This is a genomic window from Micromonospora sp. WMMA1976, assembly GCF_027497335.1.
Classification (GTDB): domain Bacteria; phylum Actinomycetota; class Actinomycetes; order Mycobacteriales; family Micromonosporaceae; genus Micromonospora; species Micromonospora aurantiaca.
The window spans coordinates 2,559,572-2,617,242 of sequence record NZ_CP114912.1; the positions used below are offsets into that span (position 1 = coordinate 2,559,572).

The window sequence follows — 57,671 nt, forward strand, 5'->3', positions numbered from 1 at the left end:
CTGCGTCGTCGGGCGGGACATGGTGCTGGTCGGCCGCCCACTGGGGGAAATGGCCACCGAGTGGCCGGGCCTGCTGGCGGTGAACTTCCCGCTCGTGGCCGCGTACGTGGGCATCGCCGAGCGGGCGATGAGCCACGTGACGGAGCTGGCCGTGACGCGCCGCCAGCAGCCCTCCGGCCAGTTGCTCGCGCACCGCGCGCCGGTGCGGTCGCAGGTGGCGGAGATGGCGGTGGAGCTGGCCGTCGCGCGGGCCACGCTGGGCCGGGCCGCGGAGGCGATCGACGCGTTCCTGGCCCGCCCCGACGCCGAGGTGGAGCCGGCCGACGCGTACCGCGCCATCGAGGACTTCCAGGTCGCGAAGCTGGTCGTGAACCGGTCCGCCGCCGCGGTGGTCGACCGGGCGATGGCGGTGACCGGCGGCCAGTCGTACCGGACCGGGCACCTGCTCAACCGCCTCTACCGGGACGTGCGCGCGGGCGGGTTCATGCAGCCGTACTCGCCGCCGGAGGCGCTGGAGTTCGTCGGGCGTACCGCGCTGGGCCTGGACCCGTTCGAGGAACTGCGGGACAGCCTGGCGTCGGCCCGCGCGGCGGCGGCCGCCGGCTGACGGGAAAGGGCCCTCAGCCCGTGCGGTCGGCCGGTCGGCCGTCGCGGCGCAGGTACCACAGCGGGATGCCGACGACCTCGACGGTCTTGGTCAGCTCCCAGCCGAGCGCGGTGTAGAAGCGCACGTTCGCCTCGGTGTCGGTCTCGCCCCAGGTGGGTCGCGGGTCGCCGGCCATCACGTCGAGCAGCGCCTGCATGAGCGCCTCGCCGATGCCGCGGCCCTGGAAGCGCGGCTCGACGCCGACCGGACCGACGTGCCAGTGTGGCTCGGCCAGGTCGTGGATCGCGTAGTGCGCCCGGACGTACTCGGCTCGCGCCGGGTCGCCCACCGGCGGTGCCGCGCCGAGCGCTATCCGGCGGGCGTCGCTGTCGAGTGCGGCGCCGATGCAGCCGCCGGGCGGGACCGCCGCGGCGGCCCCCACCAGGCAGCCCTTGTAGAACGCGCCGATCTGCGGCGGCGCGGGACGGTGGAAGAACGCCGTCCAGATGGGCATCAGCCCGGCCAGCCGGTCCAGCGGCTCGTCGCCGAACATCGCGTACGTGGTGGGGTTGTCCCGCATCGCGCGGGCGACCAGTCCGGCGGCCGGCCGGCGGTCGTCCTTGCGCAGCTCTCGTATCTGGAGTGTGGGCAGGGTCCGGGGTACGGCTCTGGTGTCGGTCACGGGCGCACGCTAACAGCGGCGCGACGGCCCGGGCAGGGGCGTGACGGCGGCGTCCGTGATCCTTGTGGCGGCGGCGATCCGGCACCTATGTTGCCTCGGAGTTCTCGGTTCTGTCGCACCGACCGGAGTGGGGAAGACGAGATGGCTTTGGACCAGGCGAGCGGCCAGGAAACGAACAGGGCGGATCCCGCCACCGTCGTGCACGGCATCGTCGAGGAGGTCGCGGGCGTCGACGTACGGCCCGACGAGAGCTTCTTCGACCTCGGCCTCGACTCCATCCAGCTGATGCAGGTGTGCAACCGCATCAACGAGGAGTTCGGCGAGGTCATCGATCTGTTCCTGCTGTTCGAGAATCCCACTGTCAACGAGTGCGTGTCGGTCATCAGCGCGCAGCGGTCGGGCTGAGCATGCCGACGCCCGAGGTGTGGTGCGGCCTGAAACTCACGCACGACGGCGGCGTCGCCGCCATCGAGGGGAACCGCCTGCTGTTCTCGATCGAGGCGGAGAAGCTGGAGAACCGGCCCCGGCACGCCACCATGCACGAGGCGGCCGACATCGTCGCCCAGCTCGCCGCCAACGGGCTGGCCCCGGGTGACCTCGCCGGCGTCGCGGTGGACGGCTGGGCGCGCGGCGCGCAGGGCGAGACCTGGGTCGAGGTCGCCGACGCCGCCGGCACGCTGCACCCGGTCGAGGTGGCCGGCTACCACGACGAGCCGGGCGCCGGCCGGTTGCTGACCGGGGTGACCGGCAGCGCGCCGCTGCTCGGGGTGCCGACGCCGTTCCGCAGCTTCAGCCACGCCACCGACCACGCGCTGTCCAGCTACTGCACCAGCCCGTTCGCCGCCCGGCGGCAGCGCGCGCTGATCACCGTCTGGGACGGCGGCATGGTGCCGTGCCTGTACGTGTTCGACCCGGAACGGGTGAGCCTGGAGTGCCTGGGGCCGGTGGGCTCGATCTCCGGCGCGCTGTTCCCGATCTTCTGCTCGCACTTCGCGCCGTTCAAGATCGACCACGGCACCCGGCGCGCGAACGATCCCGGCCCCGGCCTGGAGGCGCTGCTGCCGATCGCGGGCAAGGCGATGGCGTACGCGGCGCTGGACACGGTCAGCGAGGAGGCGGTGGCCGTGATGGCCGCCGTGACCGAGGAGATCGGCCTGGTCGACGCGGCGATCCCGGCGTACCTGTGGAGCCGCCGCGTGCTCACCCGCACCGCGCCGCTCGGCCTGTCCGACGCGGCGCTCGTCGGCTCGATCCAGGAGTTCCTGTTCCGGGTCTTCGCGGCCGGGCTCGACGGCCTGCTGTCCCGGCGGCCGGACCTGGACGGCCTGCCGATCTGCCTGTCCGGCGGCTGCGCGCTCAACATCAAGTGGAACGCCGGGCTGCGGGCGAGCGGCCGGTTCGCCGGCGTCTGGGTGCCGCCGTTCCCCAACGACAGTGGTTCGGCGATCGGCGCGGCCTGCACCGAGATGGTGCGCCGCACCGGCCGGGCCGACCTGGAGTGGTCGGTGTTCGCCGGGCCCGGCGTGCGCGACGTCGGCCAGCCGCCGCCCGGGTGGTCGGCGCAGCCCTGCGAGATCGAGGAGCTGGCCAAGATCCTGGAGGTGCACGGCGAACCGGTAGTGGTCGTCAGCGGCCGGGCCGAGCTGGGCCCGCGCGCGCTGGGCCACCGCAGCATCATCGCGCCGCCCAGCTCGGCGGCGATGAAGGACCGGCTCAACGCCGTGAAGGGCCGGGAGCCCTACCGTCCGGTCGCGCCGATCTGCCTGGAGCACCGGGCGCCGGAGGTCTTCGACCCGGGCACACCCGACCCGTACATGCTGTTCGACCACCAGATCCGGCCGCAGTGGCGTTCCCGCATCCCGGCGGTCGCGCACGTCGACAACAGCGCCCGGCTGGAGACCGTCGGACCGGACAACGAGCTGATGTGGCGGCTGCTGACCGCGTACGAGCGCAGCACCGGCGTGCCGGTGCTCTGCAACACCAGCGCCAACTTCCGCGGCAGCGGGTTCTTCCCCGACGCCGAGTCGGTGATGCGCTGGGGTCAGGTCCGGTACGTCTGGTCGAACGGGACGCTGTTCACCTCCGACGCCGACCCGGGAGCCGGCGCCGCCGGATGACTCACCGCTGCGGCACCCCGGTGGCCCGGGCGACCGGGAAGAACCGGTGGTGCCGCGCACCGGTGATCTCGTAGATGGCCGTGCCGGTCCGGCCGTCGTCGGTGCGTACCGCCATCAGCTGCTGGCCGCCGCCGAGCCGGCCGTACCGTGCCGACCAGGCGCCGGCGCCGGTCAGCCGGATCGTGGTGCCGTCGGCGAAGGCCGTGGTGACGGTGCCGGCCAGCCCGGTCACCGCCTCGCCGTCGCGGCCGTAGCCGACCGGGACGCCGTCCGCGCCGGTCCAGTCCAGCTCGTGCGTGAACGAGGTGAGCGGCACCGGCGGCGCGGCACCGGCCGGCGCCCAGCAGCCCTCGGTGAACACCCGCGAGCCGTCCGGGTACTCCCAGCACCACAGGCCCAGCATGCCGTCGGGCAGCTGCACCGCGAACCACATCCAGGCCGGCACGTTGCGGTGGTCGCGTACGCCCCACGAGTGGTCCCGCTGGCCCCACCACCGCCGCACCGGCCGGCGTTCCCCGTCGACCCAGTAGGCGCCGTCGAACCAGCCGGACTGGAACATGTGCCGCTGGTCCCACACCGGGCCGCGGGGGCCGTCCAGTACGCCCCGGGGCAGCGCGTGCGGCGCGGTACGCGCGGTGAACGTCAGCTCCAGCGGCACCGGCACGCCGGGACCGGACGCGCGGACGCCGACCCGGCGGTACGGCTCCTCGACGGTCACCGCGACCGGCCCGGCCACCGGGTCCGGCCGGTCACCACCGGCCGGGCGGGAGAACCTGTCGAAGCGGAGCCGCCCGTCCACGCGCACCATCACGTACGCGTCCACCACACCCCGGTACGGGTGGTGGCCGAGCGTCACCAGCAGCACGTCGCCGTCGGCCCGGTCCGGGTGGGCCACGAAGAAGTAGCTCTCCCGCCAGTGCCGGTACGCCCGGGGCAGGCGCGGGCCGGGCGGGCGGGTGAAGTGGACGAAGTCCTCGTCCGCGGCGGTGAGGATGTCCATCGCGCTCCGATCTCAGCTCAGCAGGGTCAGCGCGTCGAGGTCGGTGACGTGCGCGGCGTGCCGTTCGGCCATCGCCACGAACATCGCGTCGCCGCGCCCGTCGCGGGCGACGAGCATCGCCCCGACGACGGTCATGTGCAGGCCGGCGACGGTGTTCACCCGGTACGAGCGCCAGCACTCGTCGCGGCTCCACCGCACCCCGGCGGCGCGCAGGGCGTCGTGGTACGACGCGAACAGCTCCGCCTCCCGCGCCCGGCGCACGTCGGTGGGCAGGCTGCCGCCCACCAGGTACGCGGCGTCGCTGGGCCCCGGTCCGAGCTGGACGGTCTGCCAGTCCACCACCGTCACCGCCGGTTCCGGGCCGTCGGTGAACAGCAGGTTGTCCACCCGGAGGTCGCCGTGCAGCAGCGTCAGCGGCGGCCGGTCCGCCCGCACCCAGCCCCGGATCCGGGTGCGCAGCGCCTCCACGACGCCGAGCGCGGCGGGGGAGAGCAGGTCGCCGAAGCGTTCCGTGAAGGCTCCGGCGGTGAGCCGGTACGCCGCGCCCAACCGCCGTCCGCCGTCCGCGCCGCGCACCGGCAGCCAGCCGGGCGCCGGGCGGTCCCAGTGTTCGGCCTGCGCCGCGGCGAGCCCGGTCAGCACGGTCGCCACCTCGTCCACGGTGCAGCCGGTGAGCTGGTCGCCGGGGCGGGCCGGCGCGGCGTCACCGAGCAACAGCACGAAGTCGCCGGAGGACTCGTCGTACCCGGCCGCGTAGCAGCGCGGCACCGGCAGCGGCAGAGCGCCGGCCAGCTCCCGGTAGAACGCCACCTCCCGGCGGTACGCGTCGCTGCCCTGCCCGGTGTGGCGGCTGCGCTCGTCCAGCGCCGGGAACTTGCCGACGACGCTGGCCGGTCCGCTCCCGCCGGCCCAGGCCAGCTCGTACCGGACGTTGTGCCCGAGCTTGCCCAGCCCGAGCGGGGTGGCGGTGACCGCGTCGACCCGGTCACCGGGGGCGGCGGCGCCGGCGGCGACCAGTACCTCGGTGAGCCGGTCGGGGGTGACCAGGCCGGGCTCCCGGAACGGACGCACCGGCACGGTCACCGGAGCGGGGGCGCTCATCGGGGCCCGGCCGGTGACGCGGCGCGGGGACTGACGACGGCCTGGAGGATGCGCGCGATCGGCACTCGCACTCCGTATCTCGTATCGACACTGATGCGTCATCGGCGAGGATAGCGACGTGAACCCGCCGGGTGCACCGGCGCGGAGGACCGCCGTCGCCCCGTCCGGGCCGGTGGCGCGAGGGGAGCCGTGTGGTGATCGAGTCGAACGGGCCGCACCCGGTGACGGTCCTGCTGGGCAACCCGCGTGCCGGGTCGCGCACCGCGAACGTGGCGCGCCGGGCGGCGGACACGCTGGTGGAGTGCCTGGCCGCGCGCGGCGTACACCTGGCCGAGCCGTCCGTGGTGGACCTGTCGGGACTGACCCCGCTGCTTTCCACCGCCGACTGGGCGCAGCCGCCGGCGGCGCTGGCCGAGGCGTACCGGCAGGTGACGTCGGCCCGGCTGCTGCTGGTGGCCACGCCCACGTTCAAGGGCTCCTACACCGGGCTGCTCAAACTGTTCGTGGACCCGCTTCCCCGGCGGGCGCTGGCCGCGACGGTGGCGATACCGGTGATGACCGCGGCGCGCGCGGCCGACCAGCACGCCGTCGACAGCCACCTGCGGCCGCTGCTGCTGGCGCTGGACGCCAGCGTGCCGGTGCCCGGACTGTCCGTGCTGGAGTCGCAGTTCGACCGGCTCGACGACGTGGTGGGGCGGTGGTGCTCGGCGGCCGCGCCGGTCCTGGCCGGGGTGCTGCCCGCGGTCGCGGATCCGATCCTGCCGATGCTGCCCGATCCGTCCCTGCTCACGTTCGTGTAGGGCGGTCCGGAGCCGGCCCGGCCCGGCTCCGGACCGGTCAGGCGGCCATGCCCTGTGCGATCCAGTTGCGGAACAGCTCGACCTTCTCCGCCTCCCACGGCGCGTCGCAGGGCATGGAGCCGTCCGCGACCCGCTCCAGGATGGACTCGGCGTAGTCCCGGACGTCGTCCAGGCTGGTCAGGTCCAGCAGGAACGTCATCTCGGCCACGTCCATCTCGCGGAACAGCGGCCGGATGTCGCGGGCGAAGCTCAGCGTTCCGGCGCCGGGGCGCTGGCCGGCGGTCTCGGTGTCGGTCACCCGATGCTCCTCTCGACCGGGGCGTTCGGCGGCCCGGATCCGCCAGTGATCCTAGGAGAGCCGGTGTCGCCTGTCATACCTTGTCGCTTCGTGTATCTCGCCTTTGCCGGGTGGGTCGGCTAGCGTCCGGTCATGGACCTGCGTGACTCGCCCGACGAGGCCGCTTTCCGGGCCCGGGCACGTGCCTGGCTCGCGGAGGCGGTCCCGGCCGTGGACGACCCGGCCGCCGCCCGGGCCCGCTGGTTCGACAGGGACTTCCTGACCACGTACGCGCGCCGCCTGCACGCCGCCGGTTACGCCGGACTGGGCTGGCCGGTCGAGTACGGCGGCCGGGGGCTGCCGCTCGGGCACCAGGCGATCTTCCTGGAGGAGTCGGCCCGCCGGGGCGCCACCGAACAGGCCGGCGTGATCGGGCTGGGCATGGTCGGCCCGACGGTCGTCGCCTGGGGCACGCCCGCGCAACGGGCCCGCTACCTGCCCGGCATCATGCGCGGGGACCTGCTGTTCTGCCAGGGCTTCTCCGAGGCCGAGGCGGGCAGCGACCTGGCCGCCGTGGCCACCACCGCGCGAATCGACGCTGACGCCTACGTCGTCGACGGGCAGAAGCTGTGGTCCTCGTACGCCGCCGTCGCCGACCACTGCCTGTTGCTCGCGCGTACCGGCGGACAACGCCACCGCGGACTCACCTGCCTGCTGGTGGACCTGCGGACGCCGGGCGTGACGGTACGGCCGCTACGGCAGATCACCGGGCGCGCGGACTTCGCGGAGATCTCGTTCGACGGCGCGCGGGTGCCGGCCGGCGCGGTGCTCGGCGAGCCCGGTGACGGGTTCCGAGTGGCGATGACGACCCTGGCCCACGAGCGCGGCACGTTCGGCTTCACCCTCACCGCCCGGCTGGAGGAGCACCTGCGCCAGTTCGTCGCGCTGCTGCGGGCCTCCCCGCTGGCCGACGACCCGGGCGTCCGCGACCGCCTCGCCACCGTCTGGACGGACCTGACCGCGCTGCGCTGGACCAACCTGCGGCTGCTGGCCGAGCTGGCCGAGGGCGGCGAACCCGGTCCCCGTACCTCGGTGGTGAAGCTGCTCTGGTCGCAGGCCAACCAGCGGCTGGCGCACCTGGGCGCGGAGGTCGCCGCGGCCGACGAACACGCCACGGCGCTGTGGCGGGACCGCCTGCTGCGCAGCCGGGGCAACACCATCGAGGGCGGCACCAGCGAGGTGCTGCGCGACGTCCTCGCCGAGCGGGTGCTCGGCCTGCCCCGATCACGCTGAACCCGTGGAGGGACCGTGCGCTTCGCGTTCACCCCGGAACAACTCGCCCTCGCCGAGACCGCCCGCCGGTACCTGGCCGAGCAGCAGTCCCCCGACGCCGCCGGTGTCCCGGAGACCGACCCGGCCCGGCGCGAGGCCGCCTGGAAGACGCTCGGCACGCTCGGCTGGCTCGACGCCGACCTCGGCGCGGTCGAGTGGGGCGTGCTCGCCGAGGAGTGCGGCTACGGGCTGCACCGCGAGCCCTGGCTGACCACCGTCGCGCTGGCCGGCCCGGCGCTGCGGGCCGCCGGTCAGCCGCCGGCCGGCCCGGTGGCGCTGGCGTGGGCGGAGGCACCCGCCGGGCGGGCCCGTCTCGACGAGGCGCACCTGCCCGGCTGCCGGGCAGCACCGGACCGGGACGCGGTCCGGCTGCACGGCCGCAAGGAACGCGTCGTCGACGGCCTGGCCGCCACCTCGGCGGTGGTGGTCGCCCGAGGGCCCGACGGCCCCGGCCTGTACCTCGCCGACCTCGCGGCGACCCGTCGCGTCCCGCTGCCGGCGCCGTGGGACGCCACCCGCGCCGAGTGCCGGGTGGACCTCGCCGGCGCGCCGGCGGAGGACCTGTGGCTGGACACCCGCCGGGTACTGGCCGACACCCGGCGGCTGGCGCTGGCGCTGTTCGCCTGCGAGGCGGTGGGAATCGCCCGCCGGGCCCACGAGATCGCCGTCGCCCACGCCCGCGACCGGGTGCAGTTCGGCCGCCCGATCGGCGCCAACCAGGCGGTGTCGCACCCGCTCGCCCAGGCGTACGCCCGGATCGAGACGGCGCGGTCGCTCGCCTACCGCGCCGCCTGGTGCGTCGCGGAGCGGGAGCCCGGCGCGGAGCCGGAGGTCGTCGCGGCGTCACTGGCCGCGCGGGAGGCGGCGCTCACCGCCACCGAGGCCGCGATCCAGACGCTCGGCGCGGCCGGGTTCACCTGGGCGCATCCGGCCCATCGCTGGTACCGCCGGGCGCTGTGGCACCAGGACTTCGCCGGTACGGCGTCGGATCTGCGGGCCGAGCTGGCCGCGATGGTCCTCGCCGCGGCCTGACGCCCGGGGTTCAGCTGTCGGTGGCCGCGGAGTGCTTGCGGCGCAACCGGGTGATCCAGCCCTGCGCGGTGTGCGCGGGGACTCCGAAGTGCCCGGCCACCCCGGCGATCGTGCCGGTCTGCCGGTAGACGGCCTCCAGCTCGTCGTCCTGCGGCGCCCGCCGGTACGCCCGCCCGGCCTGGATCCGGGCGGTCGCGGACGGCTTGCGGCTCAGCCCGCCCTTGCGGGACCGCCCGGCCGTCGGGCTCGCCGGTTCGGCACGCGCCGGCTCGGCCGCGCCGGTGCTGACCCGGGGGAGGGCGCCACCGGTCACCGACACGCCCGGCCGGTCCCCGGCGGCACCCGGGATGAACGCGGACAGCAGCAGTTCGAGATTGACGTACGGAAGCTCGCCGCCGCGCATCTCCGCGCCCTCGACCGGCTGGATCACGACCTCCTTGACCGTCGGACGGCCGCCCTCGAGTTCGAGGCGGACCCGCGTCTGCACCGCCGGACTGGCGAAGCTGTCGTCGACGACGGGGACGATGGTGACGATGTATTCGTTCATGTCATGCCTTCTTCGGGCACCTGCGGTCCAGAGTTTCTGGTCCCGCGGTGGCGCGGCCCGGGCGTCGGAGGTAGGGTGCGCGGCTTGCGTCGAAGCACGGTTGACACATCGTAGCGGAACAGAAGACGCAATACACCAAGCGGCGAACGCGGAATCGCCGGACCCCAGCACAGAGACTCAATACTCGTCGGTGCCGGGGTCCATCATCGAGGCGATGAGCGCGGAGCGTGACGGCACCCCGACCTTACGGAAGATGCGGGTCAGGTGTGCCTCGACGGTCTTGACCGTGACGTAGAGCCGCTCCGCCGCCTCGCTGTTGCTCATGCCGGTCGCGATGAGCTGGACGATCTCCCGTTCCCGGCGGGTCAGCGTCGGCATGTCGGCCGGTGGCCCGGAGGTCCGCCGGCCGGCACGACCGGCCCGGCCCAGCAACCGGCTCTGCGCGCTGATCGAGGCCCGGTGCAGGATCCGGGCGCCGCACGCCTCGGCGATGCGGCGCACCTGGGCCAGGCTCGCCTCGGCGGCCTGCCAGTCGTGCAGCCCGTCCAGCGCCTTGGCGTGCACCAGACGCGCGGCGGCCTCCTCCAGCGGCCAGCCGAGCTGGGCGAACGCCTCGGCGGCGCCGGCCGCGCCGGCCGCCGCGGCGGGCAGGTCGGTGGCCATCGCGATCCGCGCCCGGGCCAGCGCCACGTGCGCCTGCTGCCCCGGCAGGTCACACGCGCCCGCGTGCCGTTCGGCCTGTTGCACCCAGCGCCGGGCCTCCTCGACGTCGCCCCGCCGCCGGGCCGCGCCGGACAGCGTCGCGGCCCAGTAGGGCCGGTGGCACACGTCCACCGCGCGCAGCGTCGTCCCGCCGCAGGCCCGGATCAGCAACGTCAGCGTGTTGGCGCGGTCGGCGCACTCGTCGCGCATCTGCGCGTGGATGCGCTGGACGACCGAGCCGAACCAGTCGTCGGCCGAACTGCGCACGACCGGCTCGGCCAGGCGCAGCGCCGCGGCCGGCCCGTCCTGCCAGTACACGACGGCGGTCCGCATGATGCGCGCGAACCGGTGCATGGTGTCCAGCTCGAGCCGGTCGGCGTACCGCTCGGCCTCGACGGCGTCCGCGCGCGCCTGGTCCAGCAGGCCGAGCTGGCGGGCGGCGCAGGACCGCCCGCTGCGCAGATACGGCACCAGCACATCGTTGCGGGCGGTGGTGGCGATGCGCAGGGCCCGGTCGAAGTGCCGGATCGCGCGCGTCTCGCGGCCCTGGAGCAACTCCACCCAGCCGAGCAGCGCCAGCACGTCCAGGTGGGTGCTCAGCTCGGCGTCGGTCGAGGCGTCGGCGGCCGCCGTGGCGTCGGCCACTGTCGCCGTCACGTCCACTGTGCTCGGCACGTAGCAGGCGGCGAACGCCGAGACCACCCCGAACCACGCCGCCTCCACCGGGCGGCCGGCCGCCCCGCCGGTCCGCCGGGCCAGCGCGGCGTAGCGGGCCGCCTCCCGCTCACCGGCCAGCGCCCCGCAGATCGCCAGTTCCGCGGCGACGGCCGCGGTCAGCCGTCCGGGCAGCGGCGCGGTGTGCGGCTCCGGCATCAGGTCACGCAGCAGCGTGTACCCGAGGCGGCTCTGCCCGCGCAGCCGTTCCACCCGGGCCTGGGCCAGGACCGCCTCCGCCCGCACGTCCCCGTCCGACCGGGCCGCGACGTCCTGGAGCACCCCCCGCCCGTCGGCAACCCGGCCGGCGCGCACCAGCGCGTCGGCCAGGTGCAGCCCTTCGGCCGGGGGCAGCCCGGAGCGCGCCGACGCCGACGGGGCCAGACGCGCGGCCACCGACAGCCAGCGCACGGTGTCCGCCGCCGGCACGAACGGATGACCGGCGGCGGAGAGCAGCGTACGGGCGGCGTCCGTGTCGCCCGGGCGGGCCGATCGGGCCAGGTGGTCGGCGTAGGCGGGCGCGGGATGGCCCAGCTCGCGCAGCACCCGGGCGGCGGTGGCGTGCAGCGTGCGGCGGCGTCCCGGCGGCACCTGCTGGTAGACCGCGGCGCACAGCACCGGGTGCCGGAACCGCAGCGCCGGCTCCTCGTGCAGATCGGCGCGCAGCACCTCGCGGGCGACGAGCCGGTCGGTCAGGTCCTGGCAGTCCTGCGGGTCCAGCTCGCACATGGCGGCGATCAGCGTCGGGTCGAAGCTCACTCCGAGCACCGCGGCGGCCTCGGCCACGGCCCGTTCCGTCGGCGGCAGCGCCAGTTCCGGCGCGAGCACCCGCACCACCTCGGGCGGCAGCGCCTCGGCCAGGTCGACGGGCTGGTGCCGGCTCGGGTCCAGGCAGTCGTCGTCGAGGTGCCGGTACGCCTGGCTGTACAGCGGGTTGCCCCCGCCCAGCGCGTGGATGCGCTCCGCGCGGTGGCACGGCTGGGCCAGCATCCGCCCGACCTCGACCACCGACAGCGGCGGCACCTCCAGGCGTTCGTGCCGGCCGCTGGTCACCGCCAGGGCCGCGGCCAGCGGGGCCGACATCCGGGCCAGCCGGTACGCCAGCACGAGGACCAGCCCGGCCGGCGGATTGCGGACCAGCTCGCCGATCAGCTCCAGTGAGGACGCGTCGGCCAGGTGCGCGTCGTCGACCAGCAGCATCGGGCCGCCCTGCCGGCTGTGCCCGGCGGCGAGCGCCGCGAGCAGCCGTGACCTCGGGTCACGCCGGCCGCGCGCGCCGTCGTGGGAGCGCCAGAGCGGGGCGAGCATCGCGTACGTCGCGGGGGCGCGCCCGACCGCGGACAGCACGTTCAGTCCAGCGGCGCGGGCGAGGCGTCCGCAGCGTTCGAGCAGCGCCGTCTTCCCGATCCCCGGCGCGCCGGGCAGTTCAAGGACGGTGGACGTGCCGTCGGCCGCCGCGGTGACGGCCCGGCGGGCCGCCGCCAGCAGGGGTGCCCGGCCCACGAACGACGCCGGTTCGGCTCCCTCCGGGTCGTCGTCGAGGCTCGCCATCGGACACCTGCATCCTTTCGGGACGTGCGCCGGGCGGGCGCCCGACCCCGGCCTGCTCCGCCCGGGCGTTGCCGTCCATGATGTGCCGTCGCTCGGCACGGCGCCGGGCGGGTGCACCGTTGCGCCGGATACCGGCGTAATCGACGGTTGTTGACGCCACGAACCCTAACGCCCCGATGCAATGTGGGGTTTCCCCCACTGTCGACGACGGGCCGGCGATCGACACTGGTCGCGGTGTTTCGCGGAAAGGGTTCGCCCATGCGCAAACGAGGTCAGGAAACCGGTGACTGGGTGCTGTTGCACTGTCCGTTACCGGGCCGTTCGACCCATGCCGACTCCTTTCTGACGAGGGGTATCGGTCCGCTCTTTTCGGGCTTGCACCGAAGCGGTGAGGTTACCGGCTGGTATTACGACCGGCGCGGTTCCGCCGACGTGCACGTGCACGGCCGCTGCACCGACCCCGGCGTGGTCCGGGCCCGGCTGGCCGGTCTCGTGCTCGCCGGCCGCAGCGCCGGCCGGCCGGTGACCGTGTGCCCCGAGCCCGGCGCGCTGCCGGTACGCCACACCGACCTGCGGGAGCAGTCCAGTGCGCTCGCCCTGGAGATCATCGCGGCGACCGCCACCCGCCCGGCGCGGATCCGGACGGGCTGCGATCTCGCCCTCGCCACGTTCCTGTGCGCCGGGGTCGCCGCCGCGTACCCCGGCTCGGCGCGCGTCACGCCGGCCGGGACGGACGCCTGTCCGCACTGCGTGGAGTGGCTGCGGTCGCCGCAACCCGGGGTGCCGGCGCGGCTGCGCGGCGTGGCCGGGCTGCTCGCCGAGGGGCGCGGCTGGGTGGCGCGGTGGACCGCGGTGCTGCGCCGGTCGGGGATCGTCCCGGTGGCCGGCGGACCGGACGAGCTGACCACCCCGCTGCGGTGTCTGCTCAACCAGATCGGCCTCACCGGGGCGGACAGCCGGCGGATCGAGGCGACCGCGCGGCGGGCGGTGCTCGCCGTCACCTCCGGCGTCCCGTTGCGGGCGCACCGCACCCGCCGCGCGCCCGGTTACGACTGGTGCGGCTGACCGCGGTGACCGTTCACCGAAACTGCCACCGCCGGTTCACCCTGCGTCGATTCGGGAGCCTGGGAGCTCGCCCACGGAACAGTTGTTCCAGCCGTTTGCCCACTTCTTCCGGCCGCAATTATTGACCAATCGGCGGAAGTGCCGCACGTCAGCGGCGCATCCGTTGTCGTTGCGCCCCGGCCGGGTACGAAACCGGCGGTTTCCGGCGCAGTTCTCCGACAGCTCCTCATTGCGGTCCGCGCTGTTTCCGGTGGTACGGCCCCCGGGTGAGGCTCGCGTACGCCATCGTCGTCAACGTGACGATGTCGAACACCGGCACACCCAGCCGCGCCTGGATCCGGTGGGCGAACGGCACCAGGTCCGTGCACTCGACGACCAGCGCCCCCAGATCCGGGTGCGCGGCGGCCAGCGCGTCGACCCGCTCGTCCACCTCGGCCGCCAGCCGCTCGACGTCCAGGGCGTCGCGCCGGCCCTCCAGCATCACCTCGCGGAACTCCGGCTGCCCGGCCATGCCGGTGACCGCCACCGGCACGTCGGCCGCGCCGATCGCGGCCAGGTGACGCGGGGTCAGCGCCGCCTCGTCGGCGACCAGCAGCCCGACCGGGCGCCCGACCATCCGGTGCACCATCGGCAGTTGCACCAGGCTCGACGACCACAGCGGGACGCGTACGGCGGTGGCGAGTTCGGCCTGGAACAGCACGAGGAACCCGCACGCGCCGGTGATCCCGGCGACCCCGGCCGCCTCCAGGTCGCGGGCCGCGTCGACGAACGGTCGCAGCAGCGTCGGGTCGGCCTCGCGGACCAGCCGCTGCGGGGTGGCGCCCTCCACCACCCGGTAGCGCACCGGGAAGTCGAACGTGTCCGGGTTGCGGATGTGCCCGGGGATCTTGTCGAAGCTGGTGTCGAGGCAGAGCACGCCGATCTCCGGCCGGTCGTTCACGAGATCCCCTTCCGGAAGCGGTCCACCGCGAACGTGTCCAGCGGCAGGTCCGGCTCGGCGCCGGAGACGAGCTGGGCGAGCAGTTGCCCACCGGCCGGTGCCAGGCCCATCCCGATGTGCCCGTGCCCGGTGGCCACGCTGACGTTGTCGTAGGCGCCGGCCCGCCCGATCAGCGGAAGGCTGTCCGGGGTGCACGGCCGCAGTCCGCTCCACACGTCCAGCCGCCGGCCGGTGTCCAGTGCCGGCAGGTACCGCCGTGCGGTGTGCAGGATCCCGTCGACGCGGCGCGGCGAGATCGACGTGTCCAGCCCGGACAGTTCCAGCGTGCCGCCGACGCGTACCCGGTCACCCAGCGGCATGACCGCGACCTTGCCCTCGCTGAGCAGCACCGGCCGGGTGGGTGTCCCCGGGCCGGCGGGTAGCGTGACGGTGTAGCCCTTCGCCGGTTGCAGCGTCAGCCCGACGCCGAGCATCCGGGCGCAGGTCGCCGACCACACCCCGGCGGCGATCACCACCTCGGCCGGGCGCAGCTCGCCCCTGCTGGTGCGCACCGCGCGTACCCGTCGCCCGGTCACCTCGAAGCCGCGTACCTCCGCCCCGGTGACGACGTCCACGCCCCGCGCCCGCAGCGCCGCCGCGAGCGCCACCAGGAACGCCGGGATGCGCAGCGCGGCGCCCTCCTCGTTGAGCAGCGTCCCGGCCACCGCGAAGTCGACACCGGGTTCCAGCCGGGCCAGCTCGGCCCGGTCCAGCTCCCGCAGCGGCACGCCGCGCGCGGTGGCCGCCGGGATCGTCCGGCGTGCCTTCGCGTACCCCTGCTCGGTGTGGCAGGCCAGGATCATGCCGCGTTCGGTGAGCGTCCCGGCCAGCTCGTCCTCGGCGCAGATCTCGCGCAGCAGCGTGAGGCTGCGCTGCTTGAGCGCGAGCAGCGTCTCGAAGCCGGCGCGGGCGTGCCGTTCGGTGCAGTGCCGGCGGAAGTGCCACAGCCAGGCCAGCAGCGCGCCGTCCAGCCGGGGCCGGACCGCGAACGGGCTCTGCGGGCTGAACAGCCAGCGGATCCCGGTGGCCGGCACCCCCGGCTCGGCCAGCGGCGCCGAGCCCTGGGTGCCGACGAAACCGGTGTTCCCGGCCGAGCAGGCCGCCGGGTCACCGACCTCGCCCCGGTCCACCACCGTCACGCTGAGCCCGGCGCGGCGCAGGAACCAGGCGCAGCACAGGCCCACCACGCCCGCGCCGACCACCAGCACGTCGGGGTCGGTACGGCCCGGCGTCGTCATCGGTCGCCGCCGGTCAGAGCGTGACGACGAAGAAGCAGGTGGGCAGGTTCACCACGACCCGCTCCCAGATCTCGGCGCGTAGCGCCACCCCGGGTTCGGCGAACGTGCCCGGCGGCGGCTCGGCGAACGCGATGGTGGACCGGCCGGCGTCGAACAGCAGCGCGCCGTGGCCGAAGTCCCCGACGATCGCGGTGCCCGGGTCGACCAGCCGGGTACGCACGATGAACACGCCGTTGTCCTCCACGTCGCGCATCAGCGAGCCGCTGCCCAGCAGCCGGTAGTAGTCGGCCGGGTTGATGATCAGCCCGTCGGCGGTGCTGCCCATCTGCTCGACCTCGTTGCACGCGGCCAGGACGGTGGACGCGAACGGTCCCGGGTCGGTGAGCCGGCCCAGGTCCGGCATGGTCAGCAGCCCGCCCTCACCGCGCAGGATCGTGTGGTTCTCCGCCGTCGCCAGCCGCACCACCAGCCGGTAGTCGATGAACTGCGCGAAGCTGACCGGGTCCTCCCACAGCGTGTCCGGCACCTGCACCCAGGCGGTGGTGGTGAGCAGCGGCGGAATGGGGGAGCGGTGGAAGTGGTTCGCCGCCTCCCGGCGCAGGTCGGCGCCGTCCACCGCCGGGTCGTCCGGCCGGGGCGGGCTCTCGTGCCAGTAGAAGTCCTGCGGATCCCGGGACAGGTCCACCACCTTGAGCATGTTCCGCGACGGGTAGCGGGGCTTGCGCCGGGAACTGGTGAGGGAATCGGTGATCGTGACGTCGTAGTCGACGCTGGTGTCGAAGCCGTCCTTGGTGAACGCCTCGACGAACGTCGCGCCGGGCGACATCTGCGTCCTCCGCTCGGCGACCACCTCGGCGATCGTCCGCTTCACGGTGTCGGTGCGCTGCGACATCTGCTGTCCCTCCCTCAGGCCGGCTTGCGGGCGACGAACATGCCCCAGCCGAACTCGCCCCTGTCGATCGCCGCCTGGATCTCGTCGCACGAGTCGGCGAAGCCGAGGATCCAGGTCCGCGCCGCCTCGTCCGCCGTCGTCTCCGCACGCTCCCGGGCGGTGCGGCCCAGCACCCGGTACGTCTGCCTGATGTGCGCGTCGAGACTGCGCGCGACCACGTCCACGAACCCGGCCTCGCTTAGCGCCCGGCGGTAGCCGTCGAGCGAGTAGCCGTCGTTCCAGCGCACCCGGTCGTAGACGTGCCTGCGGGCCGCCTCGCCGATCCGCTCGGTGGGCTGGAGGAAGTCGGACACCGCGAGCACCCCGCCGGGGGCGAGCACCCGGAACATCTCGGCGTGGCTGCGCGACTTGTCCGGCACCAGGAACAGCGCGTCCTGGCTGACCACGTGCGTGAACGTGCCGTCGTCGTACGGCAGGGCGGTGGCCGAGCCGTGCCGGAACGACACCGGGAGCGAGGGGCCCCGCTCGGCGCGCCGCTGCTCGGCGAAGCGCACCCGCTCGATGCTCAGGTCCAGCCCTTCGCCCCGGCAGCCGGTGCGCTCGGCCAGGCGCAGCAGGAAGTTGCCGCAGCCGCAGCCCACGTCGAGCACGTTCGCCGAGGCGTCGATCCCGGCGTCGGCGGCGAGGATGTCGGAGGTCCGGTCGGCCGCCGCGTGGTAGTCGGTGTCGTCCTCCCCGGCGAAGTAGCCGGTGTGCAGCACGCCCTCGCTGTCCCAGAAACTGAGGTACGTCTGCGTGGTCTGGTCGAAGAACTCGGAGACGTCCCGCTCGGTGAACCGGCTGGTCGTGGACATGGGCACTCCCTTGTGCGGCGGTCGGTGGGTCAGGCGTAGGTGTCCTTGCGGACGCCGGTGAGGTGGGGGAGGTCGGGGCCGGTGGCGGAGGCGCCGCCGTCGATCAGGTGCACCCCGGCGGTCACGTACGACGCGCGTTCGCCGGCCAGGAACGCGGCCACCGCGGCCACCTCCTCGGGCCGGGCCAGCCGGCCGACGGCGCTGTGGTGGCCCATCGCGGCCAGCCGCGCCTCGACGTCGCCGTCGGTGCCGGCGAGCCGGGCCGCGGCGCGTTCCATCGGCGGCGTCCGCACCCCGCCGGGCGCGAGCACGTTGACGGTGATGCCGTCGCGGCCCACGTCGACGGCGAGGCCCTGCGCGAAGCGGACCAGCGCCGCCCGGGTCACCCCGGACAGCACGAGCGGGCCGATCGGCACGCAGGCGGTCTCGGAGGCCACCAGCAGCAGGCGGCCCCAGCCCGCGGCGCGCATGTGCGGCAGCGCGGCGAGCGACACCGCGACCGCCGGCAGGAGCACCCGGTCGACAGCCGACCGGTAGTCGTCGGCGTCGAAGCCGGTGGCGGTGCCGACCGGCGGGCTGCCGCCGCTGACCAGCAGCACGTCCACGCCGCCCAGTTCGGCGGCGACCCGGTCCACCCAGCGGGCGGCGGCGCCGGTGTCGGTGAGGTCCACGCCGGTCGCGCTGACCCGGCCGGACGCCACCGCCGTCAGCTCCCGCTCGGCGGCGGCGAGCCGCTGCGGGTCACGCCCGCAGACCGCCACGTGGGCGCCCTCCGCGGCGAACTCCTTCGCACAGGCCAGCCCGATGCCGCTGGTGCCGCCGGCGACGAGCGCCACCCGGCCCTTGAGCCCCAGATCCACGTCCTCACCTCTCCGTCTCGCCGACGCGGGCCGCCGCGCCGGGGTACGCCGGGTCGCCGGCCGGCCCGCCGGACCGGTAGCCGTACCGGGTGGACAGCGGCCAGGCCAGCGCCGCCACTGCGAGCCGTTGCCGGCCGGTCAGCGTGCGCCGCCACCCGTCGTCGCGGTCCCGGATGACGGTCCGGCCGGTCCGGAAGCGGTCCGGGTTGCCGGTGACCGTGTGGTTGCCGCGCAGCTCGACGCTCCGGTCCCGTACCGGGTTGGCCGCCGGGTCGACGCCCACCAGTTTCAGCAGGTCACCGATCGTGCCGGCCGGGTCGGCGGTGAAGTCCTCGTAGCGCAGGAACGCCGACCGGTCCGGGTGACGCCTGTTTATGGCCGCCGACGCGAGGTTGAACCCGTGCCAGTACGCGGTGCTGCGCGCCGCCGACATCGCGTAGACGTACTCCTTCGGCTCCCGCCACGAGTGCGCCACCGCACGCGGGTCGCGCACCAGGTGCAGCCAGTACGCCTCGACGCCCGGCACGTGCGGCAGCAACGCCGACTCGCCGGGGATCTTGGTGCTGTCCACGATGACGCGGGCGCCGGTGCGCGCGGCCACCTCCCGGTAGACCGCGCCGAGCAGGTCGGCGTGCGCCCGGGTGTCCGCGTCGTACGCGCCCCGGCGCAGCACCCGCCACGTGTGCCGGGTCCGCAGCCGGGCCCGCTGCCGGCGGATCACCTCGGCGGCGTGCGTGTCCGCCGACATCCCGGCCGGACGGCCCAGCGGCAGCACCGCCGACCACAGCGGACACGCGGTCAGCGCGGCGCCGCAGCCGCACCTGTCGTTCACGCCGCGCCCGGTCGAGTTCTTCCACAGGAAGTGCAGCTCACCGACGTGCACCACACCGGGTGCCTCGCCGAGCACGTTGCCGATGATGGTGCTGCCGTTGCGGCACCAGCCGTTGACGCTCAGGACGGTCACCGGTGCGCTCATGCCGCGCGTACCTCCGCCGCCGGAGCGGGCGCGGGCGCCGGCCGGCCGATGCGCAGCGCCATCGCGGCGGCGACGGCCGCGCCGACCGCGCCCGCGACGAACACCGCCGGATAACCGAGACCGGCCGCGACCAGGCCGGTCGCCGGCCCCCACATCGCCAGGCCCAGATCCCAGAACGAGGTGTACGCCCCGATCGCTGCGCCCTGCCGCGCCGGGTCGGTGCGGTTCATCACCATCAGCGCCAGCGACGGGTGCAGCAGGGAGAACCCGACGCCCATCACCACGCTGCCGGCCACCGCCACCGGCAGGTTCGGCGCGACCGCGATGACCAGCAGGCCGACCGCCTCGCCCACCCCGCACCAGGTGGCCACCCGGCGCGGGCCGAGCCGGTCGGGCAGGTGCCCGATGACCAGGCGGGTGCCGGCGTACACGGCGCTGAAGACGCTCAGCACCACCACGCCGTGGCCGATGCCCCGCGCGTCCAGGTGCAGCACGACGAACGCGGCCAGACCCGCGTACCCGGCGGCGCCGAAGGTGAGCGCGATGCCGGGCAGCAGCGCCGGGCGCAGCAGCAGCCCGGCGCCCTTCGCCGCGGGTGCGGTACGCGCCGGCGTGGGCACCAGCGCGACGAGCGCCGCGCCGGCCGCCGGGGCGACCGCGCTGAGCAGCCACACCGCCGGATAGCCGGCCTGCTGCACGGTGGCGCCGAGGAACGTGCCGGCGGAGATGCCGCCCCACATGCTCACTCCGTACAGGCCGATGAGCTGGCCGCGCCGCTCGTGCGGGGCGAGCTGCACGATCCACACCGCACCGGCGGTGAACAGCGCCGCCTCACCGGCGCCGAGCAGCAGCCGGACCGCGACCAGCGCGGGCACGCTCAGCGGGGCCAGGTAGAGCAGGCCGCCGCCGGCCACCACGAGCGCCCCGGCCAGCATCACCGTGCGGTGGCCGTGCCGGTCGGCGAGCGCGCCCGCGACCGGCCGGACCAGCAGCGCGGTCACCGCGGTCACGGTGACCACCACGCCGACTGTGAGGTCACCGGCGTCGTGCCGTTCGCGCAGGAAGCCGGGCAGCACCGGGATCACCGCTGTCAGTCCGAGGTAGCCGGTGAACAGTCCGCCGAGCAGCCCGGCCAGCGCGAGCCGGGGCAGCGGCCGGGCCGGAGTGTGCGCGCCGGTCACGACCCGACCAGGGCGGTCTCACGGGCGGCGGCCACCTTGCGGACCGCGCGGACCAGGTCGTCGCAGTCCTCGGGCGTGAGGTTCGACGACAGCGGCACGTCGACGGTCTCGGTCAGCAGCCGTGCGGTACGAGGCAGCGTCGCACGGATCTCGCCCGGGTCGGCGCTGTCGTACAGGAACCGCCAGTTCCAGAACGCCCGCACGTTGAGGTCGTCGTCCGCGCCGATGTTGCGGGCGTCGATCCCCTCCGCCCGCAGCGCGCGGGCGAACCAGCCCGCGTCGCCCCAGCCCGCGTCGCCGCCGGGCACGCGGAACACGAACGCCTCCCCGAGGTACGCCCCGGGCGCGACCGGCCGCCGCACCGCGATCCCGGGCAGTCCGGACAGCGCGGCGCTGACGTGGGCGTAGTTGCGGTGGAACAGGGCGAGCCGCTGCGGCAGCCGGGTCAGCTCGGCGCGCAGCAGGGCCGCCCGGATCTCGTCCATCCGCAGGCTCAGCAGCGGCAGGTCCAGGCCGGTCAGCGGCGGCTCGCCGTGCGGGAAGTGCCGCCGCAGCCGTCCCTCGTACGCCCCGGACAGCGCCACCGCCCGCGCGAACAGCGTGCTGTCGTCGGTGATGAGGAAGCCGCCCTCACCGCAGTTGAGCGCCTTGTCGGACTGGGTGCTGAACGCTCCGGCGGCCCCGAACGTGCCGAGCTTGCGCCCGTTGAGTTCGGCGCCGAGCGCCGGCACCGCGTCCTCGATGAGCGGCACGCCCATCTCGGCGGCGAACGCGGACAGCGCTTCGACGTCGGCGGCGAAGCCGCGCATGTGGACGACCATGACGGCACGGATCTCCGGCCGCCACCGGCGGCGCAGGTCGTCGAGGTCCATCCGCAGGTCGTCGTCCACCTCGACCAGGAATGGCCGGCAACCGGCCAGCACAATGGCGCTGGGGGTGGCGACGAAAGTGAATCCGGGGCAGGCCACCAATGAGCCCGGTGGCACTCCGGCGCCCATCAGGGCGAGCGCCAGCGCGGCGGTACCGCTGGAAACGGCCAGCGCGTGCCGGGTGCCGAAATAACGACACAGCTCGGCCTCGAACCGCCCGCATTCGGTTTCATTAGGCGGCCGATGGTCATATCGGAAGTAGAGGTGGCTGCGGACGGCGCGAATAGCCGCGTCCTCGTCCTCGCTGTGCACGAAGACGGCGCCCTTGTCGTACGTCGGCCAGGGCGTACGCCGCACCGGCTGCCCGCCGTGCAAGGCGAGCTGTTCGGGCAGCTCAGAGCCGTTCTGCACCGGCCTCGGCGGGCTCGGTGCGGGAGCGTCGTCGTTCCCGTCCACCGGCGGACTCCTCGGGCGAGCGGCGACAATTCCTAGCGACTCGATAGGATTGGCCGGGCCGTGCGCCGGGCATGGTCGCCCGGCGGAATCGCAGTCCCGGCGCGATCCCGTCGAGGGGTAAGAAATGCCACCAGATCCGACATTCATGGTACGTCGATCCAGCGAGAGTAATGATTGTCGTCGATCCCGTACGCGTCAACAGATAGACGTGAATATGTTCGGCGCCGGGCTGTGCCGACAGTGGACTATGCGGAATTGTCGCTGCCGGCCCGCTGATCCGCCGGTGCGGCGCCCCGCCTCTGCCGCCGAAGGTGGCGCGCCGCCCCGGCGCCTCGATCCGCCGCCCCGGTGCGCCGCCCCGGCGCGTCGGGCGACGCCCTGGGTGCGCCGGGCTCGATGGCATCGGGCCTGATTGCACCGCGCCCGATCGTGCGGGGTCCGGTCGTGCCGGGGTCCGGCCGCCGTCGGGACCCGCCGTCACCGAAAGTAACCTTCGCCGCTCGCGGCAGAACTCACTCCGCGCCCTTTGCTCTGCAGCCACCGGCGCATCGGTGACTCACGGCCACTGCCGCCTATGTGGCTGCAGAGCAAAGGGCGCGAAGGGGTATGCGTCCAACTATCGGCTCGCCGCGCATCTTCGCTGTTCAGGAGCAGGCTGCGGACAATTCGGCCCATTCGGCCCCGGCAACTACTGTCACCCTCTGTGATTGGCTGCCGAATCGGGCTGCTGTAACGGAAAGTCACCCACAAGGGCGAGCGTGCCGTCGATACCCGGCCTGACGAGGCCGGCGAATCAGGCGGCTCGCCAGTCGCGAACCAATGCGGCCACGGTGGCGTACCGCTGAGCCGGATCGGACCGGCCGGCCCGGTCGGCGACCGCGCGCTCGGCGGCGGTGCCCCGCCAGCCGGACGGGCCGTCGAGCAGGTGGTGCAGCGTACGACCCAGCGCGTGGACCGTGGTGCGCTCGTCGATCGTCGCGCCCCGGGTCAGCTCCTCGGGCGACAGGTAACGACGGGAACCGGGCAGCCGATCGGAGTCGAGCACGAACGGCCCCGGGCGGTACTCGTCCAGGTCGATCAGCCGCATCCGGTGGGCGTCGAAGTCGTAGAGGAAGCATCCGTCGTACAGGTCGACCGCGACGTACCCGGCCGCACTCACGGCCAGGTGGGCGTCGAGGATGACGTCCAGCGCGACGCGGACCTCGGCGACCGGCAGCCGCTGGAAGCGGGCCAGCCCGCTCCGGTCGCTGCCGCCGCCGGTGGTGGCGTGGTTGAGCACGACGCCGTCGCACCACGGGTACACCAGCGTCGGGCCGTCCGTGCCGTCGAGGACCAGCTCGGGCCGGACCACTGCCGGGTGCCGGACCGCGGCGTGCAGGCCCAGCGCGCGGGTCAGCGACTCACGCGCCGCGGGCGTCCCGGCCCGCTTCACGAACCAGCGCCGGCCCGCCGACTCCACGCCGTAGGAGACGCACCCGGAGTCCTGGTCGCCGAAGACCACGAACGCGTCGGCCGGGTCGAGGTTCTCCACGCGTCGAGGCTACGACGACGGTCGCGCCGGCGGCGGCCCGCCGGACCGCGTCGGGTCACCGCGGCTGGTCCACCACCTCGATCACGTCGGCCGGCGCGCGGCGCGGCGCCGGCGGCAGCTCCGCGTCCGGGCCCCAGCCGACGCGCACCACCAGGTACGGATCGCCGATGCCGGCCAGCAGGTCGCGCATCATCCGGCGCGGCCAGGCCAGCTCCACGGCGTCGCTGAGCGGCGCGCTGGCCAGCCCTTCGGCGGTGGCGGTGAGCAGCAGCGCCGACAGCGCCTCGCCGCCGCGCAGCCAGGCCGCCGGCTCGTCGGATTCGCCGAACAGGATCAGGTACGCCGCGCCCCGGTCGAAGTCCGCGCCCGCGCTGAGCCCGGCCGCCCCGCCGGGGGCGTAGTCGCGCAGCGGCACCCGGCGCGGGGACGGCCGCACGGCGGTGGCGGCGGGCACGCCGTCGCCGCTGCCCTCCGGGCGGTGGGTCCAGCGGTGCAGCTCCTCCCGGTACGCGGGGTCGGCCAGCTCCGCGTCGGCGGCGCGACCGGTGGAGACGGCGAGCATCGGCATCTGGTCCGGCCGGACCACGTGCAGATGGGCGCCCTCGGCCTCCACGGCGTCACCGAGCCGGGCCAGCACCGCCTCCGGCACCGGCCGGTCCCCGTACGCCCGGCGGTCGGTGCGGCGGCGCGGAATGGCGTCGACCAGGCGGCCCGCCGGCACGTCCAGGTCGGCCGGGCCGGTGGTACGCACCCGGGCCAGCAGCGACGGGTCGGCCGGGTCGGGCAGCCGCTCCACGGTGACCGCCCAGCCGACCGCCGTCAGCGACACGCGCGCGTGGTGCAGGGCGGCCCCGCAGCTCAGCATGAGCAGCCGGCCGTCCGGGTCGGTGTGGGCGAGCTGCCGGTCCGGGTCGGCGCGCAGCTCCAGCGCGTCGCCGGTGACCCGCCAGCGCCAGGGCTGCGTGTTGAACACCGACGGGGCGTGCAGGGACTGCCGGGCGGCCGCCTCCAGCACCCGTACCCTCGGGTCCTGCTCGGTGTGGGTCGATGAGCTGTTCATGGCGGCCCTCCTGGTTGCTCGTCCCCTTCCGACCCTGCCCGCCGCCGTCGCGGGCGGACAGGGCCGGAGGTCCCGGCCGCACCGGGCCGTGCGCCCCGGCGCGGCGTCAGGCCCCCTCCGGCTCCGGGGGTACGGCCAGAGCGATGGTCAGGTCGAGCACCGTCGTCGGGTCGTGCAGGCGGTCGCCGAACAGCTCCCGCAGCTTGCCCATCCGGTAGCGGACGGTCTGCGGGTGCACGAACAGGTCGGCCGCCACGTCGTCGCGCCGTCCCTGGTGCAGCAGCCACGACCGCAGCGTCTCGGCCAGCCGCTGCGCGGTGGCCGGGGGCAGCGCGGCCAGCGGCGCGAGCGCCTGCGCGCGCAGGTCGGCCAGGGCCTCCGGGTCCATGCTGAGCAGCAGCGTCGCCAGGTGGCGCTCGGTGTCGACAGGTCCGGCGTCCGCCTCGCCGAGGCCGAGCGCGAGCGCCCGGGTGGCCCGCTGGTACGACGCGGCGACCCGGTGCCAGGGCCGGGCCGGGCCGAGCACCGCCCGGTGCCCGTGCAGCAGCCGGGTGAGCTGGCGGCGCCGGCCGCCGTGCATGTCCGGCACCAGCAGGACGGCCAGATCCTCGACCGAATTCACGCCGGGCAGGTCCTCCCCGCTCTCCAGCGTGTACGGGCTGAGCAGCGCCAGCACCGCGCGCAGGTGCCGGCGGGGCAGCAGCACCACTGTCAGCGTCTGCGGCGGCGGCCAGTCGGCGCGCTCCGCGCTGCGCCGCAGCGACTCCTCCGGCTCGCCCGCCAGCAACTGCTGGGTGAGCCGTTCCAGGTTGCGGCGGCGCATCCGGCCGGCGCTGGCCAGCTCGTCGGCGTGCCCGGCTACGCTCGCCGCAGACAGCTCGTCGATGTAGGCGAACATGAGTTCGGCGAACTCGGCCACCGTCTCGGCGGCCAGCCCGCTGCGTACCGTCGTGGTCGACACCTCGCGCCAGGCCACCCGGGCGCCCACCCGGTACGCGGCCAGCAGCGCGTCCATGCTGCGCCCCGAGCGGGCCTCGCCGCTGCCCAGCGCGTACGCGGCCTCCAGCGCCGGGGCCAGGGGAGTGCTCGGGTCGAACGCCTGGGTACCCTCGATGAGCTGGAGGAACGTGCCGAGTGCGATGCGTACCGCGTTTTCGATCTTCGCCCGCATGGCTCCGGTGAGCGCGCCCGAGTAGTCAGGCACCTCGGCGGTGATCGCGGAGACCGTCCGCTCGGCCACCATCGGCAGCCGGGCGCGCAGCGTCTCCGCCACCCCGGCGTCGAGGTTGAGGTGCGCGGCGCGCTGCCCCGTACCGGCCTCCGACGTCATGTTGTTCCCTCCGAACAAAAACCTGCGACTGTTTCACCTTTGCCGGTCAAGATGTTATGCGATCGGGCGGTCACGCTGGTCATATGACCACAACTGCCCCCCGCCGCCCCCAGAAGGTCTCCTTCCGGGACAGGCTGCTGCGGCTGGCCGGAACGGTCACCACACCGGTGCTGCCCGACGACTACCTCGACCTGATCGCGCCCCTGCGCGCGGGCGCCCCGCTGCGCGGCAAGATCGTCGCGATCCGCCCGCAGACCCGCGACGCCGCCACGCTGGTGATCCAGCCCGGCCGCGCCTGGCAGGGCCACACGCCCGGGCAGTACATCCGCCTCGGCGTGGACGTCGACGGGGTGCGCCAGTGGCGCGCGTACTCGCTCACCTCGCCGCCGGACGCCGCCGACGGCCGGATCTCCGTCACGGTGAAGGCGATCCCCGACGGCAAGGTCAGCAACTACCTCGTACGCCGGCTCCGGCCCGGCACGATCGTGCACCTCGACCAGGCCCAGGGCGAGTTCGTGCTGCCCGCCGCGACGCCCGGGCGCGTCCTGTTCCTCACCGCCGGCAGCGGCATCACCCCGGTCATGGGGATGCTGCGCTCCGGGCTGGCCGATCGGGCCGACGTGGTGCTCGTGCACTCGGCGCCCACCCGCGACGACGTCATCTTCGGTACGGAACTGCGCGCGCTCGCCGACCGCGGCGCGCTGCGGCTGATCGAGCGGCACACCGACACCGACGGACTGCTCGACGTCGCCGAACTGGCCGACCTGGTGCCCGATCACCTCGACCGGGAGACCTGGGCGTGCGGGCCGATCGGCATGCTCGACGCGGTCGAGGGGTACTGGTCCTCGAACGGTCTCGTCGAGCGGCTGCACACCGAGCGGTTCCGCCCGACGGTGATCACGCCGGGCGAGGGAGGCACGGTGACCTTCACCGGGGCGGGCGTGACAGTCGAGTCCGACGGCGCCACCACACTGCTCGACGCGGGGGAGAACGCCGGAGTGCTGATGCCTTCCGGGTGCCGGATGGGCATCTGCTTCGGCTGCGTCGTACCGCTGCGCCAGGGCGCTGTCCGCGACCTGCGCAACGGCGACGTCACCACTGCCGTACCGGGGGACGGCGTGCTGGTCCAGACGTGCGTGTCGGCCGCCGCCGGTACCTGCGACATCGATCTCTGACAGGAGCCACCCACGTGACCGTCATCCAGAAGAAGGCCGTCAACCCGATCGCCCACCTGAGCGCCGAGGACATCGAGATCATCGGCAAGGAACTGGACGCGATCCGGGACCGGGTCCTCGCTGACCGGGGGGAGCGGGACGCCCGCTACATCCGCAAGGTGGTCAAGACCCAGCGGACACTGGAGATGAGCAGCCGTGCGGTGCTGCTGTTCTCGCTGTTCCCGCCGGCCTGGATCGTCGGCACGGCCGGGCTCACGGTCGCCAAGATCCTGGAGAACATGGAGATCGGGCACAACGTCCTGCACGGCCAGTGGGACTGGATGCGTGATCCGAAGATCCACTCCACCACCTGGGAGTGGGACCACGTCTCCCCGGCCGACCAGTGGAAGCAGTCGCACAACGAGCTGCACCACCGCTACACCAACGTGGTCGGCAAGGACAACGACCTCGGGTACGGCATCATGCGCGTCGACGAGGACCAGCCGTGGCACCCGATGCACCTCGGGCAGCCGCTCTGGAACCTGATCAACGCCATGTTCTTCGAGTACGGCATCGCCGCGTACGACATGGAGCTCGGCGACCACCTCAAGCAGCGCAAGCTGAAGGACCCGAAGTTCCGGGCCAAGGCGAAGGCCGTCGGGCGCAAGATCCGTCGCCAGGTGCTCAAGGACTACGTGGTGCACCCGCTGCTGTCCGGCCCGTCGTTCCTGTCCACGCTCGCCGCCACGTTCACCGCGAACCTGCTTCGCAACGTGTGGAGCCACTCGGTGATCATGTGCGGGCACTTCCCCAACGGCGTGGAGACGTTCGAGAAGACCTCCATCGACGGCGAGACCCGCGGTGAGTGGTACCTGCGGCAGATGCTCGGCTCGGCAAACATCAGCGGCAGCCGGCTGCTGCACATCATGACCGGCAACCTGTCGTACCAGATCGAGCACCACCTCTTCCCCGACCTGCCCAGCAACCGCTACCAGGAGATCGCGCCGCAGGTACGGGCGCTGTTCGACAGGTACGGCCTGCACTACACCACCGGCCCGCTGCCCAAGCAGGTCGCCTCCGCCTGGTGGAAGGTCATCCGCCTGTCGCTGCCCAACCGCAACGACAGCCGGCAGCCGGTCGCCCCGGCCCCGCTGGTCTCCTCCGGTACGGCCTGACCCGCCCGTTCGGTGCACGGCCGGTGAACGTTCACCGGCCGGCACCTGACCATCCGCTGCACAGTCGGCATCACCGCAGCTCAGAGCCGGTTTAGCGGCCGTCGTGACGGTCCCGCGTCCCCGTACACTCGCGCCCGTCGGGGCGTACGGGTGAAGGGTGTTCGACGATGCGGCTTCGCCGGCGCGTGGTCATGCTCGTCGACAACGCGATCGACGGTGACTCGCGGGTGCAGAAGGCGGCGCGCTCGGCCGCCGACGCCGGCTGGGACGTCACCCTGATCGGCTGCGCCCACGTCGACGCCGAACGCCGCTGGCGGCTCGGCGACGCCGAGGCCCGCGTCCTGCCGCTCGCCGCTTCACCGGCCGTCGTCGCCGGCCAGCGCGGCGTTTCCGCTTCGGGTGGCCGTGCGGGCTCGCGCGAGGGCTTCGCGAGCCTGGGCGGCGTGTCCGGGCTGCGGGCGCGGCTGGTGGCCCGGGGCGGGCTCCCGTTGCGCGCGGCGCGGCTGGCCCGCTGTCCGGTGGAGCACGCCCAGGTCCGCTACTGGCGGGCCCGGCTGCGGGACGGGGCCTGGCGGCGGCTGGAGCCGGGCCTCTGGGACTACGAACGGGTCGCCGGGCCCGTCGTTGACGAGCTGCGACCCGAGCTGATCCACGCGCACGACTTCCGGATGCTCGGCGTGGCCGCCCGCGCCGTGGACCGCGCCCGCGCCGCCGGACGCGACGTCAAGCTGGTCTGGGACGCGCACGAGTGGCTGCCCGGCGCACGACCCCGCCGCGAGAACCGCCGCTGGCTGCCCGCGCACCTCGGCTACGTCCGCGAGTACGTCGGTCACGCCGACGCGGTGGTCACCGTCTCCGACACGCTCGCCGACCTGCTGGTACGCGACCACGCCCTGCCCGAACGCCCGACCGTGGTGCTGAACGCCCCGGTCACCACCGCCCCCGAGCCGGCTGCTCCCGTGCCGACCGCCTCCGACCCGCCCGTCCCCGAGCCGGCCGTCCCCGAGCCGGCCGTCCCCGAGCCGGCCGCCCCCGAGGCGCCCGCCTCCGAGCCGCCCGCCCTCGAGTCGGCCGCCTTCGAGACCGCCGACCTGGCCGCTCCCGACCTGCGGCAGCGGTGCGGTCTGCGCCCGGACACGCCGCTGCTCGTCTACAGCGGGGCGATGGCGGTCCAGCGCGGCGTGGACACCGTGGTCGAGGCGTTGCCGCTGCTGCCCGGCGTACACCTGGCGCTCGTCGTCGCCGACCCGGACGCCGCCTACGTCCGTCAGGTCGTCGCCCGCGCGGCCCGGCACGGCGTGGGCGACCGGGTGCACGTGCTGCCGTACGTGCCGCACCACCAGCTCGTCGAGTTCCTCGCCACCGCCGACATCGGGCTGATCCCGCTGCACCACTGGCCCAATCACGAGATCGCGCTGATCACCAAGTTCTTCGAGTACGCGCACGCGCGGCTGCCGATCGTGGTCAGCGACGTCCGCACCATGGCCGAGACGGTCCGGGCCACCGGCCAGGGCGAAGTGTTCCGCGCCCGCGACGCCGCCGACCTGGCCCGCGCCGTCCGGACGGTGCTGGCGGATCCGGCCCGCTACCGCGCCGCGTACGAGGGCCCGGACTCGCCACTCCCGGGGTGGACGTGGGAGGCGCAGGCCGAACGCCTCGACGCCCTCTACCGCCGGCTGCTCACCCCCACCCGCTGACGCCCGCCACCCACCTCCTGCCACCCACAACCCGCCATCCGCGACCCGCCACCCGCGACCCGCCACCCGCCACCCGCCCGGGTGGAACACCATGGGTGTCTCCGGCCCGTTTTGACACCCATGCCGTTCCACCCGCACCTCGGGAGTCGCATGATCAACTCCACCTCGGTGAAGTGGCGGTATCCGAAGGGCGCCGACCCCGCCATTTCGGGGAAGTGGTGTTGATCTTGAGTCAGCGCGAGCGAGGGCGAGGGTGGGCGCGGGCGAGGGCACGGGGGCGCGCGGGAAAAGGGCTGGGCGGGACGGGGCGGCCGGGCTAGCGTCGAAGTATGCAGAGCAGGCGCACCTTCACCGCCGCAGCCGCGCGAGCTTCCCGCTCGCCGGTTGCCGCCGCCTGACCTGCCCCACACCCACGCCGGCGACCGGAAACGGTCCGCCGGCGTCGTCGTGTCGACGCCAACGCGCGCGGCGGGCCGTCCGGTCACCCGTACCCGGAAGGCACCCGCCATGACACCCGACGACATCACCCGGACGTTCCTCGACCACTACCACCGGCACGGCCATCAGGACGCGCCGGAGAGTTCGCTCGTTCCGCCGCCCGGTGACCCGGTGCTGTTCACCACGTCCGGCATGCACCCGCTCACCCCGTACCTGCTGGGGCGCCCGCACCCGGGCGGACGGCGACTGGCGAACGTGCAGCGGTGCCTGCGCACCACGGACCTGGACGAGGTCGGCGACAGCACCCACCTGACCGTTTTCCAGATGCTCGGCTCCTGGTCGCTCGGCGACTACGACATCGCGACCAGCCTGCGCTGGGGCTTCGGCCTGCTCACCGACGGCTTCGGCATCCCGGCGGGGAGGCTGCACGCCACGGTCTTCGGCGGCGGCGGCGACGGTGAAGGGCCGGACGACACCGCGCGGGACACCTGGACCGGGCTCGGCGTGCCGGTGGAGGCGCTGGGCGAGGACAACTGGTGGTCCAACGGCCCGACCGGCCCCTGCGGACCGGACTCGGAGATCTTCGTGTGGACCGGCGACGGCCCGCCCACCGGCACACCCAGCACCGACGCGCGGTGGGTGGAGGTGTGGAACCACGTGCAGATGCGCTACCACAGGCACCCCGACGGCCGGCTCACGCCGCTACCGCACTCCAGCATCGACACCGGCATGGGCCTGGAACGGCTGGAGATGGTGCTGCGCGGCGACCGGTCCGTGTTCACCGGCGACGGGCTGCGGCCGTGGGTGGACGCGGTGGGGGAGCGGTGGGACCTGCGCGGTGCGGACCTGCGCGTGGTCTCCGACCACCTGCGGTCCGCGGTGGTCGTGCTCGGTGACGGGGTACGTCCCGGCAACACCGGCCGCGGGTACGTGCTCCGACGGCTGCTGCGCCGCGCGCTGACAGTCCTGTGGCGCGACGATCCGGCGCGCACCCTGAACGATCTGCCACCCCAGGTGTACGGGGACACGCTGCGCCGCTTCCGCCAGCCGGTCGACGTCGGCTCGCTGCACGCGACGCTGGTGGACGAGGAACGCCGCTTCCGCGGACTGCTGCGACGCGGACGGTCGCTCGTGGACCGGGTACGGGCGCGCGGGCCGCTGACCGAACGCGACTACCACTGGCTGCACGACACCCACGGGCTGCCCCGCGACCTGGTCGACGGCCTGCTCGCCGAGGCGAGCTGAACAGCGGCCTGGCGGGCGGCGGCCAGGCCAGCGGCGGCGGCGCAGCGGTGGCCGCCCGGCCGGGCCGGTGCCAGACTCGGAGGCGGACGCCACGCGAGGGAAGCGGACGCCGCCGCGAGGAGAGGGCTGCCGATGACCGAGGTACGGCCGGATGAGGAGACGGTGCCGCTGTTCGGCGCCGAGGTGCGCATCGCCGACGCGGCCGGGCTGCTCGCCGCCGCCGTCGACGGGCCGGTGGAGCTGCTCGTCGACGGCGACTTCCCGGCCCCGGTGCGGGAGGTCCGCTGCACCGTGCGCGCCGACACCGCAGCCGAGCCGCCGGTGCACCGCTTCGAGGCGTACCTGCGGGTGGAGAGCACCCCGGCGGGCCTGATCGCCCTCGGTCTGGCCGGGCCCGTCGGCGTGCTGCTCGCCGAGCGGCTGGCCGCGCGCGGCGGCGACGGCCCGGCCGCCGCGGTGGGCCGGATCGCCGCGGAGCCCGGCCGGCGCATCTGGCCGCGACCGGTCGCCACGCTCGCCGCGCCGCCCGGCGACGAGGCCGGCCGGGAGGTGCTGCGCGTGGCCCGCGAAGCCGGGCTGCGGCCCCGCGTCGACCAGGACAACGGCACGGTACGCATCCGCGCCGACGTACCAAGCGCCGAGGTGGGTCCGGCGCACCTGACGGCGATGGTCGGCCTGCTGCTCCAGGCCGTACGCGAGTTGTCCGGCGACAGCGACGAGCCGACGGTGCTGCGCGGCCGGACGTATCTTGTGGGGCGGCGACCGGTGACGGCGGCGGCGGGGCCGCGCAGCGCGACGGTGACCCTCGACCAGGTCGGCGGCCTGCCCGACGTGGTCGCGCGGTTCCGCGAGGTGGCGGTGTCGTTCCGGCACCCGGCGGCGATGGCCCGCTGGGGTGCGCGCCGGCCGCAGGGCATCCTGATGTACGGGCCGCCCGGTACCGGCAAGACCATGCTGGCCCGGGCGCTGGCCAACGAGGTCGGCGCGGACTTCGTGGAGATCCGCACCCCGGAGATCCTGGACAAGTACCTCGGCGGCTCGGAACGCAACATCAAGCGCATTTTCCGGGAGGCACGCCGCTACCGGCGGCCCACAGTGATGCTGTTCGACGAGTTCGACTCGATCATCAGCTACGCCGGCGCCGGCGGCGACGCGGCCAGCCAGGCCGTCAACGCGGTAGCGGGCATCTTCAAGCAGGAGATGAACACGCTGTTCGAGGAGAACCCCGACGTCATCGTGGTCGCCACCACCAACTTCCCGCACCGCGTCGACGCCTCGCTGATCCGCTCCGGCCGTTTCGACCTGAAGATCGCCATTCCGGCGCCGGACGAGAACGGACGCGCGGAGATCCTCACCAAGATGATCCGCGAGCTGATCGACCGGCACGAACGGCCCGGCTTCACAATGTTCGCCGACGACCTCGACCCGGCCGCCCTCGCGGCCGACACGGCCGGGCTGACCGGCGCGGACCTTCGCGAGGCGCTGCGCCGGGTGCAACTCGCCAAGGCGCTCCGGGAGGCGGCGGAGGGTGCGCCGCCGGCTCCGATCGGTCAGGATGACGTGCGGGAGGCCGTCGCCGGGTTGCGCCGCGGCTGACCGGAAGGAGTCCACGTTGTCCTCGTCCGATCTGCTGCTGTCCCGCCGCGACCTCGCGTTCCTGCTGCACGACTGGCTGGACGTGACCCGGCTGACCGAACGCCCCCGCTACGCCGAGCACACCCGGGAAACAGTCGACGAGGTGCTCGACCTCGCCGCCCGGGTCGCCGCCGAACGCTTCGCCCCGCACAACCGGGCCGCCGACACCGGCGAGCCCACGTTCGACGGGCAGCGCGTGCGGACCATCCCGCAGGTGAAGGCCGCCCTGGAGGCGTTCGCCGAGACCGGGCTGCTCGCCGCCACCATGGACGAGTCGGTCGGCGGGCTGCAACTGCCGCACACGGTGGCCGCCGCCGCGTTCGCCTGGTTCCAGGCCGCCAACGTCGGCACGTCGGCGTACCCGATGCTCACCCTCGGCAACGCCAACCTGCTGCTCGCCCACGGCAGCGCCGAGCAGATCGACACCTGGGTACGCCCGATGGTCGAGGGACGGTTCTTCGGCACCATGTGCCTGTCCGAACCGCAGGCCGGCAGCTCCCTGACCGACCTGACCACGCGGGCCGAGCCGCAGGACGACGGCACGTACCGGATCGTCGGCACCAAGATGTGGATCTCCGGCGGTGACCACGAACTCGCCGAGAACATCGTCCACCTGGTGCTGGCCCGCATCCCCGGCGCGCCGCCCGGCGTGAAAGGGCTGTCGCTGTTCATCGTGCCGAAGGTGCTGCTCGACGACGACGGCAACCTCGGGCCGCGCAACGACGTGGTGCTGGTCGGCCTCAACCACAAGCTCGGCTACCGGGGCACCATCAACACGCTGCTGAACTTCGGTGAGGGCGTGCACCGGCCGTACGGGCGGGTCGGGGCGGTCGGCTACCTGGTGGGACAACCGCACCAGGGGCTCGCGGTGATGTTCCACATGATGAACGAGGCGCGCATCGGCATCGGGGCCGGCGCCACCGCGCTCGGCTACACTGCGTACCTGAAGTCCGTCGCGTACGCTCGGCAGCGCCCGCAGGGCCGGCCGGTCGCCGACAAGGACCCCACCACGCCGCAGGTGCCGATCGTCGCCCACCCCGACGTACGCCGGATGCTGCTGGCCCAGAAGAGCTACGTGGAGGGCGCGCTCGCGCTGGTGCTCTACTGCGGACGGCTGCTCGACGAGCAGAAGACCGCGCCCGCCGAGGCCGACCGCGAACGGGCGCAACTGCTGCTGGACCTGCTCACCCCGATCACCAAGAGCTGGCCGGCGCAGTGGTGCCTGGCCGCCAACGACCTGGCCATCCAGGTGCACGGCGGGTACGGCTACACCCGCGACTACGACGTCGAGCAGCACTGGCGGGACAACCGGCTCAACGCCATCCACGAGGGCACCCACGGCATCCAGGCCCTCGACCTGCTCGGCCGCAAGGTCACCATGCGCGACGGCGCCGCGCTGGAACTGCTGCTGGAGACCATCCGCGGCACCGTGACCCGGGCGTGGAAGGCCGAGGGGTTCGCCTCGGAGCTGGCCGGTCAGCTCGCCGCGGCGGTGGACCGGATCGCCGTGGTGACGCGGCGGCTGTGGGCTCCGGGCGATCCGGAGCTGGCGCTGGCGAACGCCTCGGTCTACCTGGAGGCCGTCGGGCACGTGGTGATCGCGTGGATGTGGCTCGAGCAGGTGCTCGCGGTGGAGGCGCTGGGGTCACCGGACGGGGCCGAGGGGGAGTTCCTGGCGGGGAAGAGGCAGGCGGCGCGGTACTTCTTCAGGTGGGAGCTGCCGAAGGTGGGGGCGCAGTTCGACCTGTTGGAAGGGCTGGACCGGACGACGCTGGACATGCGCGAAAGCTGGTTCTGAGGATTGTCAGCCGACGTCTGGGCGGTTCTGACCGACGAACAGCGACTGCGCTGGACGTTCACACCGTTCGCGCACGTCGGCCCGCTGGTGTTCGGAATGACGCACGAGCAGGTGCAGGCTGCTGTGCACGGCGTCCTCGGTGTCGCTTGCTCCGACAGGTGGGCGGATTTCTGGCTTGAGCGGAGTGCGGGCGCGGCGCCGACCGGACCCGCGGTCACCACCTATTACGACGAGTCGAACAGCTTGGCCGGCGTCGCCGTCAACGCCCTTCGCGGACCGCAGGTGACACTGGACGGATTGCGGCTGGTGGGACAGCGGCCCTCACGGCTGGAGCACGATTTCACCGAGCACCTCGCGGAGCGCAGCCTGGAATTGAGGTACTCGCAGGGCGCCGATCCGTGTTCGTCGCAGCTCGGGTTGGTGCTGCGGGTACAACGGGCCGGTGATGTGGTGCTGAGCCGCCCGGTGATGGTGGCGAAAGCATGGGCAGAGGGCTGCTGGGACGTGAGCGAGGGCTGCATCCCGACTCGGGAATGGACGACGTTCGCGTCGTGAAAGGACGTCCTCGGCGGAGAGCGCGGCTCGGCACAGCCATAGACAAGGTGTAAAGTCTAAACTCTACGGATCACCGTTGGCGCGCTCCTCGAAAGCGGGGTAACGGTTGAGAGGAAACGCGCGGTGGCTGGTAGCCACCGGTGCCAGCGCAATGTTGGTGGCCGCGACCTGGCTGGCGTGCCAGGTGTGGGCCGACTTGGACGTACAGACCTCAGCAACCGTAGCGGCGCTCGTATGTCCGGTCATCGGTGCGGCCCTGGCTGCGTGGGCCGGCCATTCGGGAGAGCAGAAGGCGGTGGCCGACTCCGACCCGCCGAATAGGCGCCGCGAAGTCGTCTACAACCTCCCGCCACGTAACCCCTGTTTCGTCGGACGAGACATTCAACTCGCCGCTTTCGAGAACGGCATCGAGGAGCGGACGCCGACTGTCGTCCAGGTGCTCCATGGAATCGGCGGCGTCGGAAAAACCACGCTGAGCACCGAATACGCCTACCGTCGACTGCAGCGCTACGACCTGGTCTGGTGGATCGACGCGGAGACGCCGTCAATGATCGGCGGCCAGCTGACGTCGCTGGGCGTCGCGGCCGGATGGGTGAAGACTGCGGCCGACATCCCTTCGGCTCTCCGCGAGGTGAGGCTCCAGTTCTCCCGGACCGATCGATGGCTGCTCATCTTCGACAACGCGGAGGATCCGGCCGCACTGGCGCAGTGGGTGCCCCAGGGGCCGGGGCACGTCATCATCACGTCCCGGAATCCCGCTTGGGAGTTGATGGGAGATCCGGTTGCATTGGACCCGTTCTCGCGGGCCGAATCGGTGGCTCTCATGAGGCGTCTGTCGCCCACGTTGAGCAGCGCTGAGGCGAACGACATCGCCAGTCGTCTGGAAGATCTGCCCCTGGCGGTCGCCCAGGCGTGCTCCCTCATGAACGAGACAGGTATGTCCGCGACGGAATATCTCAAGGAGTTGGACCGCAACGGTAGGGAACTGCTGGAGGACGGGCGCCTGCCCACCTACCCCACGCCGCTGACACAGGTGGTGGTGACCGCTCTCCGGCGGCTGGAGGAGGAATCCCCGGCGGCCGTGCAGCTTTTCGAGATCTGTTCGATGATGGCGGCCGAGCCGATCCCCGTCGAGTTGTTCAGGCCAGAAACCGCCGTCGTGCTGGCAGAGCCGCTGGCGGCGCAGTTGCAGACGACGCTGGGGATGCGCCGGACGCTCGGCTGGATCTCGCGCTACGGCCTGGCACGGGTGGACGGGAAATCGATTCTGCTGCACCGGCTCGTGCAACTGGTGATCAGTGGAAGCATCGACGCGGAACGCCGCCCGGAGATCCGCCGAAGGGCCGACGAGGTCCTGGCGAGCGTCTGCCCGGCCGACAGCAAGAGCACGTCGTCGTGGGAACTCTGGGACCGGCTGATGCCGCACCTGCTGGCTAGCGACCTCGTCGCGACCCCGGCAACATCTCTGCGATCCGCTGCTCATAGGGCGGCCTGGTATCTGGCCGAGCGTGGTGAGCTGGAACACGGTCGAGAGCTGGCCGCGACCCTCTACGAGCACTGGCAGGTCTACCTCGGACCTGATGATCGGCAAACACTTTCCGCCGGCCACACCGTGGGCGGCGCCCTCTGGCGGCAGGCACGGTACGCGGAGTGTCAGGACATGGCTGTCGAGGTGTACAGGCGGAGCCGCCGAGCCTTCGGTGAGGACCAACTGCTCACCCTCAACGCGGCGGATCTCTTCGCGTCCACCCTCCGTGAACTCGGAAAGCCCCGAGACGCGCGTGCCCTGCACGAGGACACCTTGAAGCGGAAGGCGAGGATCTTCGGCGAGGAGCACCTGGAGACACTGGGAACCGCGCACAACCTGGCTCTGGATCTTCGGGCGCTCGGGCGGCACGAGGAGAGCCTGGCCCTCAACCAGGAGACCTACGTGCGTCGGCGGAGAGTACTCGGCGACGACCATCCCCATACGCTGCTCTCGGCCTACGACGTGGTGATCGATCTGCTTGCCGCCGGTCGCACCGATGAAGCTCTGACCCTTTGCCGGGAGACGGTGAGGAAACGGGTCGAGGTGCTCGGGCAGGAGCATCCGGAGACGGTGAAGACGACACGTCTCGCGGAACAGATCGTGTCGGGCGCGGAGGTGGACACCCGATCGCGACTGTCCGGCTGACCGTTATCGGATCGGGTCCGCCGGCCTGCCCGTCTACGATGTCTCGCATGACTTCGTGGTTCCGCCTCGGCCGCGTCGGCATCCTCGTCATCCCCGTCGCGACTGCAGTCGTAGCGTGCGGCACTGACCACCGCCCCTCTACTCCGGAGCCCGGATCGGCGGCCCGGAAGGTCACTGTGGTCCGAGGAGACCAGACCTACCCGGTGACCGCCGAAGTGACCGCCTGGAAGACGACTGTCCACCCCCAGGCACCCGAGCGGGGTCCGGCGGTGCACTTCCACTACCGCTTCACCAGCGGGGACCGGTGGACCGCCACGGAACGCGTCGAGCTTCAGGCCTGCGCGGTCGACGGTCGCAGAGTCGTCATCCTGTGTACGTTGATCGTCAAGGACTCCCTCGTGGACGGCTGGTTCGGGCCCAGCACGGAGCTGGACCTTGCCCGTACATCTGATGTCCTGCTCCTGCCGTACCAGATGTACGCGGGACTTCACGCCGGTGATCCCAAGGACCACGACGGTTATGTCCCGCCGGAGATTCTCGGCCCAGGCAGCCAGCTCTGACAGGCCGATCCACTCGCCATGTCGGGATGCTCGAACCCGTCGGGCACTGCGCCGAACGGCACCGGTCCGCCAGGCGGCTACCGCGCTGCCATGATGGCGAGGTGATCATCCCCGGATACCTGGACGGTTACGAACCGCCGATCCTGCGGTCGCCGCTGGTCGACGGATCCGACCTGATGTCGTACGCGATGTTCTGGCCCACCTTCCTCGCCACCGTCGGCGGAGCCGCGTCGGCACCGGACGCGTTCGGCGTCGATCCAGCCGATCTGGAACCGATCGTCGACGCATTCCTCGACCCGGACCGATGGCCGGTGTTCTCGCTACCGCTCGCCGAGGGCTGTCGCCTGCACGTCGTCCTGCGCAACTACGAGGGCGAGGGGGGCGTCGACTACGTGCTCGACCCCGGCACCGGCGACGTGTCGATCCCCCTCGCCGCGATGGAGGGACATTTCCGAGGGCCGGCGTTCGCATGGCAGGAGGTGGTCGCCGCAGCGCGGCAGCCGGATCCGGACCACACGCCGGCCGAGCGGTTGCTCCTGCTCGTTCCGGCCTGTGCCGACAGCAGCCGCCCGGACACGGCGGTCGACATGACAGCGGAAGCCCTGACCACCCTCGGCGCCCGGTCCGGTGGGCGTCAGCTCAGTGAAGAACTGCTCACCAGCCCCAGGTACTGGGGGCCGTGCCGATGGACGTACGTGGACGACGTTCTCGTCGGCCTCGGACCGGCTACCTACCGCCGTCACGGAGGTGAACTGTCGCCGGAACAACTCCGCCTCGTCGCCACCGCGCTTCAACCTGGCGATGCCGGCATCAAGCGGTAGTCAGGGGAACCTGCTTGGCACCGACGGAGCCTCGTTCGCCGGCTTGGTGCCGGACGCCGTCAGTCGGACGTCAGGTTCCATCGTGCGGGCAGGGTGTCACCGCACAGGGCCGTGGTGTCCTCTGACGTCTACGTCACGGGCGGGCTGGCGGGCGGATTCAACCATGCCATTGGAGCGCCGGTGAGGGCGACGTCGGCGAGACGATGGGCAGACGATGTCTTGAGCGCAGATCGTGAGCTGTCGATCCAGCGCTGCACGTCCGCGACACCCTGATGCCGGTACTCAACCGCTTGGACGAGGCACTCCAACTTGTCCGCGTCGCGGGCCACGATGGCTTCCAGGGTTTCGCCGGCCTCGTACTCTGCGACGGCAGCGTTGATCACGTCGGCAACGGCGGGTGGGCAATCGGCTACCTGGTCGGCGGTGACGGCGGTGTTGGGTGGGGCCGTGAGATAGCGCTTGGCGATGTGGGGGATGTCGGTGATCCGGGTCTCCTGCGTGTCGTGCAGGACGCACAACATCGAGACGCGACCCGGGTCGGCGCCCTCCATGGCCGCGAGCATCATGCCGATGAGTGCCGTGCGGAACGAGTGGTCGGCGATCGACTCGGGGTGCTTCACACCGGCGAACCACCAACCGGTACGGGCAGCGCGCTTGAGCACGCCGGCCTCGAAGATGAAGCTCATGGCTCCTGCGTGCGGATCGTCGGTCATCGGAAGCGCCCTCCCATCCGGCGAGCTTGTCGACATCACGTCACCTCCGCCGTCTCGTCAGTTGATGGGGAGACGGTAGACGAGGTCGTATCGCCCGCCCGGTAGCACAATGTCGGCCGTCTCCACAGGCGTGCCGCTCGCCGTTTAGGTCCGCTCGATGGTGTGCACAAACGTGCGGGCCGGCAGGTTGAGAGCCTCGACCTCCTCGGCCGTCGCTGATCGATGGCTGACACGCTCCACGACCTCGTCGACCCGTACGCCGATGGTGTCCATGCGTGCGACGACGCCCTTGATCTCTCCGTCCTCGGGCCACTCGACCGGAGTGCCCTTGGTGAGGGCACGTGGCTCGTACGACACGGAGAGCTGTATCGGGTCGCCGTCGGCGAGGAAGCGGTATGACGTCCGCATCACCGGTGCGCCCGGCTCGATGCCGAGCCGGGCGGCAATCCGCTCATCGGCCTGCTCGTGTCGGCTTTCGTGCTCCCACGTGCCGTGCTGTCCGGCGTCGGCCGCGTCGCGGGCGAACGGGGACGCCGGGCCGTCGGCGGAGCGGACGTCGCGGCCTCGGGCATGACGGACCAGCCGGGTGGTGTGTCGGACGTACACGCCGGATCCGGCGCGACCCTCCACGATGCCCTCGCCCTTCAGCACGGCGATGGCCCACTTGGCGACGGTCCGGCTCACCTCGTACTGGCGCATCAGGCCGGACTCGGACGGCACCTTGGCTCCAGCGGGGAGTTCTCCGGACAGGATCGCGGCACGTAGGTCGGCGGCGATCGTCAGGTAGGCAGGCGGCGTTGGCATGTTGGCGGCACCTCCGGTCAGCCCGACCAGTCGACCACAGGGCGCAGGGGAGCGGCAGGTAGGAGACGTCTCGACGTCAATACAAGAGCACCGATCCACGTACACTGGCGCACGGGTATGCCGGCTTACCGGCCGGTGCCGAAGTCCCAGCCCTCGTCCTGGGAGGCAGGCGAGACATGGCCAGCAAGGCCGACACGATCGGTGCCCGGATCCGCTACTGGCGGATGCGCCGTGGCGGGATGAGCCAGGCCGTTCTCGCCGGGCTCGCCGGGGTCAGCCAGTCCTACATCTCTCAGGTCGAGTCCGGCCGCAAGACGATTGACAGGCGCTCCACCCTGGTCGCTGTCGCCGCCGCGTTGCAGATCACGGTCGCGGACCTGCTCGGTCAGGGCACCGAGACGGGTGACCCGGCACGCGAGCGCGCGGCGGAGTGCGTGCCGGCGATCTGGTCGGCGCTGATCGAGATCGAGGACGGCGAGCGGCGGCCGTCGACGCGTACCCCGGGAGAGTTGGCGGCAGGCATCGCGCGCAGTGAGCAGCTTCGCCACCGCTCGAACTTCCCGGCCATGTCGCAGATGCTGCCCGGCCTGCTGCTGGAGGCTGCCGCGGCGGGCGGCCCGGCGCTCGCGCAGGTGGCGTACCAGGCGTCGGCCTGCCTGCGGCACCTCGGGTACCGACACCTGGCGTTGAACGCGGCGCGGGTGGCGGTGACGGCGGCCGAGGACGTGGCGGAGGCGGCGTGGCTGGGCGCGACCCGCTTCGCGTACGCGCAGAGTCTGCCGATCGAGTCGGCGTCGCTCGCCGCGCGGGCGGCTGACCGGTCGCTCGCGGAGCTTCAGTCCGCCGCCTCCGATGAGCGGGTCCGGCAGATGCTCGGCCAGTTGCACCTGTCGGCGGCTCTGGCCTCGACAGTCAGCGGGCGCCTCGACGCCGCGCGTGACCATCTGACCGAGGCCGCCCGGGAAGCGGCGACCCTCGGTGACCCGACGGACGGCATGGGATTCAACGGCTGCGGATTCGGGCCGACGAACGTGACGCTGTGGGAGATGTCCATCGCGGCCGAGTCCGGCGAGCCCGGCCGGGTGATCGAGCTGTCCCGCACCGTACGGCCGCAGGTGCTGGCGGCATCGATCCGGCAGATGTCGTACTGGCTCGACCTCGGGCGGGCACTGGCCGATTCCGGTCGCCGGGACAACGAGGCGATAGCGGCGTTCGTGCGCGCGGAGCAGGCAGCGCCGGTGCCGTTCTCCCTCAACCCGCTCGCCCAGGACGCGGTCGTCGCGACGGCGCAGCGAGCCAAGCGGCGGGCCGTGCCGAACGAGCTGCGTCTGCTGGCGGGGCGCCTCGGCATCAGCCTGGCGGCATAACCAGCGGTAATTTCTCCATCACCATGCGGCCCTAGTGTCCGTTTTCGGGTGAGGAAACGCCTCATCCTGCCGGGCGCGACACGGCACTCCCTTGTGAAGTGATCCGTCGCGCTGGAGCGGACGGAGGTGGTGATGGACGGTCGGAACCGATGGCGCCCGACAGGCCAGGAAGCGCAGCAGGCCGAATGGGAGGCGGCGAAACGGAGGATCCTCGGCCTGGCTGATTCCGATCACGCGCAGACAGCATCCAGCGAGTCGGCGGCAGCGCAAGCGCCGCACCGGGATGCGGACGTCGCCGCGCCCGCCAAGCCGCGCCTGCCGTACGAGGGCTACCTCCTCGCCGTCGCGTCGACGCTCGTACGCCGGCATCGCCCGGCCTGGTCGTGGCGGAAGTGGCGGTGGGTGTGCCGCTGCGGTGCGGACCTGCCGTGTCGGAACCGTCACCGCGTACCGATCAATCGCGGTCACTGGCCGTCGCAGGAGGACCAGTGAGCACCGCTGAACAGGCGATCCTGGCGGTGCACGTACGGGGTCTGGACGGGATGTGCGTGGGTTGTCGGCTGTGGTGGGCGCGGCTGACTCCGTACCCCTGCTGGCAGGTCGCGTGGGCGACCAGCCGGCAGGCGCGCGCGAGCGTCGCCCGCTTCCTGGGGGTGCGCGGGTGAGCACCCACGGGCCGGTGCTGCCGGTCTGGACGTGCGGGGGGTGCGGTGTGCCGTGGCCGTGCGCGACGCGGCGGCGGGAGCTGCTTGCGGAGTACGAGGGTGCGCCGGTGTCGCTGGCGGTGTACCTGGGGGCGCAGCTGGTGCGAGCGACTGCGGATCTCAGCTGGGCGCCGGCGGGGACGTTGCACCGGCGGTTCCTGGGGTGGGTGCGGTGAGCGTGCTGCGGGCCGGCGACGAGAAGTTCCACTACAGCGACGGGTCGCACCGGTGGACGGCGCCGGATCCGGGGTACGACCAGGAGGTGTGGGAGGAGCAGGTCCGCCAGCACAAGCTGCGGCACCTGCGCAACGAGCGCCCGAGGGTACGCATCCGACGGATCGTGTGACGGGTGCGAGACTGGGCCGGTGACTCACCCGCTCGCGCGCCGCGTCCACGACACCTGCCATCTCACCGGCCGGTTCCATCTCCGATCCGGGCAGGTCAGCGACGAGTACTTCGACAAGTACCTGTTCGAGGGGAAGCCGGAGCTGCTGCGCGAGGTCGCCGAGGCGATGGTGGCTCTGCTGCCGGAGTGCGACGTGCTGGCGGGGATGGAGATGGGCGGCATTCCGATTGCCACGGTGATGTCGCAGCTGACCGGGCTGCCGACGGTCTTCGTGCGCAAGCAGGCCAAGGAGTACGGGACCGCGAAACTGGCCGAGGGCGGCCGCGTGAGCGGTCTGCGGGTCGTGGTGATCGAGGACGTCGTGACCACGGGAGGCGCGCTCCTGGCCTCGTGTGGACAACTCCGGTCCGTCGGTGCCCAGGTGGAGACGGTGGTCTGCGCCATCGACCGCGAGCAGGGCGGGCGGGAGAACCTGGCGGCCGAGGGGCTGCACCTCCGCGCCGCCCTCACCCGTCGTGATCTGGAAGCATCGCTGACGGCGTAAGGCTAGGGCTGCTCCGGGCCGCTGCTGGCGTTGTACGCGTTTTTGGCGGCGACCACTGCCGCCTGGATGTGCGCGGGGTCGACGCCGTGGACGTTGAGCGGCGGGTGCAGACGCCGGACGAGTTCGGCCTCGATGATCGTCGGCTCGGGGTCTTCCGCCCAGGTCAGGTGCAGATTTTCGTGCATCCAGGCGGTCAGCCGTGCCTCGTCCTCGGGGACCAGGACGACGCGGTCGGTCCAGGTGGTCCGGTAGCCCTCGGAGACGAGGAGGCCGGCAAGTGTGCGGCGCAGGGTCGAACTGCCCGAACGCCTCAGATGGTTGCGCAGGATCCGGCCCCGCAGGCTGGTCGCCCGGCCGAGATAGATCATCCGCCGCGACGGGTCGGTGTCGTTCGGTGGCCCGGGGAGGTCGGGAAGGACCGAGGGCAGGGCCCACCAGGCGTAGACGCCGCTGCCGCGGGCGAGCCGCTTGACGGCGACGTCGAGTGCGACCGGCGGGCCGGTCAGCAACCGCAGGGCCGCGTCGACCCGTTCTTCGTCGGTCGGGACGACGGCGGGCCGCCGTTCGGGGAAGGTCACCGGGACCATCCTAGGCGTTCGGCGGGTCGAGATCGGGGGAGGTGCCCGACTACCTGGATACCGGCAGAGGTGCGACCAGTGGCGAAGCCGAAGCCGGGTACGTCGGCAAGGAATCCGCTGAAGTCGCTAACGTCGTCCTCGTGAGCGATCATCATGGCGGCGCTTGGACGCTGCATCGGCGCGACGACGGCGGGTTACTTGCTGATCTCGTGGTGACCGGTGGCGACCTCCCGTGGCTTAACGCTCGTGTCGACCCGAGGGAGGGGCTCGCAGAAGTCCGGCCGCTCTTCGCCGAGGAACTGCGGCTGCTCGATGGCATCGATGAGGATGTCGAGTCATGGGAGCGCGCATACGACGCAGTCCGAAACGCCGTGACGCTTCGGTACCCGGAGGGCCAGGAGGTTCCTGAGTTCCTCCTCCACATCGATGGCAACGAGGCGTGGTGGCGGTGGAGTGACAAGCCGTTTGACCAGGAGGACGCCTAGCCAGGGCGCTCGCTCGGCGGCAGAGGCGCGCACGTGACCTTGGTCAGCGCGTCCGGTCGAGCCGTCAGGCGTACGAGGGCCGGCGCGGGTCCAGCAACTCGGTGATGCGGCCACGGTCGAGGACTTCGATGAGTGCGTCGGTACCGCGTTCGACCTTGACTGCAATCTCCTCTGGGTGCAGAGGGATCAGCGCGAGCAACACGATTCGGATGCCGCCGTCGACGTCGATCGTCCGCGCCTCGGGCGGCACCCGCAGCATCGGCGTGACGACGACTCCGGCGAACGGGGTGTCCGTAGCGTACGGCTGCGCGGGATCGCCGTTCGGCACGGAATGCCATTCGCCGATCCAGGTTCCGTACTCGTGCGGCAGCCGAGCTACCTGCTTGAGGATTCGCAGCGGCCACCCGGTTTCGTCGCCGAAACCGGCTGCATCGGTCAGCGGCCAGTCTGCCGGCAGGCTGAGCATCAGTTCGGCGTACGGGCTGATGTCGTGGCCCTCCGGGACCGTCATCGGCAGCTCGCTTATCCCTGAAGTGATCAGCGTCCGGTACGGGCGTTCCTCGGTCGGGGCCACGACATGGACATGCACACCGACCAGGTGTGAGGCGATCTCGTGGTAGACGAACTCGACGGGCCCGAAGTGTTCCTCAATGTGTCGGTCGATGGCGTCGGCGAAGGCCTGCTGCGGCCCTTGCGCCGGTACGAACCCGTCGTGCAGCGACTGATGACGGAGGACTCCTGACCCACGCGACTCGTCCATGGCGACGCAGCCTATGCAAAGGCCCAGCGGGTGCGCGACCGGGGCATGCTCACCGGCACGTGCGTGCACGGGGATCGAGCCGATACATACGCCGTCGACACGTGCGCTCACGCACCCGACGACTGGACCTGAGCTCCGCCCGCCGGGAGAGCAACACCTGTGCTCGCTCACTCGGTGAACTCGGTCCAGGAGACAGCGCGGTCGAACCGCTGGGCGGCGAGGTCGTCGACACGGATCATGAAGCGGCCGAAGTAGACGTAGTCACGGGTCTCGAACTGCACCAACGGGAGCCACTCCCGGCGGACCCGCTGCAACTCCTGTTCCACGAGGAAGGCTTCCTGGGCGCGGTCGATGCCGGTCAGGCGGCCTCGAAGCTTCGTCTCCGCCATCTCCAGCTCGGGATCGTCGTACAGTTTGCCGTAGGACACGCCACCGGTGTGCCACGAGTAGCCGCCGAACTGGAAGGCGGCGAAGTCGGCGGCCGGCCAGAGCCGGTCGACCAGGGCACACAATTCCCGACGATGCGGCATGTCGCGCGCCAGCTGCTGTTGAAAGACGGACAGGTCCGCATCCTCCGCGGTCAACCACGAGGGCAGGACGGCCTGGACGACAGCGAAAAGGTCCTGCTCGGGAGCGATGAAGTCACGGTCCGCGTAGTAGGGATGGGCAGCGTAGTCAGCCGGCAGCTGCGCTGTGGTCTCCGTGCCGGCCCGCACATACAGCAGCCTCCCGTACTGCTGCTCGTCGCTGCGCTCACACACGTCGTAGTCCTCTTCGTGATGCAGGAACACCAGCAGGGAGCCGTCCGACGGTAGCGGCAGGCGCTCGACCCGCGGCAGCGCGGCACAGTCGAAAGACGCGATGAACGGCAGCGGGTAGCCCTCCGGGTCGGTGGGCCACGGCATGCCGACCGGGAGCTGCGGCAGGCCGCCGGCCCGGCCGACGAGCAGGTCGGCGGGCCGCTGGGGCGGCAGATCCCGAGAATGCGCCGCGAGCTCGCCGTTGTACCGCTGACTTGTCCAGATGGCGAAGCGCAGCAGTTCGGCGAACGTCGCCGTCTCCGTCTCGGTGAAGCCCGCGTCGGTCGCGGCTCGCCGCAAAAGCCCGTAGTGATCCACGGACATCATGCTGACAGGTCTGATTTGACCGGCGGCGGCAGGCATCCCGTATTCGATCTTCGGCATTACCGGACGTTTCGTCTTCGGCTGACCTGGCCTCACGAGGGCTGCGGTGATCGTCTTGCCTCAGAGCTGATAAGCCGCTGAACTGCGGTGGCGGAGGTGCACCCGGCAGGATTTCGAACCTGCGGGCTTGGGGCTAGAGGAAGATCGGAGTTGGTGGGTCGACTTGGCTGTACGGATGGCTGTACGGCTACGGCGGAACGACAGTGACTTGCGGCCAGCGTCTGCCGGGGTCATGGCGCGAGAGACGCGCTCGTGAAAGCTCGACCGTGATCCTTCGTGGATTGCGCCGCCACACCCCATCGAGCAGGTCTTCCAGCCCACGCGGGGCACAGACGTGCAGTGTCTCGGCAGAGTCGAGACGCACGGCGACACAGGTAGCGGTTTCGGGCCAGGTGGCTACGGCATCGGCCCCGGATCCGAGTGCATCGACTGGACCCGTACCGAACACGCTCTCGTACCAGATGTGCACCGCGGCTTGGTTGGTCGCCTCCCACGGGACCGCCGGATCATGGCGTCGTAGAAGCTCGGTTGCCGCGACGTCGCTGCCCGGGGTGAGGTCGCTGGCGTCGAAGAATGCAACGTCGACGTCCCGAACGTCCCGGGGGTTGAAGCCGGCTCCATACCGTTGGTCCCAGACGAGATCCCGCAGGACACCCGCCCCTACCCACGCGTCCGGTAGACCAGCTTCCCGCACGGTCGTCAGGACGTTGAGTAGCCACGGACACGACACGATCAGCTCGGCCAATTCGGTCGTCTGCGGACCGCGCGGCTCAAATGCGAGCGGCAATGGTTCCCCCAGATACGTGCGCGCGCCCCGATACAGCCTGCGAAGTCATCAGCGCGGCGAGTAGTCGATCGGTCGGCGCCGAATTGCTTCCCACTGGATCCACTTCCCGGGGGCGGGCGGTGTACTGCACGGTGAATCCTCCGTGTGTTGGCCACACGTCGTTGCGGATCACCCGGGAACTGATTCCGTTCAAGTGACGGTGTCGGTCTGCCACATCACGACGGCATCCTCTCACCTCCCGGCACCACTAGACCGACCTCGTAGGCGCACACGACGAGCTGGGCTCGATCACGGGCCGACAATTTGAGCAGCAGTCGGCTCACGTGGGTCTTCACCGTGTTGAGGCTGACGGTGAAGTGTTCGGCGATCTCCGCGTTCGACCGGCCTGCCGCAACCTGAACCAGCACTTCCCGTTCGCGCTCGGTCAGTTCGTCGAGCGCTCCCGGCGCGGTTGCCAAGGCGCGGCCGGACGTGCTTCGCACGAACTCCGCGACCAGTCGGGTGGTCACCCGTGGGGTCAGCAGGGCCTCACCACCGGCGATGGTGCGGATGGCGCTGAGCAGGTCTTCCGGAGGGGTGTCCTTGAGTACGAAACCGCTTGCTCCGGCACGCAGCGCGGCGAAGACGTGCTCGTCCTCACCGAAGGTCGTGACGATCAGCACACGGGCGTCGATGCTGTCGTCGTCGGCGATGTGCCGGGTGGCTTCGAGGCCGTCCATGACCGGCATGCGGATGTCCATGAGCAGGACGTCCGGCCGAAGTGCACGGCTCTGCCGGACCGCCGCGGCACCGTCGGATGCCTCGCCGGCCACCGTGAGCCCTGGTGAGGTTTCCAGGAGCACCCGGAATCCGGCTCGTACCAGCGCCTCGTCGTCCACGACCAGGACACGGATCGGCTCGGTGGTGCCGTCGGCGCCGACCGCCGGTTCAGCCACGGCGCTTCCCCTCGCTGCGGTCAGCGTGTGCCGTCCGGCTCGTCGATCGTAGTGGGAACTGAACGCGCACTGCGTAACCACCGTCCGGACATGGGTCGGCCGTGACGGTGCCCTCGTACAACGCGACACGGTCCCGCATCCCGGCCAGGCCGTGTCCGCTGCCCGGCCCGGCCCCGGACGGACCGGCGACGGGGGCGGCGTTGAGCACCGAGATGCTGAGTCCGTCCGGGCCGCTGGTGACCTCGACGGATGTTGTCACCCGGCCGGCGTGGCGGACCACATTCGTCAGCGCCTCCTGCACGACCCGGTAGGCCGACTCCTCGACCGGTGGTGGTGCGCCGGCCGTCTCGGACAGTGTGAGCGTGATCGGGTAGCCGTCATCGCGGAGATTGTCGACGAGCGACCGGATGTGTGCGAGTGTCGGTCGTTCGACGGCCGGGCCGGCCGTCAGCGCACCCGCCGTCAGCGCACCCGCCGTGCCCAACGGATTCCCCGAAGCGTCCCGCAACGAGTGCAACACCGCTCGTAACTCGTCCAAAGCGCTGCGGCTGGCCGTCTCGATCGCCGACAGCGCGGCCCGCGCCTCCTCCGGCCGCTGTTCGAGCACCACCCGTGCCACGCCCGATCGGACCGCGATCATGCTCAGCGTGTGCGACACGATGTCGTGGACGTCCGCCGACACCCGGACCCGTTCCTCGGCGCGGACCCGGCGCTCCGCCTCCCGGGCCCGCTCCGCCGTCTCCGCGCGCAGCCGACGCTCCGCCTGTCGACGGGTACCGAACGCGTACCCCACCAACCAGGCTGGAATGGCGAGAACCAGTTGGATCGCGTTCTTCCCGGTGGCCGGATGCAACTGCATCGCGATCAGTTCCGCCGTGGTGACCAGCCCGACCGCGGCCACGCTGGCACGCAGCGACACCTCGCGCGGAAGCCGATCGGCCACGGTCAGCACCGCGATCCCCAACGCCGGGCCCGCGTTGCTGTGGAACACCGTGAAGCCGACATCGGCCAGCGCCGCCACGGCGAGGACCAGCGACACCGTCACGAGCACCGGTATCGGGACCGCCCGGCGCGCCGCCAGCGGCACGGCCGCGGCGGTGCCGAGGAACAGGATCGCCGCCGTCGGCCCATGTCCGGAACCGCGGAGCAGGACCGGGAGAGTGAACAGTCCGAACGACCCGACGGCCAGAGCGATGTCGAGCAGATCGGGCGATGGCAGATCGGTCCGGCACAGTCGCATGTGGATCACGCTAGCGAGACGTATCGACGAAGGCGTCATGCGCGAGAATGACCGTGCCGCCTCCGAGGGAGGCCCCGGATCATGCCGGAGAGCGACGCCCGGGCCGGTCGGTGTGGCGCAATGTTCCAGTCATGACAAACCACCGGCTGCAGCTGTCCCGTCCCGCCGTCGTCACCGCGACCGTTTCCGTGATAGCCGGACTGGCCAGCGGAGTCGCGAGGTACCTCCACCGATCCGACACGCTCGAACCACAGATCGCGGGCACTGAGGCGTGGCTGCCGCATCTCGGCGTCCTCGTGGTCGTGACCGTCTGGTTCGCGGTGGCATCCCGCCGCAGCCAGCTCGGCTGGAAAGTGGTCTTCGTGCCGCTCGGACGTCCGATGGCAGCACGGATCGGAGCCACATTCCGGTCCGGGGCCGGCGTTCGGGCTTTGCTGCGCTGCCTGGCCGTCGCCTTCCTCGTACTGCTGGAGGTGTACATGGCCTGGCGCATCGGACTGCAGGTCTTCGCCGGGCTGGACCCGAACTTCACCCGCAACGCCTGGGGCGGCCCGTCGTACCTCGGCGCGATGTTCTGCCACTACCTCGACGGCGCCCTGCTGTACCCGATCTGCCACGTCCTGCTCCGGCGAGTCACTGTCCCCGCCCCCGGGAAGAAGGCGTCGCCGCGTGATCGGACGAGGTGAACCCGGGCCACCTACCAAATGCCGATTCGGATAGAGCGGAATTCGGCAATGCAATACGCCGACGGCTTGTCCTCCGTCGACTGATGCGCGACAGCCGTCCACCAACTGTTCTGCGACGCCATGCCGATCGCGCCCTGGCAGTGCGCGACGCGGCGGCGGGAGTTGCCTGGGGAGTACCAGGGTGCTCCGGCCCCTTTCCGCCTGGCGGACGGTTGGTGGCGCGTGGGACGCTCCGGTCATGCGCATCGCCGAGCACATTGCCGCGCTGGATGAGGAAGGCGTCCGACTGGCAGAGGCGGCGGACCGGGCGGGCCTGGACGCACCCGTGCCCACCTGCCCCGGCTGGCAGGTCCGTGATCTGCTGCGCCATGTCAGCGGTGTCCATCGCTGGGCCACGGGCCACGTGATCACGGGACGCCGTCAGCCTTACTCCACTCGCGAGGAGGCGGAGTTCTTCGCCGCAGTCGAGGACGACGAGCTGCTGGACTGGTTTCGGGAGGGCCACCGCGCACTCGTGGACACGCTGACGGCGGCCGACGAGAGCGTTGAATGCTGGACGTTTCTGCCCGCGCCCTCGCCGCTGGCGTTCTGGGCACGTCGCCAGGCTCACGAGACCGCAGTACACCGCGCCGATGCCGAGTCGGCTGTCTCCACGGTTCCCTCCTGGGATCCCTCCTTCGCCGCTGACGGCATCGACGAACTGCTCAGCGGCTTCTTCGGCCGGCCCGGTGGGCGTCTGGTGGCCGATCCACCCCGCAGCATGGCCCTGGCGCCCACTGACGTCGACGCCGGATGGACCTTCCACATCGAGCCGGCCGGGCGCCGCCTGGTCGCCGCTGAGATGCCGGCCCAGCTGACCATCGTGGGACCCGCATCCGAGCTCTACCTCCTGCTGTGGAACCGGAACGGGACTGAACGCCTCGAACTACGCGGGGACGCGGCCGTCCTGGACCTCTGGCGGGCACGGGCCACGATCACCTGGAAATGACGCCGTCATCCCGGCGAGGTCAGCCTGTTGCCGCCCACCGTGGTTCCCATCCGCTCATCGACAGACCCGGATGGGCGAGACAGGCGGTTCGGAAAGCTGGATGCGACCGGCTGCCGTTCGACTGTCGGCTCCGCCTGAAAACTGACCCCGTGGTTCCGGCTGAATTTTGACCCCTTCCGGAAGCATCGGGAGGTGCTGAGCGTGGAGGACTGGGCGGAGATCCGTCGGTTGTACCGGGCGGAGCGGATGGCGATCAAGGCCATCTGCCGTCGGCTGGGGGTCTCGCGGAACACGGTGCGTAAGGCTTTGGCCAGTCATGAGCCGCCTCGCTATCAGCGGGCGGCGAAGGGTTCGATCGTGGACGCGGTGGAGCCGCAGATCAGGGCGTTGTTGGCGGAGTTCCCGGACATGCCGACGACGGTGATCATGGAGCGGGTCGGGTGGACTCGCGGCAAGACGGTGTTCTCTGATCGGGTGCAGCAGCTGCGGCCGTTGTTCCGCCGGCCGGATCCGGCTCAGCGGACGGAGTATCTGCCGGGTGAGCTGGCGCAGTGTGATCTGTGGTTCCCGCCGGCGGACGTGCCGTTGGGCTTCGGGCAGGTCGGTCGGCCGCCGGTGCTGGTGATGGTGTCGGGGTATTCGCGGTGGCTGTCTGCGGTGATGATCCCGTCGCGGCAGTCGCCGGACCTGCTGGTCGGACACTGGACGCTGATCTCCGGCTGGGGGCGGGTGCCCAAGGCGTTGGTGTGGGACAACGAGTCCGCCGTCGGGCAGTGGCGGGCCGGCAGGCCGCAGCTGACCGAGGCGATGAACGCCTTCCGCGGCACCCTCGGCATCAAGGTGATCCAGTGCCGGCCGGCGGACCCGGAATCGAAGGGCCTGGTCGAACGGGCCAACGGCTATCTGGAGACCTCGTTCCTGCCCGGACGCCGGTTCGGTTCACCCGGCGACTTCAACGCTCAGCTGTCCGAGTGGTTGGTGCGGGCGAACAACCGCCAGCACCGGATGCTGGGCTGCCGCCCGGCGGAGCGGTGGGACGCCGACCGGCAGGTGATGCTGCCGCTGCCGCCGGTCGCGCCGGTGGTCGGGTGGCGGCAGGCCACCCGGCTGCCCCGCGATCACTACGTCCGCTTGGACGGCAACGACTACTCGGTGCACCCGTCAGTGGTCGGCCGGCGGGTCGAGGTCACCGCCGACTGCGACCACGTGACGGTGCTCTGCGACGGCCGACCGGTGGCCCGGCACGACCGTTGCTGGGCCAAGCATCAGAGCATCACCGACCCCGCCCACCGCCAAGCCGCCGCCGATCTGCGCATCGCCGCCCAACGCACCCCGACGGCCGCCGTCGACGCCTAAGTCGAACGCCGGCCGTTGAGCGACTACGACCGGATGTTCGGCCTGGACGAGGTGGCTGCGTGATGGCCGCCAAGACCAGCCGCAACGTCGCATCCGAGATCGCGTTCCTCACCCGTGCCCTGAAGGCGCCGTCCCTGGCCGCGTCGGTGGAGCGCCTGGCGGAGCGGGCCCGGGCAGAGTCGTGGACGCATGAGGAGTTCCTCGCCGCCTGCCTGCAACGCGAGGTCGCCGCCCGCGAAGCCCACGGCGGAGAAGGACGCATCCGGGCAGCCAGGTTTCCGGCCCGCAAGAGCCTGGAGGAGTTCGACTTCGACCACCAACGGTCGTTGAAGCGGGAGACCATCGCCCATCTGGGAACCCTCGACTTCATCACCGGCCGAGAGAACGTCGTCTTCCTGGGCCCGCCCGGCACCGGCAAAACCCACCTGTCCATCGGCCTCGGGATCCGGGCCTGCCAGGCAGGACACCGGGTCGCGTTCGCCACCGCCGCCCAGTGGGTGTCCCGCCTGGCTGATGCCCACCACGCCGGCCGCCTGCAAGACGAACTGGTCAAACTCGGCCGGATCCCGCTGCTGATCGTCGACGAGGTCGGCTACATCCCCTTCGAAGCCGAAGCCGCGAACCTGTTCTTCCAGCTCGTCTCCAACCGCTACGAACGAGCCACCCTGATCGTCACCAGCAACAAGCCCTTCGGCCGCTGGGGCGAAGTGTTCGGCGACGATGTCGTCGCCGCAGCCATGATCGACCGCCTCGTTCACCACGCCGAGGTGATCTCGATGAAGGGCGACAGCTACCGACTCAAAGACCGCGACCTCGGCCGCGTCCCCGCAGCCACCAAGACCAACGACTGAACATCAACAACCAACGAGGGGGTCAAAATTCGGCCGGAACAGAGGGGTCAAAGTTCAGCCGGCGTTGACATCGACCTCTGCATTACAGACGCAGTGGGTTCAGCCAAACCATCGGGCAGGTAGGAGCCGCCTCGACGTCAATACGAGAGCTGTGAGCCACTCCGCCATCGCTCCAACTTCCCGGCCATGGCCCAGATGCTGCCCGGCCTGCTGCTGGAGGCAGCGGCAGTCGGTGGCCTGCGCTCGCCCAGGTGGCGCGGCCTGCCTGCGACACGTCGGGTACCGCCGCCTGGCGTTGGGCGCGGGCGCGGGTGGCGGTGACGGCGGACGAGGACGTGGAGCAGGCGGCGTGGCCGAGGGCGACCCGCTTCGCGTACGCGCGAAGCTCCGGACGGGGCCGAGGGGGAGTTCCTGGCGGGTAAGCGGCAGGCGGCGTGGTACTTCGACCGGTGTGAGCTGCCGAAAGTGGGGCGCAGTTGGTGCGCCACGCAGATAACTCTGTCGCCGTGTCGTGCCGGGCCCGGTGACAATGCTTGCCGGACGGTGATACGACGAGGGTCGAAGGGCGTTGCTGTAGTGGGTCGACGGTTGGGCGGACACGAATGGCCGGTGATGGTCAGTACCGTTCACCTCGGGCGCCATCGGTACCGGGTCATGCGGCCGGCAAAGCCGCCGGGGTTCGCCGGTCTGTACGAGGGCCGTCTTGGAGCCCAGTTCTGCCTCGACAAGGAAACAGCGATGCTGCTCGCTCTGGCGTGGGGGCTGGCTGCCCGGTCGCCGCACACGATCGTCTATCTTCCCCTACGTCGCGCGACAGTTCCTGACCATCATGGTCGGGGGCGCCCGCTCGACCTGGTGTTGCTGCATCACCGCCTCGCGTTCCCGCCGTCGCGGTGGAAGCAGGTCCGTTCCCGGTTGGGGACCGGTCGGCCACACACCGTCGTCCTACCTGGCGAGGCGTGGCCGGCGCGGTCGACCGATGATCACCGGCGAGTCCGGTACCAAGAGTTCCGCGATCATCGGCGGTGGGACATCGCCGCCGACACGTTGGTGCTCACCGGCAGCCGCGAAGCGTTCGAGTTGGAAGCCGACCAGGTCCGTGCCCTGGCCGAGGAGTGCCCCGCCCATCGCGCTCGCATGCCAGGCACGCACTGTTGCGCCGAGATCGGCATGGGCAGAACCCGCCGCCACCCCGACCGACGCCGGCCGTACGCCGAACTTCATGCCGAATACGCGCAGTGACGTTACTGGGTACTGCTTCGATGATCAGGTTCCGGTTCGAGCTGTACCCACTCGACGAGGTGTCGCCGTGGGGCAGGGGCCAGCCGAGGCTCCACTGGTTCGGGCTCACCGAGGGCTGGTACTGGCTCGAAGCAGGCGGGCAGGAGCTGCTGCGCGGCGCCCCGGGAGGTTCATCCGCATCCCTACGTCGAGTACTACCTGGCCCGGCTCTGGGAGGACGTCATTGCCCTTACACCCGAGGTGATGGAGCCGGTGCCCGACGATCTGCAGTCGTTCATCGCCTCCCACCCCGAGCAGTGGACGTGTGACCCTCTCGAGTTCGTGGCCGAACCGGATGAGGGACAGACCGACGACGGGAACGCGGACGTGCCCGACCATCCAGTCGTCACGGCCGCGATCTGGCACGGCGAGCATCACCTGGATTTCGGTTACCTGCGTAATCCTCCCAAGCTCCGATTCTGGCGTGCCATCCGTGGCGATCGCGACGAGATCACCATGGATTGGCGGCACGAGGACGACGGCGAGATCGGTTTCACCGCCGACCCCGCAGTCCGACGCAGCGTCCCGACCACCGCTTACCTTGAGGCCGTGCACATCCTCAACCGAGAGTTGATGGACGCCATGGGGCAGCGGGTCGAGGAGCTGGAACGCCGTGGCGGGCTACCTGCGTGGACCTTGACGTCGTCCATCTGCGGCGGGAACACGAAGACCGGCGGCACTGGTTTGCCAAGAACCTCGATCGCTCCCCGAAGACCGACTGGAACGTTGTCCGCCAAGGTGCCCGCCTGCTGCTCGGCGACGTTCAACGGGCCGACGCCCCGGCGGGCTAGGCATTCCTTCGAGCACCTGACCGGGACATCATCCGCTTATCGGCTAGATGCGGAGGTTGGTGGCGCCGTTCCTGCCTCGCTCGAGGTCTTCGGGGTACGCGGAACATCAGTAGGTGGACCTAGACTGCGGCTCGTGACGACACCCCCCACTGCGGTCGAGGTGGCCTTCGCGCTGTTGCGGGAGGGCCGGATGGGTGATGCCGAGAACCTCATGACGCGCGAGTTGCAGGCCGTTACTGACAAACACGGTCACGGCGGCCCGGAATGGGCCTCGGCCCAGTGCGACCTCGGCAATGTGCTGCTCAACGCCGATCAGCTCGACCGCGCGATCGAGTGCTACCGGCGTGCCGTCTCCGCGACGCCGCGGGATCACGAGTCCCGCAAGGAGCAGTTGACCTGCCGACTCAATCTGGGCTTGGCGCTGCGCATGGCCGGACGGTTCGACGAGGCCGAGACGGAGTTGCGCCTGGGGGTGCAGGAGCGGCTCGCCTTCTACGGCCGCGAGCACGCCGGGTACGCGTTCGGTCTCGAGCCACTGGCAGACCTGCTGCGGCAGCGTGGCGACGTCGCAGGTGCCCGGCAGGTCGTCGAGGAGGCGGTGGCCAACCTGTGGCGCAACGGGCACGATCGGGTGGCCTCCGCGTTGGCGCTGCGAGCAGCGATCGTGCACGCCGGTGGCACCGGCGAGCCGCTCTTCGTGGGCCTGGACCAGCTGCCGGACCAGGTCGTCGAGGAGATCGGACGAGTCGTCATTCAGATGCTGGACCACGACGACCCGGCAACCAGGCCCCTGCTCACCTCCCTGGTCGCCGCGTTGGAGGAGCGGCTCGGCATCGACCACCAGGCGACGCTCAATGCTTTGTCCGCACTGGCGAACCTCGGCCGTGATCTCGGTGACCAGGTGGGGCGGGTCGACGCGATCGAGCGCGTGCTCGCTTCGTACGACCGGCAGGGCCGGCAGGAGGAGGCGCTGATGGCGGCGCTCGGCTTGGCTGTGGCGCAGGGCGAAGTCGGCGACGCCCAGGCGGCGCTGGGCACGTACGCGTCGTCGTACGCGAGGGCGGAGCGCATTGGTCGTCCGGAGCTGCGGAGTCAGGTGCTGCGCAACTGGGGTCTGGCGCTGAAGGAGGCCGGCCAGGTGGACCTGGCGGAGCAACGGCTGACCGAGGCAGTGAACCAGGCGCGCCGCGGCGCCGACCATGAGATGGTCGGGCGGGCCTGCATCGCCCTCGGACTGTTCCTTCAGCATGAGGCACGGCTGTCGGAGGCCCGCACGGTCCTGGAGGAGGGCCTGACCGTCATGGATCCCGTACACCCGGACGCGATCATCGGCCGCAGCCACCTCGGTGCGGTTCTGGATGGCCGCACCTGCGGATGCGGCGACATGGCGGGCACGATCGCCGACGCGTTCCGTGGGTTCGTCATCACCAGGCTCCCTGCGGACCTGCTCGACCGCCTCGACGTGGCGATCGTCGACGGCGACTTCAAAATCGACGTGGCACTGCGGCGAGAACCCACCGAGTCCGAACTCGAACGGCTCAACGACGTCTTCCAGACCGCCCACGCGGAGTTCCGCCGCCGGATCAGCGAGCCCCGCTACGCCGGTTGACCGCACGACAGCCGCCGCAGGACCAGGCCGTGCCGGTCGAGGTCCGGACGGGATGCGAGGCTGGACGCGTGGCTTCCCGATCGATGTACGCGTGGACGGCCCTCGGCTGCCCGTCGGCCACCCGGTAGGCACCGTGGGCGCGTCGGTGTGTCTGACGACCGGCGAGAGTGCGGTGGAGTGTCACGGAACCGTGCTCACCCTGCGGCAGGCCCATGACAGCCTCGCCCAGGTGGAGATCGTCGCCCGGCTCCTCGGCTCGTACGCTCCGGACGCCCGCCGGCCCCTGACGTGGCGCGACGCATGAGCCTGGTGTCGGCGTTCGTACCGATCTGGATCCTCACCGCTGTGGGTTACGCGGCCTGTCGCTGGGGACTGCTGGGCGAGGCGGCGGCGTCGGTGCTCGGCCGGTTCGTGTTCCAGCTCGCGATGCCGGCCGCCCTGTTCCTGGCCCTGGCCCGGATGCCGCTGTCCGGGTTCGCGGGCCGCTCGCTGCTCGCCTTCGGGGTGAGCACCGTCGCGGTCGTCGGGTTCGGCTGGGGCGGCGCGAGCCGGCTGTTCGGTCGCGAGCCCGGCGAACGGCCGGTCTGGGGCATGGCCGCCGGGTACGTGAACTCGGCGAACCTCGGCATCCCGATCGCGACGCAGGTTCTCGGCGACGTGTCGTTCCTGGCAGTGGTGG

Annotated in this window: 55 protein-coding genes and 1 pseudogene (2 of these 56 running past the window's edge); 31 read left to right on the forward strand and 25 right to left on the reverse strand. The window is 72.0% G+C overall.

From position 1 onward, the window contains the following. A protein-coding gene (locus O7546_RS11730) for an acyl-CoA dehydrogenase family protein (RefSeq protein ID WP_194800077.1) crosses the window boundary here: on the forward strand, positions 1–607 show its final stretch. 716 nt of this gene lie to the left of the window's left edge; 607 of the gene's 1,323 nt are visible here — the last part of the coding sequence; its start codon lies beyond the left edge, outside the window; the stop codon is at positions 605–607. Positions 608–620: 13 nt separating this feature from the next. On the opposite strand, the gene O7546_RS11735 is transcribed toward O7546_RS11730, so the two are convergent. Next, positions 621–1,268, reverse strand: a complete 648-nt coding sequence (locus tag O7546_RS11735; RefSeq protein ID WP_194800078.1) for a GNAT family N-acetyltransferase — start codon at positions 1,266–1,268, stop codon at positions 621–623. A 141-nt stretch (positions 1,269–1,409) separates the two neighbouring features. On the opposite strand from O7546_RS11735, the gene O7546_RS11740 reads away from it, so the two are divergent. Together O7546_RS11740 and O7546_RS11745 are read left to right on the forward strand one after the other, a co-directional pair. Further along, positions 1,410–1,673 carry an acyl carrier protein gene (locus tag O7546_RS11740; protein WP_167796881.1) on the forward strand — a complete coding sequence of 88 codons (264 nt, stop codon included), beginning with the start codon at positions 1,410–1,412 and terminating at the stop codon, positions 1,671–1,673. After that, positions 1,637–3,385: a carbamoyltransferase C-terminal domain-containing protein gene (locus tag O7546_RS11745; RefSeq protein WP_281600907.1), complete on the forward strand. Its 1,749-nt coding sequence runs from the start codon at positions 1,637–1,639 to the stop codon at positions 3,383–3,385. The genes O7546_RS11740 and O7546_RS11745 overlap by 37 nt, the downstream gene beginning before the upstream one ends. 1 nt (position 3,386) lies before the next feature. Here O7546_RS11745 and O7546_RS11750 read toward each other — a convergent pair whose 3' ends face one another. Both O7546_RS11750 and O7546_RS11755 read right to left on the reverse strand, forming a co-directional pair. Then, on the reverse strand, positions 3,387–4,385 hold the full coding sequence (locus O7546_RS11750; protein ID WP_194800079.1) for a hypothetical protein: 999 nt from the start codon (positions 4,383–4,385) through the stop codon (positions 3,387–3,389). Positions 4,386–4,397: 12 nt separating this feature from the next. Beyond that, complete coding sequence (locus tag O7546_RS11755; protein WP_194800080.1) at positions 4,398–5,486, reverse strand: phosphotransferase; 1,089 nt, start codon at positions 5,484–5,486, stop codon at positions 4,398–4,400. Between the two features lie 194 nt (positions 5,487–5,680). On the opposite strand from O7546_RS11755, the gene O7546_RS11760 reads away from it, so the two are divergent. Beyond that, positions 5,681–6,286 (forward strand): NAD(P)H-dependent oxidoreductase, encoded by a 606-nt coding sequence (locus O7546_RS11760; protein WP_281600908.1) that lies wholly within the window; start codon positions 5,681–5,683, stop codon positions 6,284–6,286. Positions 6,287–6,323: 37 nt separating this feature from the next. Here the strand turns inward: O7546_RS11760 and O7546_RS11765 are convergent, their stop codons facing one another. Further along, positions 6,324–6,584, reverse strand: a complete 261-nt coding sequence (locus O7546_RS11765) for a hypothetical protein (RefSeq protein WP_194800081.1) — start codon at positions 6,582–6,584, stop codon at positions 6,324–6,326. A gap of 132 nt (positions 6,585–6,716) precedes the next feature. Here O7546_RS11765 and O7546_RS11770 point away from each other — a divergent pair, with 132 nt between their 5' ends. After that, positions 6,717–7,856 (forward strand): acyl-CoA dehydrogenase family protein, encoded by a 1,140-nt coding sequence (locus O7546_RS11770; RefSeq protein WP_194800082.1) that lies wholly within the window; start codon positions 6,717–6,719, stop codon positions 7,854–7,856. A gap of 15 nt (positions 7,857–7,871) precedes the next feature. Next, on the forward strand, positions 7,872–8,927 hold the full coding sequence (locus tag O7546_RS11775; protein ID WP_194800083.1) for an acyl-CoA dehydrogenase family protein: 1,056 nt from the start codon (positions 7,872–7,874) through the stop codon (positions 8,925–8,927). Between the two features lie 10 nt (positions 8,928–8,937). Here O7546_RS11775 and O7546_RS11780 read toward each other — a convergent pair whose 3' ends face one another. After that, positions 8,938–9,474, reverse strand: a complete 537-nt coding sequence (locus O7546_RS11780) for a hypothetical protein (RefSeq protein WP_194800084.1) — start codon at positions 9,472–9,474, stop codon at positions 8,938–8,940. 177 nt (positions 9,475–9,651) lie between these two features. Further along, on the reverse strand, positions 9,652–12,441 hold the full coding sequence (locus O7546_RS11785) for a LuxR C-terminal-related transcriptional regulator (protein ID WP_194800085.1): 2,790 nt from the start codon (positions 12,439–12,441) through the stop codon (positions 9,652–9,654). A gap of 432 nt (positions 12,442–12,873) precedes the next feature. Here O7546_RS11785 and O7546_RS11790 point away from each other — a divergent pair, with 432 nt between their 5' ends. Then, the gene (locus O7546_RS11790; protein ID WP_194800086.1) at positions 12,874–13,506 is read left to right on the forward strand and encodes a hypothetical protein; all 633 of its coding nucleotides are present in this window, start codon (positions 12,874–12,876) and stop codon (positions 13,504–13,506) included. Between the two features lie 226 nt (positions 13,507–13,732). Here O7546_RS11790 and O7546_RS11795 read toward each other — a convergent pair whose 3' ends face one another. From O7546_RS11795 to O7546_RS11845, 11 genes are all read right to left on the reverse strand, one after another. Continuing rightward, positions 13,733–14,446, reverse strand: coding sequence for an aspartate/glutamate racemase family protein (locus tag O7546_RS11795; RefSeq protein WP_194800087.1), 714 nt, complete (start codon positions 14,444–14,446; stop codon positions 13,733–13,735). Continuing rightward, positions 14,443–15,723, reverse strand: coding sequence for an FAD-dependent oxidoreductase (locus O7546_RS11800; RefSeq protein WP_269696780.1), 1,281 nt, complete (start codon positions 15,721–15,723; stop codon positions 14,443–14,445). Before O7546_RS11800 ends, O7546_RS11795 begins: the two co-directional genes overlap by 4 nt. Before the next feature lie 13 nt (positions 15,724–15,736). Then, positions 15,737–16,615, reverse strand: coding sequence for a family 3 encapsulin nanocompartment shell protein (locus tag O7546_RS11805; protein ID WP_194800089.1), 879 nt, complete (start codon positions 16,613–16,615; stop codon positions 15,737–15,739). Positions 16,616–16,629: 14 nt separating this feature from the next. Next, entirely contained in the window at positions 16,630–17,469 is an 840-nt protein-coding gene (locus O7546_RS11810) for a class I SAM-dependent methyltransferase (protein ID WP_281600909.1), read from the reverse strand. A 29-nt stretch (positions 17,470–17,498) separates the two neighbouring features. Further along, the gene (locus tag O7546_RS11815) at positions 17,499–18,329 is read right to left on the reverse strand and encodes an SDR family oxidoreductase (protein WP_269696782.1); all 831 of its coding nucleotides are present in this window, start codon (positions 18,327–18,329) and stop codon (positions 17,499–17,501) included. 4 nt (positions 18,330–18,333) lie between these two features. After that, positions 18,334–19,305 carry a sulfotransferase gene (locus tag O7546_RS11820; RefSeq protein WP_281600910.1) on the reverse strand — a complete coding sequence of 324 codons (972 nt, stop codon included), beginning with the start codon at positions 19,303–19,305 and terminating at the stop codon, positions 18,334–18,336. Continuing rightward, the gene (locus tag O7546_RS11825) at positions 19,302–20,486 is read right to left on the reverse strand and encodes an MFS transporter (RefSeq protein ID WP_281600911.1); all 1,185 of its coding nucleotides are present in this window, start codon (positions 20,484–20,486) and stop codon (positions 19,302–19,304) included. The genes O7546_RS11820 and O7546_RS11825 overlap by 4 nt, the downstream gene beginning before the upstream one ends. Further along, positions 20,483–21,811, reverse strand: coding sequence for an aminotransferase class I/II-fold pyridoxal phosphate-dependent enzyme (locus tag O7546_RS11830; protein WP_194800094.1), 1,329 nt, complete (start codon positions 21,809–21,811; stop codon positions 20,483–20,485). The genes O7546_RS11825 and O7546_RS11830 overlap by 4 nt, the downstream gene beginning before the upstream one ends. Before the next feature lie 793 nt (positions 21,812–22,604). Further along, positions 22,605–23,342 (reverse strand): serine/threonine protein kinase, encoded by a 738-nt coding sequence (locus O7546_RS11835; RefSeq protein WP_194800095.1) that lies wholly within the window; start codon positions 23,340–23,342, stop codon positions 22,605–22,607. 55 nt (positions 23,343–23,397) lie between these two features. Further along, positions 23,398–24,402, reverse strand: a complete 1,005-nt coding sequence (locus O7546_RS11840) for a nitroreductase (RefSeq protein ID WP_194800096.1) — start codon at positions 24,400–24,402, stop codon at positions 23,398–23,400. Positions 24,403–24,508: 106 nt separating this feature from the next. Beyond that, the gene (locus tag O7546_RS11845; protein WP_194800097.1) at positions 24,509–25,732 is read right to left on the reverse strand and encodes a helix-turn-helix domain-containing protein; all 1,224 of its coding nucleotides are present in this window, start codon (positions 25,730–25,732) and stop codon (positions 24,509–24,511) included. An 83-nt stretch (positions 25,733–25,815) separates the two neighbouring features. Between O7546_RS11845 and O7546_RS11850 the strand changes: the two genes are divergently transcribed. The 10 genes from O7546_RS11850 to O7546_RS11895 all read left to right on the forward strand — a co-directional run bounded on the left by O7546_RS11850 (position 25,816) and on the right by O7546_RS11895 (position 38,983). Then, positions 25,816–26,907 (forward strand): ferredoxin reductase, encoded by a 1,092-nt coding sequence (locus O7546_RS11850; RefSeq protein ID WP_281600912.1) that lies wholly within the window; start codon positions 25,816–25,818, stop codon positions 26,905–26,907. A 14-nt stretch (positions 26,908–26,921) separates the two neighbouring features. Continuing rightward, entirely contained in the window at positions 26,922–28,061 is a 1,140-nt protein-coding gene (locus O7546_RS11855) for an acyl-CoA desaturase (protein ID WP_281600913.1), read from the forward strand. 167 nt (positions 28,062–28,228) lie between these two features. Further along, on the forward strand, positions 28,229–29,758 hold the full coding sequence (locus O7546_RS11860; RefSeq protein WP_281600914.1) for a glycosyltransferase family 4 protein: 1,530 nt from the start codon (positions 28,229–28,231) through the stop codon (positions 29,756–29,758). 507 nt (positions 29,759–30,265) lie between these two features. Beyond that, complete coding sequence (locus tag O7546_RS11865; RefSeq protein ID WP_281600915.1) at positions 30,266–31,441, forward strand: alanine--tRNA ligase-related protein; 1,176 nt, start codon at positions 30,266–30,268, stop codon at positions 31,439–31,441. Positions 31,442–31,573: 132 nt separating this feature from the next. Further along, complete coding sequence (locus O7546_RS11870; protein WP_281600916.1) at positions 31,574–33,037, forward strand: ATP-binding protein; 1,464 nt, start codon at positions 31,574–31,576, stop codon at positions 33,035–33,037. Between the two features lie 16 nt (positions 33,038–33,053). Next, positions 33,054–34,874: an acyl-CoA dehydrogenase gene (locus O7546_RS11875; protein WP_281600917.1), complete on the forward strand. Its 1,821-nt coding sequence runs from the start codon at positions 33,054–33,056 to the stop codon at positions 34,872–34,874. Positions 34,875–34,877: 3 nt separating this feature from the next. Then, complete coding sequence (locus O7546_RS11880) at positions 34,878–35,429, forward strand: hypothetical protein (protein WP_228531761.1); 552 nt, start codon at positions 34,878–34,880, stop codon at positions 35,427–35,429. Between the two features lie 295 nt (positions 35,430–35,724). Then, a complete protein-coding gene (fxsT, locus tag O7546_RS11885) occupies positions 35,725–37,602 on the forward strand; it encodes an FxSxx-COOH system tetratricopeptide repeat protein (protein ID WP_281600918.1) in 1,878 nt (625 codons plus the stop codon). 203 nt (positions 37,603–37,805) lie between these two features. Continuing rightward, entirely contained in the window at positions 37,806–38,162 is a 357-nt protein-coding gene (locus tag O7546_RS11890) for a hypothetical protein (protein ID WP_281600919.1), read from the forward strand. Positions 38,163–38,263: 101 nt separating this feature from the next. Next, positions 38,264–38,983, forward strand: coding sequence for a hypothetical protein (locus tag O7546_RS11895; protein WP_194800106.1), 720 nt, complete (start codon positions 38,264–38,266; stop codon positions 38,981–38,983). A gap of 128 nt (positions 38,984–39,111) precedes the next feature. On the opposite strand, the gene O7546_RS11900 is transcribed toward O7546_RS11895, so the two are convergent. Both O7546_RS11900 and O7546_RS11905 read right to left on the reverse strand, forming a co-directional pair. Continuing rightward, entirely contained in the window at positions 39,112–39,696 is a 585-nt protein-coding gene (locus tag O7546_RS11900) for an HD domain-containing protein (RefSeq protein WP_194800107.1), read from the reverse strand. A 144-nt stretch (positions 39,697–39,840) separates the two neighbouring features. Then, positions 39,841–40,500, reverse strand: a complete 660-nt coding sequence (locus O7546_RS11905; RefSeq protein WP_269696792.1) for a GntR family transcriptional regulator — start codon at positions 40,498–40,500, stop codon at positions 39,841–39,843. Positions 40,501–40,676: 176 nt separating this feature from the next. Here O7546_RS11905 and O7546_RS11910 point away from each other — a divergent pair, with 176 nt between their 5' ends. The 5 genes from O7546_RS11910 (at position 40,677) to pyrE (ending at position 43,461) form a co-directional block, all read left to right on the forward strand. Then, on the forward strand, positions 40,677–41,867 hold the full coding sequence (locus O7546_RS11910; protein WP_269696793.1) for a helix-turn-helix transcriptional regulator: 1,191 nt from the start codon (positions 40,677–40,679) through the stop codon (positions 41,865–41,867). Between the two features lie 245 nt (positions 41,868–42,112). Continuing rightward, on the forward strand, positions 42,113–42,532 hold the full coding sequence (locus O7546_RS30750) for a hypothetical protein (protein ID WP_194800146.1): 420 nt from the start codon (positions 42,113–42,115) through the stop codon (positions 42,530–42,532). Continuing rightward, positions 42,529–42,747 carry a hypothetical protein gene (locus tag O7546_RS30755; protein ID WP_348651251.1) on the forward strand — a complete coding sequence of 73 codons (219 nt, stop codon included), beginning with the start codon at positions 42,529–42,531 and terminating at the stop codon, positions 42,745–42,747. The genes O7546_RS30750 and O7546_RS30755 overlap by 4 nt, the downstream gene beginning before the upstream one ends. Beyond that, a complete protein-coding gene (locus O7546_RS11925; protein ID WP_194800109.1) occupies positions 42,744–42,917 on the forward strand; it encodes a hypothetical protein in 174 nt (57 codons plus the stop codon). The genes O7546_RS30755 and O7546_RS11925 overlap by 4 nt, the downstream gene beginning before the upstream one ends. Positions 42,918–42,936: 19 nt before the next feature. Further along, entirely contained in the window at positions 42,937–43,461 is a 525-nt protein-coding gene (gene pyrE / locus O7546_RS11930) for an orotate phosphoribosyltransferase (RefSeq protein WP_194800110.1), read from the forward strand. A gap of 2 nt (positions 43,462–43,463) precedes the next feature. On the opposite strand, the gene O7546_RS11935 is transcribed toward pyrE, so the two are convergent. Further along, positions 43,464–44,048, reverse strand: a complete 585-nt coding sequence (locus O7546_RS11935) for a GIY-YIG nuclease family protein (protein WP_194800147.1) — start codon at positions 44,046–44,048, stop codon at positions 43,464–43,466. A gap of 32 nt (positions 44,049–44,080) precedes the next feature. Between O7546_RS11935 and O7546_RS11940 the strand changes: the two genes are divergently transcribed. After that, positions 44,081–44,524, forward strand: a complete 444-nt coding sequence (locus tag O7546_RS11940) for a hypothetical protein (RefSeq protein WP_228531845.1) — start codon at positions 44,081–44,083, stop codon at positions 44,522–44,524. Between the two features lie 64 nt (positions 44,525–44,588). On the opposite strand, the gene O7546_RS11945 is transcribed toward O7546_RS11940, so the two are convergent. From O7546_RS11945 to O7546_RS11965, 5 genes are all read right to left on the reverse strand, one after another. Beyond that, positions 44,589–45,284 carry a suppressor of fused domain protein gene (locus tag O7546_RS11945; RefSeq protein WP_281600920.1) on the reverse strand — a complete coding sequence of 232 codons (696 nt, stop codon included), beginning with the start codon at positions 45,282–45,284 and terminating at the stop codon, positions 44,589–44,591. Between the two features lie 167 nt (positions 45,285–45,451). Further along, a complete protein-coding gene (locus O7546_RS11950; RefSeq protein ID WP_281600921.1) occupies positions 45,452–46,468 on the reverse strand; it encodes a DUF1963 domain-containing protein in 1,017 nt (338 codons plus the stop codon). Between the two features lie 187 nt (positions 46,469–46,655). Continuing rightward, positions 46,656–47,198 carry a nucleotidyltransferase family protein gene (locus O7546_RS11955; protein WP_348651254.1) on the reverse strand — a complete coding sequence of 181 codons (543 nt, stop codon included), beginning with the start codon at positions 47,196–47,198 and terminating at the stop codon, positions 46,656–46,658. Between the two features lie 272 nt (positions 47,199–47,470). Next, positions 47,471–48,133: a response regulator transcription factor gene (locus O7546_RS11960; protein WP_281600922.1), complete on the reverse strand. Its 663-nt coding sequence runs from the start codon at positions 48,131–48,133 to the stop codon at positions 47,471–47,473. Between the two features lie 49 nt (positions 48,134–48,182). Continuing rightward, positions 48,183–49,430, reverse strand: coding sequence for a histidine kinase (locus tag O7546_RS11965; RefSeq protein ID WP_194800115.1), 1,248 nt, complete (start codon positions 49,428–49,430; stop codon positions 48,183–48,185). 302 nt (positions 49,431–49,732) lie between these two features. Here O7546_RS11965 and O7546_RS11970 point away from each other — a divergent pair, with 302 nt between their 5' ends. The 8 genes and pseudogenes from O7546_RS11970 to O7546_RS12005 all read left to right on the forward strand — a co-directional run. Then, positions 49,733–50,116 carry a hypothetical protein gene (locus tag O7546_RS11970; protein ID WP_194800116.1) on the forward strand — a complete coding sequence of 128 codons (384 nt, stop codon included), beginning with the start codon at positions 49,733–49,735 and terminating at the stop codon, positions 50,114–50,116. A 238-nt stretch (positions 50,117–50,354) separates the two neighbouring features. Further along, positions 50,355–51,104, forward strand: coding sequence for a maleylpyruvate isomerase family mycothiol-dependent enzyme (locus O7546_RS11975; protein WP_194800117.1), 750 nt, complete (start codon positions 50,355–50,357; stop codon positions 51,102–51,104). 192 nt (positions 51,105–51,296) lie between these two features. Further along, a pseudogene (istA, locus tag O7546_RS11980) lies at positions 51,297–52,457 on the forward strand (IS21 family transposase); the annotation flags it as partial. A 65-nt stretch (positions 52,458–52,522) separates the two neighbouring features. Continuing rightward, on the forward strand, positions 52,523–53,311 hold the full coding sequence (gene istB, locus O7546_RS11985; protein ID WP_281600163.1) for an IS21-like element helper ATPase IstB: 789 nt from the start codon (positions 52,523–52,525) through the stop codon (positions 53,309–53,311). A 738-nt stretch (positions 53,312–54,049) separates the two neighbouring features. Continuing rightward, positions 54,050–54,553, forward strand: coding sequence for a hypothetical protein (locus O7546_RS11990; RefSeq protein ID WP_228532403.1), 504 nt, complete (start codon positions 54,050–54,052; stop codon positions 54,551–54,553). A gap of 252 nt (positions 54,554–54,805) precedes the next feature. Beyond that, positions 54,806–56,992 (forward strand): DUF5984 family protein, encoded by a 2,187-nt coding sequence (locus tag O7546_RS11995; protein ID WP_281600923.1) that lies wholly within the window; start codon positions 54,806–54,808, stop codon positions 56,990–56,992. A gap of 172 nt (positions 56,993–57,164) precedes the next feature. After that, positions 57,165–57,296, forward strand: coding sequence for a hypothetical protein (locus O7546_RS12000; protein ID WP_269696801.1), 132 nt, complete (start codon positions 57,165–57,167; stop codon positions 57,294–57,296). Continuing rightward, positions 57,293–57,671, forward strand: partial view of an AEC family transporter gene (locus O7546_RS12005; RefSeq protein WP_194801782.1) — the 5' portion only. 545 nt of this gene lie beyond the right edge of the window; only the first 379 of its 924 coding nucleotides appear in the window; the start codon lies at positions 57,293–57,295; its stop codon lies beyond the right edge, outside the window. Before O7546_RS12000 ends, O7546_RS12005 begins: the two co-directional genes overlap by 4 nt.

Excerpts from the sequence above, each read along its gene's own strand:
- O7546_RS11870 (WP_281600916.1), top strand. The coding sequence starts at position 31,574 with ATGACCGAGGTACGGCCGGATGAGGAGACGGTGCCGCTGTTCGGCGCC.
- O7546_RS11840 (WP_194800096.1), bottom strand. The coding sequence starts at position 24,402 with ATGAACAGCTCATCGACCCACACCGAGCAGGACCCGAGGGTACGGGTG.
- O7546_RS11820 (WP_281600910.1), bottom strand. The coding sequence starts at position 19,305 with ATGAGCGCACCGGTGACCGTCCTGAGCGTCAACGGCTGGTGCCGCAAC.
- O7546_RS11750 (WP_194800079.1), bottom strand. The coding sequence starts at position 4,385 with ATGGACATCCTCACCGCCGCGGACGAGGACTTCGTCCACTTCACCCGC.
- O7546_RS11780 (WP_194800084.1), bottom strand. The coding sequence starts at position 9,474 with ATGAACGAATACATCGTCACCATCGTCCCCGTCGTCGACGACAGCTTC.
- O7546_RS11900 (WP_194800107.1), bottom strand. The coding sequence starts at position 39,696 with ATGACCGACGATCCGCACGCAGGAGCCATGAGCTTCATCTTCGAGGCC.
- O7546_RS11785 (WP_194800085.1), bottom strand. The coding sequence starts at position 12,441 with ATGGCGAGCCTCGACGACGACCCGGAGGGAGCCGAACCGGCGTCGTTC.
- O7546_RS11950 (WP_281600921.1), bottom strand. The coding sequence starts at position 46,468 with ATGCCGAAGATCGAATACGGGATGCCTGCCGCCGCCGGTCAAATCAGA.
- O7546_RS11910 (WP_269696793.1), top strand. The coding sequence starts at position 40,677 with ATGGCCAGCAAGGCCGACACGATCGGTGCCCGGATCCGCTACTGGCGG.
- O7546_RS11965 (WP_194800115.1), bottom strand. The coding sequence starts at position 49,430 with ATGCGACTGTGCCGGACCGATCTGCCATCGCCCGATCTGCTCGACATC.
- O7546_RS11800 (WP_269696780.1), bottom strand. The coding sequence starts at position 15,723 with ATGACGACGCCGGGCCGTACCGACCCCGACGTGCTGGTGGTCGGCGCG.
- istB (WP_281600163.1), top strand. The coding sequence starts at position 52,523 with ATGGCCGCCAAGACCAGCCGCAACGTCGCATCCGAGATCGCGTTCCTC.
- O7546_RS11975 (WP_194800117.1), top strand. The coding sequence starts at position 50,355 with ATGCGCATCGCCGAGCACATTGCCGCGCTGGATGAGGAAGGCGTCCGA.
- O7546_RS11935 (WP_194800147.1), bottom strand. The coding sequence starts at position 44,048 with ATGGTCCCGGTGACCTTCCCCGAACGGCGGCCCGCCGTCGTCCCGACC.
- O7546_RS11805 (WP_194800089.1), bottom strand. The coding sequence starts at position 16,615 with ATGTCGCAGCGCACCGACACCGTGAAGCGGACGATCGCCGAGGTGGTC.
- O7546_RS11945 (WP_281600920.1), bottom strand. The coding sequence starts at position 45,284 with ATGGACGAGTCGCGTGGGTCAGGAGTCCTCCGTCATCAGTCGCTGCAC.
- O7546_RS11905 (WP_269696792.1), bottom strand. The coding sequence starts at position 40,500 with ATGCCAACGCCGCCTGCCTACCTGACGATCGCCGCCGACCTACGTGCC.
- O7546_RS11755 (WP_194800080.1), bottom strand. The coding sequence starts at position 5,486 with ATGAGCGCCCCCGCTCCGGTGACCGTGCCGGTGCGTCCGTTCCGGGAG.
- O7546_RS11990 (WP_228532403.1), top strand. The coding sequence starts at position 54,050 with ATGCTGCTCGCTCTGGCGTGGGGGCTGGCTGCCCGGTCGCCGCACACG.
- O7546_RS11850 (WP_281600912.1), top strand. The coding sequence starts at position 25,816 with ATGACCACAACTGCCCCCCGCCGCCCCCAGAAGGTCTCCTTCCGGGAC.
- O7546_RS11810 (WP_281600909.1), bottom strand. The coding sequence starts at position 17,469 with ATGTCCACGACCAGCCGGTTCACCGAGCGGGACGTCTCCGAGTTCTTC.
- O7546_RS11845 (WP_194800097.1), bottom strand. The coding sequence starts at position 25,732 with ATGACGTCGGAGGCCGGTACGGGGCAGCGCGCCGCGCACCTCAACCTC.
- O7546_RS11860 (WP_281600914.1), top strand. The coding sequence starts at position 28,229 with ATGCGGCTTCGCCGGCGCGTGGTCATGCTCGTCGACAACGCGATCGAC.
- O7546_RS11740 (WP_167796881.1), top strand. The coding sequence starts at position 1,410 with ATGGCTTTGGACCAGGCGAGCGGCCAGGAAACGAACAGGGCGGATCCC.
- O7546_RS11865 (WP_281600915.1), top strand. The coding sequence starts at position 30,266 with ATGACACCCGACGACATCACCCGGACGTTCCTCGACCACTACCACCGG.
- O7546_RS11770 (WP_194800082.1), top strand. The coding sequence starts at position 6,717 with ATGGACCTGCGTGACTCGCCCGACGAGGCCGCTTTCCGGGCCCGGGCA.